The 57,671-nt window shown below is 46.7% G+C and carries 49 protein-coding genes (2 of these 49 cut by a window edge); 28 read left to right on the forward strand and 21 right to left on the reverse strand.

Features of this window, described 5'->3' with window-relative positions:
* A protein-coding gene (locus BQ7489_RS05425; protein ID WP_072530280.1) for a fumarate hydratase crosses the window boundary here: on the forward strand, window positions 1-1,159 show its 3' portion. It extends 491 nt beyond the left edge of the window; only the last 1,159 of its 1,650 coding nucleotides appear in the window; its start codon lies off the left edge, out of view; its stop codon occupies window positions 1,157-1,159.
* A gap of 99 nt (window positions 1,160-1,258) precedes the next feature.
* Here the strand turns inward: BQ7489_RS05425 and BQ7489_RS05430 are convergent, their stop codons facing one another.
* The 13 genes from BQ7489_RS05430 to frr all read right to left on the reverse strand — a co-directional run bounded on the left by BQ7489_RS05430 (window position 1,259) and on the right by frr (window position 18,553).
* Window positions 1,259-2,365: a sulfotransferase family protein gene (locus tag BQ7489_RS05430; RefSeq protein WP_072530281.1), complete on the reverse strand. Its 1,107-nt coding sequence runs from the start codon at window positions 2,363-2,365 to the stop codon at window positions 1,259-1,261.
* A 191-nt stretch (window positions 2,366-2,556) separates the two neighbouring features.
* Window positions 2,557-4,062: a sulfate adenylyltransferase subunit CysN gene (cysN, locus tag BQ7489_RS05435; RefSeq protein WP_072530282.1), complete on the reverse strand. Its 1,506-nt coding sequence runs from the start codon at window positions 4,060-4,062 to the stop codon at window positions 2,557-2,559.
* A gap of 44 nt (window positions 4,063-4,106) precedes the next feature.
* Window positions 4,107-5,018, reverse strand: a complete 912-nt coding sequence (gene cysD / locus BQ7489_RS05440; protein WP_072530283.1) for a sulfate adenylyltransferase subunit CysD — start codon at window positions 5,016-5,018, stop codon at window positions 4,107-4,109.
* Window positions 5,019-5,042: 24 nt separating this feature from the next.
* Window positions 5,043-5,651 (reverse strand): adenylyl-sulfate kinase, encoded by a 609-nt coding sequence (cysC, locus tag BQ7489_RS05445; protein ID WP_072530284.1) that lies wholly within the window; start codon window positions 5,649-5,651, stop codon window positions 5,043-5,045.
* Window positions 5,652-5,674: 23 nt separating this feature from the next.
* Window positions 5,675-7,222, reverse strand: a complete 1,548-nt coding sequence (locus BQ7489_RS05450; RefSeq protein ID WP_072530285.1) for an SLC13 family permease — start codon at window positions 7,220-7,222, stop codon at window positions 5,675-5,677.
* A 13-nt stretch (window positions 7,223-7,235) separates the two neighbouring features.
* On the reverse strand, window positions 7,236-8,045 hold the full coding sequence (gene cysQ / locus BQ7489_RS05455) for a 3'(2'),5'-bisphosphate nucleotidase CysQ (protein WP_072530286.1): 810 nt from the start codon (window positions 8,043-8,045) through the stop codon (window positions 7,236-7,238).
* 100 nt (window positions 8,046-8,145) lie between these two features.
* Entirely contained in the window at window positions 8,146-9,825 is a 1,680-nt protein-coding gene (locus BQ7489_RS05460) for an amino acid permease (RefSeq protein WP_072532042.1), read from the reverse strand.
* Window positions 9,826-9,868: 43 nt separating this feature from the next.
* Window positions 9,869-11,185: a TolC family protein gene (locus BQ7489_RS05465; protein WP_072530287.1), complete on the reverse strand. Its 1,317-nt coding sequence runs from the start codon at window positions 11,183-11,185 to the stop codon at window positions 9,869-9,871.
* On the reverse strand, window positions 11,182-14,217 hold the full coding sequence (locus BQ7489_RS05470; RefSeq protein WP_072530288.1) for an efflux RND transporter permease subunit: 3,036 nt from the start codon (window positions 14,215-14,217) through the stop codon (window positions 11,182-11,184). The genes BQ7489_RS05465 and BQ7489_RS05470 overlap by 4 nt, the downstream gene beginning before the upstream one ends.
* A gap of 12 nt (window positions 14,218-14,229) precedes the next feature.
* Window positions 14,230-15,306 (reverse strand): efflux RND transporter periplasmic adaptor subunit, encoded by a 1,077-nt coding sequence (locus BQ7489_RS05475; RefSeq protein WP_072530289.1) that lies wholly within the window; start codon window positions 15,304-15,306, stop codon window positions 14,230-14,232.
* Window positions 15,307-15,487: 181 nt separating this feature from the next.
* On the reverse strand, window positions 15,488-16,939 hold the full coding sequence (locus BQ7489_RS05480) for an MFS transporter (RefSeq protein WP_072530290.1): 1,452 nt from the start codon (window positions 16,937-16,939) through the stop codon (window positions 15,488-15,490).
* Window positions 16,940-16,969: 30 nt separating this feature from the next.
* Entirely contained in the window at window positions 16,970-17,905 is a 936-nt protein-coding gene (rsgA, locus tag BQ7489_RS05485) for a ribosome small subunit-dependent GTPase A (protein WP_072530291.1), read from the reverse strand.
* Between the two features lie 87 nt (window positions 17,906-17,992).
* The gene (frr, locus tag BQ7489_RS05490) at window positions 17,993-18,553 is read right to left on the reverse strand and encodes a ribosome recycling factor (RefSeq protein ID WP_072532043.1); all 561 of its coding nucleotides are present in this window, start codon (window positions 18,551-18,553) and stop codon (window positions 17,993-17,995) included.
* A 534-nt stretch (window positions 18,554-19,087) separates the two neighbouring features.
* Here frr and thrA point away from each other — a divergent pair.
* Genes thrA through thrC form a run of 3 tightly spaced genes read left to right on the forward strand, consistent with a single transcriptional unit; the run spans window position 19,088 to window position 24,070 of the window.
* Window positions 19,088-21,520 (forward strand): bifunctional aspartate kinase/homoserine dehydrogenase I, encoded by a 2,433-nt coding sequence (gene thrA / locus BQ7489_RS05495; RefSeq protein WP_072530292.1) that lies wholly within the window; start codon window positions 19,088-19,090, stop codon window positions 21,518-21,520.
* 3 nt (window positions 21,521-21,523) lie between these two features.
* Window positions 21,524-22,738, forward strand: a complete 1,215-nt coding sequence (locus tag BQ7489_RS05500) for a cofactor-independent phosphoglycerate mutase (RefSeq protein ID WP_072530293.1) — start codon at window positions 21,524-21,526, stop codon at window positions 22,736-22,738.
* 30 nt (window positions 22,739-22,768) lie between these two features.
* Entirely contained in the window at window positions 22,769-24,070 is a 1,302-nt protein-coding gene (gene thrC, locus BQ7489_RS05505) for a threonine synthase (protein ID WP_072530294.1), read from the forward strand.
* A 102-nt stretch (window positions 24,071-24,172) separates the two neighbouring features.
* Here the strand turns inward: thrC and rfbB are convergent, their stop codons facing one another.
* Genes rfbB through BQ7489_RS05520 form a run of 3 tightly spaced genes read right to left on the reverse strand, consistent with a single transcriptional unit; the run spans window position 24,173 to window position 26,515 of the window.
* Entirely contained in the window at window positions 24,173-25,312 is a 1,140-nt protein-coding gene (gene rfbB, locus BQ7489_RS05510; protein ID WP_072530295.1) for a dTDP-glucose 4,6-dehydratase, read from the reverse strand.
* A gap of 59 nt (window positions 25,313-25,371) precedes the next feature.
* Complete coding sequence (locus BQ7489_RS05515) at window positions 25,372-25,863, reverse strand: metallophosphoesterase family protein (RefSeq protein WP_072530296.1); 492 nt, start codon at window positions 25,861-25,863, stop codon at window positions 25,372-25,374.
* Window positions 25,864-25,882: 19 nt separating this feature from the next.
* Window positions 25,883-26,515 (reverse strand): cytidylate kinase-like family protein, encoded by a 633-nt coding sequence (locus BQ7489_RS05520; RefSeq protein ID WP_072530297.1) that lies wholly within the window; start codon window positions 26,513-26,515, stop codon window positions 25,883-25,885.
* A gap of 166 nt (window positions 26,516-26,681) precedes the next feature.
* On the opposite strand from BQ7489_RS05520, the gene xseA reads away from it, so the two are divergent.
* The 5 genes from xseA (at window position 26,682) to BQ7489_RS05545 (ending at window position 31,364) form a co-directional block, all read left to right on the forward strand.
* Window positions 26,682-27,980 carry an exodeoxyribonuclease VII large subunit gene (xseA, locus tag BQ7489_RS05525; protein WP_072532044.1) on the forward strand — a complete coding sequence of 433 codons (1,299 nt, stop codon included), beginning with the start codon at window positions 26,682-26,684 and terminating at the stop codon, window positions 27,978-27,980.
* Window position 27,981: 1 nt separating this feature from the next.
* Entirely contained in the window at window positions 27,982-28,188 is a 207-nt protein-coding gene (xseB, locus tag BQ7489_RS05530; protein ID WP_072530298.1) for an exodeoxyribonuclease VII small subunit, read from the forward strand.
* Window positions 28,189-28,331: 143 nt separating this feature from the next.
* Window positions 28,332-29,351, forward strand: a complete 1,020-nt coding sequence (locus tag BQ7489_RS05535) for a branched-chain amino acid aminotransferase (RefSeq protein WP_072532045.1) — start codon at window positions 28,332-28,334, stop codon at window positions 29,349-29,351.
* 138 nt (window positions 29,352-29,489) lie between these two features.
* Window positions 29,490-30,248, forward strand: a complete 759-nt coding sequence (trmB, locus tag BQ7489_RS05540) for a tRNA (guanosine(46)-N7)-methyltransferase TrmB (RefSeq protein ID WP_072530299.1) — start codon at window positions 29,490-29,492, stop codon at window positions 30,246-30,248.
* 15 nt (window positions 30,249-30,263) lie between these two features.
* Window positions 30,264-31,364 carry an Mrp/NBP35 family ATP-binding protein gene (locus BQ7489_RS05545; RefSeq protein WP_072530300.1) on the forward strand — a complete coding sequence of 367 codons (1,101 nt, stop codon included), beginning with the start codon at window positions 30,264-30,266 and terminating at the stop codon, window positions 31,362-31,364.
* Window positions 31,365-31,456: 92 nt separating this feature from the next.
* Here BQ7489_RS05545 and BQ7489_RS05550 read toward each other — a convergent pair whose 3' ends face one another.
* Entirely contained in the window at window positions 31,457-32,467 is a 1,011-nt protein-coding gene (locus BQ7489_RS05550; RefSeq protein ID WP_072530301.1) for an aspartate-semialdehyde dehydrogenase, read from the reverse strand.
* A 219-nt stretch (window positions 32,468-32,686) separates the two neighbouring features.
* Here BQ7489_RS05550 and BQ7489_RS05555 point away from each other — a divergent pair, with 219 nt between their 5' ends.
* The 6 genes from BQ7489_RS05555 to BQ7489_RS05580 all read left to right on the forward strand — a co-directional run bounded on the left by BQ7489_RS05555 (window position 32,687) and on the right by BQ7489_RS05580 (window position 40,261).
* Window positions 32,687-34,831: a cation:proton antiporter gene (locus tag BQ7489_RS05555; protein WP_072530302.1), complete on the forward strand. Its 2,145-nt coding sequence runs from the start codon at window positions 32,687-32,689 to the stop codon at window positions 34,829-34,831.
* Window positions 34,828-35,550, forward strand: a complete 723-nt coding sequence (locus BQ7489_RS05560) for a tRNA threonylcarbamoyladenosine dehydratase (protein ID WP_072530303.1) — start codon at window positions 34,828-34,830, stop codon at window positions 35,548-35,550. Before BQ7489_RS05555 ends, BQ7489_RS05560 begins: the two co-directional genes overlap by 4 nt.
* A gap of 4 nt (window positions 35,551-35,554) precedes the next feature.
* Window positions 35,555-36,220: an ABC transporter ATP-binding protein gene (locus BQ7489_RS05565; protein WP_072530304.1), complete on the forward strand. Its 666-nt coding sequence runs from the start codon at window positions 35,555-35,557 to the stop codon at window positions 36,218-36,220.
* 84 nt (window positions 36,221-36,304) lie between these two features.
* Entirely contained in the window at window positions 36,305-37,150 is an 846-nt protein-coding gene (locus BQ7489_RS05570; protein WP_072530305.1) for a CvfB family protein, read from the forward strand.
* A gap of 125 nt (window positions 37,151-37,275) precedes the next feature.
* Window positions 37,276-38,214: a hypothetical protein gene (locus tag BQ7489_RS05575; protein WP_072532046.1), complete on the forward strand. Its 939-nt coding sequence runs from the start codon at window positions 37,276-37,278 to the stop codon at window positions 38,212-38,214.
* A gap of 40 nt (window positions 38,215-38,254) precedes the next feature.
* A complete protein-coding gene (locus BQ7489_RS05580) occupies window positions 38,255-40,261 on the forward strand; it encodes a biosynthetic peptidoglycan transglycosylase (RefSeq protein WP_083580465.1) in 2,007 nt (668 codons plus the stop codon).
* A gap of 103 nt (window positions 40,262-40,364) precedes the next feature.
* Here BQ7489_RS05580 and BQ7489_RS05585 read toward each other — a convergent pair whose 3' ends face one another.
* Together BQ7489_RS05585 and BQ7489_RS05590 are read right to left on the reverse strand one after the other, a co-directional pair.
* Complete coding sequence (locus BQ7489_RS05585) at window positions 40,365-40,856, reverse strand: GNAT family N-acetyltransferase (protein WP_072530307.1); 492 nt, start codon at window positions 40,854-40,856, stop codon at window positions 40,365-40,367.
* A 112-nt stretch (window positions 40,857-40,968) separates the two neighbouring features.
* Complete coding sequence (locus tag BQ7489_RS05590) at window positions 40,969-43,500, reverse strand: glycosyl hydrolase 115 family protein (RefSeq protein WP_072530308.1); 2,532 nt, start codon at window positions 43,498-43,500, stop codon at window positions 40,969-40,971.
* Between the two features lie 298 nt (window positions 43,501-43,798).
* Between BQ7489_RS05590 and BQ7489_RS05595 the strand changes: the two genes are divergently transcribed.
* Entirely contained in the window at window positions 43,799-45,418 is a 1,620-nt protein-coding gene (locus BQ7489_RS05595) for a sialate O-acetylesterase (RefSeq protein WP_072530309.1), read from the forward strand.
* A 145-nt stretch (window positions 45,419-45,563) separates the two neighbouring features.
* Here BQ7489_RS05595 and BQ7489_RS05600 read toward each other — a convergent pair whose 3' ends face one another.
* On the reverse strand, window positions 45,564-46,829 hold the full coding sequence (locus tag BQ7489_RS05600) for a hybrid sensor histidine kinase/response regulator transcription factor (RefSeq protein ID WP_072530310.1): 1,266 nt from the start codon (window positions 46,827-46,829) through the stop codon (window positions 45,564-45,566).
* A 232-nt stretch (window positions 46,830-47,061) separates the two neighbouring features.
* Here BQ7489_RS05600 and BQ7489_RS05605 point away from each other — a divergent pair, with 232 nt between their 5' ends.
* Window positions 47,062-48,192, forward strand: coding sequence for a site-specific integrase (locus BQ7489_RS05605; protein ID WP_004289313.1), 1,131 nt, complete (start codon window positions 47,062-47,064; stop codon window positions 48,190-48,192).
* 60 nt (window positions 48,193-48,252) lie between these two features.
* Here BQ7489_RS05605 and BQ7489_RS17555 read toward each other — a convergent pair whose 3' ends face one another.
* Window positions 48,253-48,546 (reverse strand): hypothetical protein, encoded by a 294-nt coding sequence (locus BQ7489_RS17555; RefSeq protein WP_162129475.1) that lies wholly within the window; start codon window positions 48,544-48,546, stop codon window positions 48,253-48,255.
* Between BQ7489_RS17555 and BQ7489_RS05615 the strand changes: the two genes are divergently transcribed.
* The 11 genes from BQ7489_RS05615 to BQ7489_RS05665 all read left to right on the forward strand — a co-directional run.
* Window positions 48,451-49,095, forward strand: a complete 645-nt coding sequence (locus BQ7489_RS05615) for a hypothetical protein (protein ID WP_004294466.1) — start codon at window positions 48,451-48,453, stop codon at window positions 49,093-49,095. The genes BQ7489_RS17555 and BQ7489_RS05615 overlap by 96 nt on opposite strands.
* Window positions 49,096-49,293: 198 nt before the next feature.
* Entirely contained in the window at window positions 49,294-49,668 is a 375-nt protein-coding gene (locus BQ7489_RS05620) for a helix-turn-helix domain-containing protein (RefSeq protein ID WP_004294465.1), read from the forward strand.
* Complete coding sequence (locus tag BQ7489_RS05625) at window positions 49,646-50,770, forward strand: AAA family ATPase (protein WP_004289317.1); 1,125 nt, start codon at window positions 49,646-49,648, stop codon at window positions 50,768-50,770. The genes BQ7489_RS05620 and BQ7489_RS05625 overlap by 23 nt, the downstream gene beginning before the upstream one ends.
* An 81-nt stretch (window positions 50,771-50,851) precedes the next feature.
* The gene (locus tag BQ7489_RS05630) at window positions 50,852-51,739 is read left to right on the forward strand and encodes a toprim domain-containing protein (protein WP_004294464.1); all 888 of its coding nucleotides are present in this window, start codon (window positions 50,852-50,854) and stop codon (window positions 51,737-51,739) included.
* 242 nt (window positions 51,740-51,981) lie between these two features.
* Window positions 51,982-52,428 carry a hypothetical protein gene (locus tag BQ7489_RS05635; protein WP_004294463.1) on the forward strand — a complete coding sequence of 149 codons (447 nt, stop codon included), beginning with the start codon at window positions 51,982-51,984 and terminating at the stop codon, window positions 52,426-52,428.
* 1 nt (window position 52,429) lies between these two features.
* A complete protein-coding gene (locus tag BQ7489_RS05640) occupies window positions 52,430-52,756 on the forward strand; it encodes a DUF4134 domain-containing protein (protein ID WP_017140656.1) in 327 nt (108 codons plus the stop codon).
* A gap of 77 nt (window positions 52,757-52,833) precedes the next feature.
* Window positions 52,834-53,199, forward strand: a complete 366-nt coding sequence (locus BQ7489_RS05645) for a DUF4134 domain-containing protein (RefSeq protein WP_004294461.1) — start codon at window positions 52,834-52,836, stop codon at window positions 53,197-53,199.
* Between the two features lie 12 nt (window positions 53,200-53,211).
* Window positions 53,212-53,508 (forward strand): DUF4133 domain-containing protein, encoded by a 297-nt coding sequence (locus BQ7489_RS05650; protein ID WP_004294460.1) that lies wholly within the window; start codon window positions 53,212-53,214, stop codon window positions 53,506-53,508.
* A 105-nt stretch (window positions 53,509-53,613) separates the two neighbouring features.
* Window positions 53,614-56,319, forward strand: a complete 2,706-nt coding sequence (locus tag BQ7489_RS05655; protein ID WP_017140657.1) for a TraG/VirB4 family ATPase — start codon at window positions 53,614-53,616, stop codon at window positions 56,317-56,319.
* Window positions 56,320-56,342: 23 nt separating this feature from the next.
* A complete protein-coding gene (locus tag BQ7489_RS05660; RefSeq protein WP_004294457.1) occupies window positions 56,343-56,750 on the forward strand; it encodes a DNA-directed RNA polymerase subunit alpha C-terminal domain-containing protein in 408 nt (135 codons plus the stop codon).
* 34 nt (window positions 56,751-56,784) lie between these two features.
* Window positions 56,785-57,671, forward strand: the 5' end (the start) of a protein-coding gene (locus BQ7489_RS05665) for a hypothetical protein (RefSeq protein WP_029429258.1). 1,669 nt of this gene lie beyond the right edge of the window; only the first 887 of its 2,556 coding nucleotides appear in the window; its start codon is at window positions 56,785-56,787; its stop codon lies off the right edge, out of view.

Below are 57,671 nucleotides of genomic sequence, written 5' to 3' on the forward strand. Positions count from 1 at the left end.
CCTGCCGGCACAGATCGACCTGGAGGCTACAGAAGGTATGGAATATAATTTCCTGTGTGTAACCAAAGGTGGAGGTTCTGCCAACAAGACTTATCTGTATCAGGAAACCAAGGCTATCCTAAATCCGGCTACTTTGGTTCCGTTCCTGGTTGAAAAGATGAAGACATTGGGTACGGCTGCCTGTCCTCCTTATCATATCGCATTCGTTATCGGAGGTACTTCTGCCGAAAAGAACCTGCTTACCGTGAAGCTGGCTTCTACCCATTATTATGATAACCTGCCTACTACAGGTAATGAATACGGACGTGCTTTCCGTGATCTGGAACTGGAAAAACAGGTATTGGAAGAAGCTCACCGTATCGGTCTGGGTGCCCAGTTCGGAGGTAAGTACTATGCACACGATGTACGTATCATCCGTCTGCCTCGTCACGGTGCTTCTTGTCCGGTTGGTCTGGGGGTTTCCTGCTCTGCCGACCGTAACATCAAATGTAAGATCAACAAGGATGGTATCTGGATCGAGAAACTGGATTCAAATCCGGGAGAACTGATTCCTGCCGAATTGCGTCAGGCCGGTGAAGGTGATGCTGTAAAGGTTGACCTGAACCGTCCGATGAGTGAGATTCTGGCACAGCTCGACAAGTATCCGGTATCAACCCGTCTGTCTTTGAACGGTACCATCATCGTTGGCCGTGATATCGCTCACGCCAAGCTGAAAGAACGTCTGGACCGTGGTGAAGACCTGCCTCAGTATATCAAGGATCATCCTATCTATTATGCCGGTCCGGCCAAGACTCCTAAGGGTATGGCCTGCGGTTCTATGGGCCCGACTACTGCCGGCCGTATGGACCCGTACGTTGACCTGTTCCAGAGCCATGGAGGTTCTATGGTCATGCTGGCCAAAGGTAACCGTAGCCAGGCTGTAACCGATGCCTGCAAGAAACACGGCGGTTTCTATCTGGGTTCAATCGGTGGTCCTGCAGCTATCCTGGCCCAGAACAATATCAAGAGCATCGAGTGTGTGGAATATCCTGAACTGGGAATGGAAGCTATCTGGAAGATTGAAGTCGAAAACTTCCCGGCATTTATCCTGGTCGACAACAAGGGTAATGATTTCTTCAAGCAGATCAAACCTCGTTGCGCAGGTTGTGGCAACAAATAATTTCCTGGCCCATACAGGGTTGTGAAATATAAAAAAGGGGAAATGTCATTGTGGCATTTCCCCTTTTTATGCATATTGTCCGGACGTCCGGACAAATGGTTATAACTTGTAGTTCCACTGTTCCAAAGCGAATGACCAGTGTTTCTCTACCAGTTCGACTGTTTCCGGCTTGTACTGATACTTGTTCTTCTTGTATCCTTTCTTTTTGTTGACATAAGCTTCGATGTCGGCACGGGCTTCGTCGAATCCTGGAAGCGACAGCTTCCGGTAGATTTCCTGTGTCAGGTCGAAGGCGTTCTTCTCGTAATCCTCGAAACGGACTTCCACCAGATTGCCTTCCGGAATAAAGTGCTTGTCTTCTTCATATTTGTGATACAGCTTCGCATAAATTGACAGAATATTCTCCTGAAGTTCTTCATTGCTGATATCCTGCAGTTTCAGTGGCTGTATGGTATTGGTAAAGAAGCTGCGGGTCGATTCGAATACTGTGTATGGATTACGCATCAGGTAGATGAATTTCGCATTCGGGAACATCTTTACCAGTTCCTTTACACGTCCTGTATGCGGAGGGTTTTTGCTCAGGAACTGGGTTCCGTGGGTATTCCATAGTGAAATCTTGATGAGTTTGGTGAATGTATCTTCAAAGACCTTCAGTTCCGCATCGGTGATATCGTTGAAAAGCAGGTATTTGTCGGCATATTCCTGCATGTGTTTCGGAAAAAACCAGAAGTTGTAATAGGTGTACGGCATCATGTTGGCCAGAGCAAACTCTTCCTCCTGAGGCAGGTCGACGGCCAGTTCCATGTTGTCTGTAGGACGTTTGTCGGGCATCAGCCAACTCATATTCTTCTTGAAGAACGGCTGTCCCCACATCATCAGGTGCGGGAAGACGGTCTGATAGGTCGTGTTATAGCCGAAATGCTTGTCGCAAGAGAACACGTTGTGCATGAAAGTCGTTCCGCTCCGCCAGTGGCCGAGGATGAAAACCGGATCATGTTCCAACGGTTTTCCGGCCAGCAGTTTGTTGTATCGGTGATCCTGGAGCGGAACCAGCGTAGAGAGGATACGGTCTACCATCTTTGTCAGGCGGTATTTGCCTCTGTAATCCGGATCGATGGTCTTTCCGGCTGTAATCTGTTTGAATGTCTTCCAGTCGGCACCTACTAAGGTGTTGATCGGCAGTTTGCTGAATTCAAGTAATCCCATGATTTGTAACAGGTATGTAGGGGTTATAGAAATAGGGCCGGCAAGCTGTCTTCCTTATGTTATCACTCCAGTGATAAATTCTTATCACTAGGGTGATAATATCTTTTCACCTGGGTGATAATGTCTTTTCACTCCAGTGATAAGATTAATCCGCACTGTCGGATAATGAAGACAGCTTGTCCGGTTCCGGTTTATTTTCTTATTTCGATGGCGATTCCCTGGCGTGACAGTTCCTTCACAGCCTTTTCTATCGCTTCGTAATGTTCGGGAGCGATACCCAGTTTCGGCAGGTCTAGAACCGGCAGTTCCATGGTGTTGTGCATGTCCTTGTCGGCTACCTGGTCGATAATCATACCTACAGCACTGGTATTGTTGGTTATCGGGTCGATAAGGATGAATGCGCCGGTAGCCTTATTCTTTGTATAGGGGTCGAAGAAAAGTTCCTTTGAAGATGTCAGCACTACACGGGCAATCTGGTTGAGCTGCATAGGGACATCTTCCTTTTTAAGGCGTCCGTTTTCCACACTCAGATGTTCCATCGTGTTGATATCAACTTTATACTTGATGCTGTCTACACGGGTACGGCTGGTATTGGTGGTCTGCTTCAGGAAGAAAGCCTTGTCCATATTCATCTTTTCCTCGTCCATCCATACCAGCATGGCTTCGAAGTTACGTCCTATCATGGGCATATTGTCGGGGTGTACCAGCATTTCTCCGCGTGACACGTCTATTTCGTCTTCCAGAGTCAGGGTTACCGACATCGGAGAGAAGGCATAATCCAGTTCCCCGTCGTAGGTAACGATGCTCTTGATGTGCGATTTCTTTCCCGACGGAAGTGCTACCACTTCATCGCCTTTGTGCACAACACCGGATGCGATTTTGCCGCAGAATCCGCGGAAGTCGAGGTTCGGGCGGAGTACGTATTGTACCGGGTAGCGGAAATCCTTCAGATTATGGTCGTTTCCGAGGTGTACGGTTTCCAGGTATTCCAGCAGAGATGTGCCTTTATACCACGGGGTACGTTCGGATTTTTCCACCACGTTGTCGCCTTCCAGGGCCGACAAGGGGATGCATTGTACATCGGGTATTCCCAGTGGAGTGATGAAGGCTTTGTAGTCGGCTACGATCTTGTCGAAAACGTCCTTCGAGAAATCTACCAGGTCCATCTTGTTGACGGCCAGGATGACATGCTTGATTCCCAGCAATGATACAAGGTAGGTGTGGCGGCGTGTCTGGGTAATGACACCGGTGCGGGCATCGACCAGGATAATGGCCAGATTGGCGGTCGAACCGCCTGTAATCATGTTGCGGGTATATTGTTCGTGTCCCGGAGTATCGGCTATGATGAATTTACGCTTGTTGGTCGAGAAATAGCGGTATGCCACGTCGATGGTGATACCCTGTTCACGTTCGGCCTTCAGTCCGTCGAGCAGCAGGGCATAGTCAATGTGTTCGCCTGCGTTGCCCACACGTTTGCTGTCACGTTCCAGTGCGTCCAGCTGGTCTTCATACAGTTTCTTGCTGTCGAACAGCAGACGTCCGATCAGGGTGGATTTGCCGTCGTCTACCGATCCTGCCGTCAGGAAACGGAGCAGGTCTTTCTGTTCGTCTTTTTTCAGGAATTCTTCGATGGACATGTTGCCTCTGGCTTCGCCTTCCATCGGGTTGCCCGATTTGTTTTTATCTAGATGTTCCATAAGATATCGTATTTGTCAGTGAATTGAATCCTGTGAGTTCTATTTTAGAAGTATCCCTCACGTTTTTTCTGTTCCATACTTGCTTCCTGGTCGAAGTCGATGACACGGGTAGTCCGTTCGCTCTTGGTAGTGGTCATCATCTCTTCTACAATCTTTTCGATTGTATCGGCCTCACTTTCGATGGCACCGGTAAGCGGCCAGCATCCCAATGTACGGAAACGGATTTTCTTCATCTCGATCTTGTCTTTGTATTTTTCAGGGAGACGGTCGTCGTCCGGCATGATCAGCTGTCCGTCGATGTTGACAACCGGCCGTACCTTGGCGAAATACAGCGGTACGATAGGAATCTTTTCAAGTCGGATGTACTGCCAGATATCCAGTTCGGTCCAGTTGCTCAGCGGGAAGACGCGGATGCTTTCACCCTTACGGATGCGGGCATTGTAGATATCCCACAGTTCGGGGCGTTGGTTCTTCGGGTCCCATTGCTGGAATTCGTTACGGAAAGAGAAGATCCGTTCTTTGGCGCGTGATTTTTCTTCGTCACGGCGTGCACCGCCGAAAGCGGCATCGAACTTATATTTTTCGAGGGCATGCAGCAGGGCCTGGGTCTTCATCAGGTCGGTATGTACTTTGCTGCCGTGGGTAAACGGTCCTACACCCGCACGGAAAGCTTCCATGTTACTTTCCACAATCAGGTTCCAACCATATTTCTTGGCATATTCATCGCGGAACTGGATCATTTCCTTGAATTTCCATTTCGAGTCGATGTGCATCAACGGAAACGGTACTTTACCCGGGGCAAAAGCTTTTTCGGCCAGGCGGACCATTACGGACGAGTCTTTTCCTATACTGTAAAGCATGACCGGATTTTCAAATTCGGCGGCCACTTCACGTATGATGTGTATGGACTCTGCTTCGAGTTCCTTCAAGTGGCTCAGTTTATATTCTTCGTTCATTCTGTTATAATGAAAAAATTGTTGTTATTCTTTTTTTACACGTGGCAGGATAAGCTCCAGCAGGCGGTTGACCGATTCTTCCAGCGACAGTCTGGAAGTGTCGAGCGAGAGCGCCGGATGTGCAGGTGCTTCGAAAGGGGCGGAAATCCCGGTGAAATTCTTGATTTCACCGCGGCGTGCCTTGGCGTACAAGCCTTTTACATCGCGCTTTTCACATTCTTCGAGCGGGGTACTTACGTAAATCTCCACAAAATCTTCTTTCCCAATGATGTCGGCGGCCATTTCGCGTATTTCATTGTTCGGGCTGATGAAGGCTGCAATGGTGATGATGCCGGTATCCACGAAAAGTTTTCCTACTTCGGCAATGCGGCGGATATTTTCCACGCGGTCTTCGGCCGAGAAGCCCAGGTTATTGTTGATACCACTGCGGATGTTGTCGCCGTCCAGAATACGGCAGAGCAACCCCCGTTTCTGCAGTTCACGTTCCAGAGCGATGGCAATGGTACTTTTGCCCGATCCGCTGAGGCCGGTGAACCAGATCATGACACTGTGCTGTCCGAGCAACTGTTCCTTGTCGGCCCGGCCCAGCATCTTGTCGAATATCGGATAGATATGGTTTGTTGTTTCTTTCATATTTCGTATTTGTCTTTATTCTGTTAAAAGCTCCATATAAGCGGTACCACCGTAATGGAGATAATGAATGTGATGATGTTCAGCGGCAGTCCGATACGGACAAAGTCGGTGAACTTATAGTTGCCTATACCTTGCACGATCAGGTTGGTCTGATAACCGATCGGTGTAGAGAAGCTGGCGGAAGCGGCCATGCAGATTACCACAAAGAAAGGCATGGGATTCACATCCAGTTGCTCGGACAATGATAAGGCCAGCGGGAATGACAGGGCCGCTGCCGCATTGTTGGTTATCAGTTCTGTAAAGATATTGGTTATGATGAACATGGCAGCCAGCAGCACGTACGGACCGTGGGAGTGGCTCAGTTCGATGATGTATCCGGCTATCAGGTCGGCAACCCCCGAGTTCTCCATCGCCTTGCTGATGGCAAAGGCACATGCAATGGTTATCAGGATATCCCAGGAAATGTATTTGGTATATTTCCGGGGAGGGAATATCTTGGTCCAGGCCATGATGACCGTAGTGACCGATACGAAGAAGAACATGTCGAGTTTGATGCCTTCGGGAAGCAGTCTTTCGATACCGGGAAGTTCGCCTACGGTTGCTCCCACAATCATGAACAGTAACAGGACAAGGGCGAACCAACGTTTCTTTTTCCCTGCCGGTTCGGTATCCTTTCCGTTGGCCAGCATCAGGAAGACCGAAGATTCTCCCCATGCCTTGATGAAACTGTCGTCGGCCAGGACAATCAGTGTGTCACCTTCACGGAATCGGAGGCTTGAAAAATCGGTATAGGAATTACCGCCCCGGCGGAGTTCTTTGATGACGGCTCCGTAATGGCGCTGGAAGTCGAAATCGGTAACCCGTTTGTTGATACCCGGAAAGCGCGGGCCTATGATGGCTTCGACCGGATGTATGGACCTGTCTTTTTCTTCATCATCCTCTTTCAACTGTTCCGGACGTTCGGCAGGGAGCAGTCTTTTGGAGAACAGCAGCAGGTAGATAATACCGGCAACGGCAATGAATATGCCCACTTTTCCCAGTTCGAACATGCCGAGACCTTTCATGCCGGCATCCTGGATCATGCTGTCTACAACCAGATTGGTCGAAGTGCCGATTAGGGTACAGATGCCTCCCAGGATGGTTACATAAGAGAGGGGGATGAGAAAATAGGTTGCCGGCAACTTGACTGCACTGGCCCACCGTTTGATGATGGGGGCGAATATAACGACTACCGGAGTATTGTTCAGAAAAGCCGAAATGAAAGCGATGGTGGGCAGCATGCGTATCTGTGACTTAAATACCGTAGCGTTCTTTTGGGGAAGTAGCTTCTTGATCAGGTCGGTAAGAGCCCCGCTCTGGCGGACTCCTTCACTTACCAGAAACAGCAGTGCTACAGTAATCATACCCTTGTTGCTGAATCCGGCCAGCATTTCGGCCGGTGACAGTATGCCTGTACATAAGAATATGACTACTACCGAGAACAGGATCATTCCCGGACGCATCTTGTCCATGATGAGGGCGGCCAGCATCGCTACCAGTGAGACAAGTACAATGATTACTTCGGGTGTCATTGTCTGCGATGTGTTATTTGGCTATAAACCAGGGGTTCAACAATTCGGTCTTATTGTATTGCAGCGGTTTGTCACTTCCGGCCTGGTATACTTCTTTTCCTGCAGCACGGATAATGGCGTGTCCGGCGGCAGTATCCCATTCCATGGTAGGAGCAAACCGGGGGTAAACGTCGGCTTTACCTTCCGCTATGAGACAAAGTTTCAGTGAACTGCCTTTTGACACGGTTTCCACTTGTTGATATTTCTGCTTCATTTCATTGATATAGGCTTCCGTTTCGGGCGTCAGGTGTGACCGGGAAGCGACAATCACGAAATCTTTGTGAGCATGTTCATTGGTGTATGGCAGACGATGTCCGTACCTAATGAGCTGTTCAAGTGTAACGCCTTCTACAGAAGTGATGTTTTCAACCTTGTAGGCTCCCCATTCACAGTCGGCAAAATAAAGTTCTTTCTTTACCGGGATATAGATGACGCCAGCTTCAGGATGCCCTTCTTTCACGTAGGCGATGTTGACAGTGAATTCTCCGTTCCTCTTGATGAATTCCTTTGTACCGTCCAGCGGATCGACCACCCACAGCTCTTTCCATTTCAGACGTTCTTCAGCGGGGATAGCTTTACCTTCTTCGCTCAGTACAGGGTAAGGTGTAGAGGCCAGCCGTGCGGCAATCACCTGGTGTGATTTGCGGTCGGCGACAGTGAGCGGTGAATTGTCGGCTTTTCTTTCGATCTCGAAATCCGCATCCGGATCGGTGTATACATTCATGATTTCTGCTCCCGCTTCTACAGCGGCGCAGATGGCGGTATATAATATATTTTTATCCATAATACTCTAAACTAGTGCAAAGTAACGTATTTTTTATTGATTATCAGTGGTTCATTTCTCACTTTTTGTGTCAATCGGCATTTGTTTATGTCTGTTTGGGTCATTCTGTCGGTGTAACCGGTGTTTCTATGGCTTTTGATTGTTTCCATATTCTCCACATATAGTAGGCACAATGGGTAAAAGCAAATACGAAGGAGATAGTGAGCAGGGTCATATCTGCATCCCATCCAACGGTTTGCTGGTGCCACAGTCCGGTAATGATGCAAAGGACGGAAAGAACCAGTCCCATGATATTCAGGACCATATCTCCCTTACGCCGTTTCCGGTTTGGTTCCAGCTTGCTGTGCTTGTGACCGTAGTTGGCATAGATATCGAGACCGATAAGCATCCACAGAACCAGGCGGATCCAAGTGTCGGCCGGAAGAAAGCACATCATGCAAAGGCAGGTAAGGATTCCCATGATAGGAACGAATGGTACGAATGGTGTTTTAAAAGCGCGGTGCACGTGGGGCATGGTCTTTCGTACAATCAGGACTGCCGCACAGACCAGAGTAAAGGCAAGCAGCGTACCGATGCTGGTCATTTCTCCTGCTACCTGTGCCGGAACAAAACCGGCCAGTAGGCTTACCAGTATCATAAACAGACAGTTGCTGTGCAATGGTGTACGGTATTTTTTGCTGATTTTGGAAAAGAAAGGAGGAAGCAGTCCGTCGTGGCTCATGCTGAGGAATACGCGGCTTTGTCCGAGTAACGTTACCAGAATGACCGAACAGTAACCGAACAGGATTGCCAGAATGATGGCCTTGTTCATCCATGGGTAGGCCGGTTCAAAGACTCCGGCGGCATTGACACTTCCCATGTGTTCGATGGCTACTGCTACGGGAGCAATTCCTTCCTGACCTTTAAAGGCCGTATAGTGTGCTACCCCGGTCATGACGTGTGCGAAAAGGATATAGAGGATGGTACAAACCAATAATGAAACCAGGATTCCTATCGGCATGTCCCGCTTCGGATTTTTGGTTTCCTGGGCTGCGGTACTAACCGCATCGAACCCGAGAAAAGCAAAGAATACGATGGCGGCTCCCCGTAGGATGCCTGAAAATCCGAATTCTCCCAATTTCCCTGTGTTGGCGGGGATATAGGGGATGTAGTTGTCCGACTGGATGAATCTCCATCCCAGGAATACGAAAACCAGAATGACCCCTATCTTGAGGAATACGATAAGACCGTTTACAAACGAACTTCCGGCCGTGCCCCGCATCAGCAGCAGGCTCATCAATACCACGATGACCATGGCCGGAATGTTGATTATCCCGCCGTCCCATGGGCATGCGGTAAATTCATGAGGCAGAGTATATCCGATTCCCTCCAGGAATACGGTCAGGTATCTGCTCCAACTGATACTGACTGTAGTGGCGGCCACCGTATATTCCAGAACCAGGTCCCATCCGATAATCCATGCGATGAGCTCTCCCATGGTGGCATATGAATACGTGTAGGCACTTCCTGATACAGGTATCATGGAGGCAAATTCGGCATAACAGAGGCCAGCGAAACAACAGCCGATGGCTGCGATGATGAATGAAAGGGTTATGGCCGGTCCGGCGTATTCGGCCGCAACGGTGCCCGTAATGGAGAACAGGCCAGCCCCGATAATCACACCTACCCCCAAAGCAACCAGGCTGACCGGCCCGAGGACGCGTTTCAGGGTCCTTTCTCCAGTCTGCCGGGCTTCGGCTTGCAGGGCATCTATACTTTTTCTAATAAATAATCCTTGCATCTTTACAATATAATTGGTTATATAGAGTGCAAAGATAACCAATTTATTTAAGGTAGACCGTTATTTTCCCGCTTAGCTGGAGCAAAGAAATTTCACACATCTTCGTATCATATTCGGCCGACAGGATACGTTCTTCGGCATCGAGCAGGCTTTTCTGCGCTTCACGCATTTCGATTCCCGACAGGTCTCCCAACAGGTAGCGTTCTTTGGCTATTTCGTGGTTCTCTTTGGCCGATACCAGATTCTGACGTTCAAGATTCAGAAGCTGGATGTTGTTCCGGTAAGCCTGCCACAGGTTGTTCAGATCGGCCAGAAGTCCCAGTTCCAACTGTTCCCGTTCCAGTTGGGCATTGCGTATGTCAAGACTGGCATTTCTCTTTTCACGCCGACGGTTCCCGTCGAACAGGTTGATCCCTACGGTTATGCCTCCACTGAACCCCCAGTTATTGCGCCGTTTGATGGAGTTGATGTCATATCTGTTGAGGGTATATCCGTATCCTGCATTCAGCCTGACGTACGGGTAATTGCGTGACAACACTTTCTTGTAGTCCATCTGGACTATATTGGTATTCTGGTTGGCTTTCAACAGCGAAGCGTTGGATGCCATGGTCGAGTTATACAAATCCCTGAAATTAAGTTTCAGGTTCAGGTCGATAATGGAATCCGTCACCTGGATAGGCCGGTTGATATTCTTTGCTGCCATCAGCTCGTTCAGGTTGATGCGCGATGTGTATACCATTTCCTGTTGTTTTATATATTGTGCACTGTCGGCATTGAAGTCTACCGTAGCCTGCTGGTAATCCAGACGGGAAAAATTCCCGATGTGATATCGTTCCTCCACGATGCGGAGACGTTCTTTTGACAGTGATACAGCATACCTGAAGTTTTTCAGTCGGATTTCCTGCTGGATATAATTGTAGTATTCGGCTGTCAGGCTGGCTATGAAGTCCTCTAGGGCGATGCGGGTATTGGTTTCTCCCATCCGTTCCATCTCTTTCAGCTGCTTGTAGGTGGTACTGATATTGAATCCGTCAAAAATGGTCCAGTTCAGGTCAATCCCGGCATCTAAGGTCTGGTTGAACACTCCTCTTTCCCGGGCCAGCGAATTGTCCTCACGTGATCTGTTGTCGGTGTTGTCTATGGTAGAACTGTATCCGGCACTCAGGTCGATGGTAGGAAGATACCCGGCATTGGCCAGTGTAGCATTGTTCTTGCTTTGCTGTTCTTCGTTACGGACAATGCGGAGCGAATAGTTGTTGCTGAGCCCTTCTTCCAGGCACTGTTGCAGCGTATAGGTGTATTGTGCCTGTGCGGTGAATACGGTCAGGCCTAATATAATGTAGCAGACGAATCGTTTCATGCTTCCTCCTTTCTTTTACTGCGGTTGGTTGAAATATATGAATAGATGGCAGGTACGATAAACATGGTCAGGAAGGTTGAGACCATCATACCACCTACCACGGCAATACCCATGGCTATACGTTGGTTGGCTCCTTCGCCGCTAGCGAAGGCCAGCGGAATCAGACCCAGAATCGTGGAGATACTGGTCATCAGGATAGGGCGCAGACGTTGCAGGGATGCATCGTGGATGGCCAGCATCTTGTCTTCTCCGGCCTCCTGCTTCTGATTGGCGAACTCCACGATCAGGATACCGTTCTTTGCCACCAGTCCGATCAGCATGATGATACCGATCTGACTGAAGATATTCATGGTTATGCCATTGAAATACATGAATATCAGGGCACCGGCAATAGCCAGTGGTACTGTCAGCATAATGATCAGCGGATCCTTGAAACTTTCGAATTGGGCCGAGAGGATCAGGTAAATCAGGACCAGGGCCAGGATGAAAGCGAACATCAGGCTTGACGAGCTTTCGCGGTAGTCTTTGGAGTCGCCGGCCAAGGCTGTACGGAATGTGTCGTCCAGTGTTTCCGACGCAATCTTGTCCATTTCGTCAAGTCCTTGCCCGATGGTTTTTCCTTCGGCAAGTCCCGCCGATACCGTGGCGGAAATGAAACGGTTATAATGATACAGCTTGGGAGGAGCGATCGCTTCGACGAAGTCGACCAGATTATCCAACTGTATCATTTCCCCTTCATCGTTCCGGATATACAGTGATTTGATGTTGGCCGGCTGGTTGCGCTGCTGGCGGTTGATCTGTCCCAATATCTCATATTGCTTCCCGTTCATGTAGAAGTATCCCATGCGTTGCCCGCTTAATCCGTACTGGAGCGTTTGGGCAATGTCCTGCACACTGGTTCCCATGGTAGCGGCTTTGTCACGCCGGATGTTGACCCTCATTTCCGGACTACTGAATTTCAGGTCCACATCGGCCATTTGGAATGTAGGGTTGTCGTACACTTTATTTAAGAAGGCCGGCAACACTTTTTCCAGCTTTTCAATGCTGGTGGCCTGAAGTACATATTGGACCGGCATACTGCTGCGTCGGCCTCCGAATGATGACTGTTGCTGTACGAAAGAACGTGCCTTTGTCTTTTTCTTGACAGCCTGTGAGAGCTTTTCGGCTACATCCATCTGTGAATAGTCACGGTCTCTGATATCTTTCAGTGTGATACGTATGTTTCCGCTTCCGCTCGATACCCGGGCTGTAACAGCTTCTGCATCCGGGATGATTGAGTCGACAAGCTGGTTGATATCTTCGGTGTAGTCACGGATATATTCATAACTGGCTCCTTCTGCTCCACGCGTATTGATGGTAATTTGGGAGCGGTCTTCCATAGGTGCCATTTCGGCTGGAATTGCTTTCCAGAGTATAGCTATCAGAACCAGCATGATGACGGTAACCGGTATGGCAATTATCCTCCGTTTGAGAAAAGCCTGTAAAGCGATACTGTAGATACGGTTCATACCTTCGAAGAACGGTTCCGTCTTCCGGTAGAACCAGTTATGTTTTTCCTGTCTTTTCAATAGCTTGGTTGCAAGCATCGGGGTGAAGGTAAGTGCTGCGAATGCAGATATCATTACGGAACCGGCTACCACGAAGCTGAATTCACGGAACAGGCGTCCGCTCGTTCCTTCCATGAATACGATGGGAAGGAATACCGCTACCAGTGTGACAGTTGTGGAAATGACGGCGAAAAAGATTTCCTTGGCTCCTTCAATGCCGGCGTCAAAAGGACGCATCCCCTTTTCGATACGGATATAGATGTTCTCCGTCATCACAATGGCATCATCCACAACCAGCCCCACGGACAGGACCACGGCCAGCATGGTAAGTACGTTGATGGAGAATCCCGCCACATACATGACGAAAAAGGCTCCGATCAGAGATACCGGTATGACAATACAGGGAATCAGAGTTACACGCCAGTCGCGCAGGAACAGGAATATGATGATGATAACCAGAAAGAACGCCTCGTAGACGGTACTTTCCACTTCGGCTATAGAGGCACGGATAAATTTGGTATTATCGAATCCGTACGAATATTCCACATCGGCCGGCAAGTCTTTACGCATCTGTTCCATGCGTTCGTATACGGCATCGGCAATTTCTATGTGGTTGGCTCCCGGTTGTGGGATAACGACTACTCCCACCATCGGGACTCCGTTCATCTTCATGTAGCTTTTGATGTCGGCGGCTCCCAGTTCGGCGTAACCGATATCGCTGAAACGGATTATCTGTCCGTCCACTTCCTTTATTACTACGTTGTTGAATTCATCGGCCGTATGCATCTGTCCCATTGTACGTAAGGTCAGTTCCACGGTATTTCCTTCGATACTTCCTGAAGGCAGCTCTACATTTTCCTTGTCCATCGCATTCTTTATGTCGACAGGTGTGATGCCGTAGCCAGCCATTTTAGTCGGGTCAAGCCAGAGACGCATGGAGTATCTTTTTTCTCCCCAGATGGAAACACTACTTACGTCTGATATGGTTTGAAGCTGTTCCTTGACGGTGAGATCGGCGATTTCACTCAGCTCCAGTAATGAACGGCTGTTGCTTTGGATGGCAACCATCAGGATAGGAGTAGCGTCAGCGTCGGCTTTTGATACAGTAGGTGGGTCGCAGTCGCGGGGCAGATAACGCTGGGCGCGGGATACTTTGTCGCGGACGTCGTTTGCGGCTGTTTCCAGGTCGACAGACAGCTCGAATTCGACCGTAATACGGCTGCTTCCCTGCTGGCTGACACTGGACAATGAACGGATGCCGGGAATACCGTTGATGTTCTGTTCCAGAGGTTCTGTAATCTGGCTTTCGATGATATCGGCATTGGCTCCCGGATAGGAACAGGTGACGGATATGATGGGATTATCTACAGACGGGTATTCACGTACTCCCAGTGTAGTATATCCGATCAGGCCGAAAAGCAGGATGATGATGGTCAATACGGTTGCCAATACCGGGCGGCGGATACTAAGTTCGGATATATTCATAAGGCAACTGTATTAATCGATTTTATCAATGATTATAGGCATGTCTTTTCTCAGCTGAAGAGTTCCTGAGGTGATGATTGTATCACCGATTGACAATCCCTGGAGAATCTGTACTTCTGCTTCGGTACGGATACCGATAGTGACATCTACAGGCTCCGCTTTCCCGGAACGGTATACGAATACCTTATTTTTCCCCATTTCCGGTACAATCGCTTCCGATGGTATGGCAATAGCGTCCTTTATTTCCTGTTGCTTCAGGGTAATGTCGGCATATCTTCCGGGTAGCAGTTCTCTTTTGCTGTTCGGGTAGATGGCGCGTACCATGAGTGTGTGCGTTTCGGGATCAATGCTGGATTCGGTAGCGTAGACTTCCGCTTCGAAAGCGTTCAGCCGTCCGTCGATCTTGAAGCTTAGGCGGGTCCCTTTATGGATCTGCCGTGCGTACCGTTCCGGAACAGCAAATTCGACCTTGATCGGTGATATTTTGGTCAGTTTGGCAACAATGGTAGTGGGGGAAGCGAATGTTCCGGTACTTACCTGACGGAGGCCGATAACCCCGTCGAACGGAGCTCGTAGTTCGGTCATGGCTATATTGGCCTTTACATTTTCTATATCGGCGTGGAGTGTGGCCAGTTCGGTCTTTACCTGTTCATAGGCTTCTTTACTTACAGCATCCCGTTGCAGCAAGGCATTCTGACGGAACACACGGTCTTCTGCCAGCGGCATCTGTGCTTCCAACCGGTCGAGCTGGGCCTGCAACTGCTGGTCGTTGATTTTTGCCAGCAGTTCTCCTTTCTGGACAAGGCTTCCTTCAGAGAAATGAATATCAGTGATTTTTCCGGATGTTTCGAATGAAAGGTCGACTTCTTCGTCGGGAATCAGTTTGCCGCTGACAAAAAGTTGGTCGGTCAGCAAGTGGGACTTGATAATCTTTACATTTACATTAAGTGCCTGTTTCTTGTTCTTGGGGAGGTCTTTCTCGGCTTGCGCCAGTTCTTCATTTTGGGTGGGTATGAATGTACGGATACCGAAATAAACGACACCGATGCCTATAAGGATAACAATACCCCATTTTACCTTTTTATTCATGTGTTCTTCAATTTTGATTCTTGTTTTATGATAAGGATTATTTGTTGAAGGTTTAATTGTATTGGTTAAATTTAGCGTTTTTTAGGAATAATGGATGATTTGTACAAATAAAAAAAGCTGTTTAAACCGCTTCCGGACAGAATTAACGGTTTAAACAGCCTTTAATGTGTATTTGATGATTCTATCTGATCGGCTTATATTTAGGTACCAATGTCTTCATGATGATCCATCCGATGAGGTAGGCAACGGAGCAGATACAGAAAATGATGAAGTAGCCGGCCGGTTTTCCGGTAAAGCCTATGAATGCCATATCGGTTTCGGCTGCATGGTCAAAAAGGATCCCAGATCCGTAGTTGATCAATGATGATCCGATACCGCCTGCCATCCCTCCGAATCCGATGATGGTAGCGACGGCCGATTTAGGGAACATGTCGCTTACGGTACAGTATATATTCGATGACCATGCCTGATGTGCAGCTCCAGCAATGCCGATGATGATGATGGGGAACCAGTAGGAATAAGAACCTAAGGGTTGGGCGGTCAGGGTAATGATAGGGATAAATGCGAAGATGAGCATAGCTTTCATTCTCCCCTGATACGGATCCATACGTTTCTTTTCAACAAAATAGGTGGGGAGCCAACCTCCGATAATGGAGAGCATGGTTATGGCATACAGTACAAATATCAGTAATTGGGCTGTCGGATTGTTTGAAGGCAAATGATAGACATCACTTAAATAAGCCGGAGTCCAGAACAGGAAAAACCACCATATTCCGTCGGTCATGAATTTTCCTACGGCAAAAGCCCAGGCTTGTCGGTAGCGGATGCATTGTAGAAAAGACATCTTGGGCTCTTCCGGCCCTATTTCTTTCTGTTTTTCCTCCAGATCGTCCTGTTCAATGTATTCCAGTTCTTTCGAGTTGACCCATTTACTTTTACGGGGAGGGTTATAAAGGAAAACCCAGAATCCCATCCAGATGAATCCTAAGGCACCGATAATGATGAAGGCCATTTCCCATCCGTTACCGACTCCGATACTTTTGAAATAACTGGCCAGTGATGGAATGGATACCGGAGCGATCAGGGCTCCGATAGCAGCTCCGCTGTTATAGATGCTGGTCGGGAACGCACGGTCTTTTTTCGGGTAATATTCGGCTGCTACTTTGGCGGCAACGGGGAAGTTTCCGGCTTCTCCTACTGCCAGGATAAAGCGGGCGGCTATGAAAAAATAGACACTTACAGTAGCGATGGTCATGGCAAGTGCCGAGCCTGTTTCGGCCTGTTTCAGCGCTTCAATGGAATCGGCTCCGACCCACAGTTCAGTGGCATAGCCGCAGAAGGCATGCAGGCAGGCTCCCAAGGACCAGATTCCGATGGTCCACAAATATCCTTTCCGGGTGCCCAGCCAGTCGATTATCCGTCCGGCAAATAACATGCTTACGGCATAAATGATGGCAAAGACTGCGGCTATGAAGCCATAATCACTGTCGGTCCAGTGGAATTCTGGAGCAATGAAATCTTTCCATGTCAATGAGAGGACCTGACGGTCCATGTAGTTGATGGTTGTAGCTGCGAAAAGCATGAAGCAGATTACCCATCGGAAATTGGTCATTTTTGATTGTGTGGTTTTCATGTCGGTTCAGGGTTAGTTTTATTGGTGGAATCAGAAGGCAGACCGGTATTTCCCTTCTTCCTTGTCTTCCAGTATATTCAAATAAGATGCATAGCGTGATTCGCTGATGTAATGCTTTTCTACAGCTTCGCGTACGGCACAGCCCGGTTCATGCCGGTGGGTACAGTTTCCATACTTGCAATTGGCGGAGAACTCGAATATTTCCTTGAAATAATGACCTACTTCTTCGTCTTTCATGTCGAAGGTTCCGAAACCTTTGATGCCGGGAGTGTCAATGATGTATCCGTTGTCTTCCGTTTCGAACATTTCGGAAAAGGTGGTGGTGTGCATGCCCTTGTTGTGGGCTGCCGATATTTCACCTGTCTTCAGGTGCTGTTCCGGAAGTATCGCATTGATCAGCGTTGATTTTCCCACTCCGGAATGGCCGGAAAACAAGGATATTTTGCCTTTTAAGGCTTCTTTGATTTCATTGATTCCTTTTCCGGTCAGGGCCGAAACCTGATAGCAGGGATAACCAATATGTGTATAGAGATTGACCAGTCCTTCCAGATAGTGGGTTTCATTGTCCGAATAGCGGTCTGTTTTATTGAAAATGAGACAGACGGGTACACGATAGGCTTCGGCGGATGCGAGAAATCTGTCGATGAAGGTAGTCGACGTTTCGGGGTAGTTCACGGTAACCACCAGCATGCACTGGTCGAGGTTGGCTGCGATGATGTGTGATTGTTTCGACAGGTTTGAAGCACGGCGGATGATGTAATTCTTACGGTCTTCGATTTCGGTGATGAATGCGGTCCCCTCGGTATTGATCGTTATCTGTACCCGGTCGCCTACGGCTATCGGGTTTGTACTGCGGATTCCTTTCAGACGGAAATTTCCTTTGACCTTACATTCCACCAGCCGGTTATCATCGGTCTTGACCAGATACCAGCTGCCTGTATTCTTTATGACTAGTCCTTTATCCAAATGTATTAAGCGTTGATGAAGAAAAACAAAATAAAAAATAGAGAAGGAGTCTGGTGTAAGGCTCCTTCTCGAAAGAATGATATAATTTTAAACAGTCATGATTTCTTTATCCTTTGCTGCCAGCAGGTCATCAATCTGTTTGATGTACTTGTCATGTACCTTCTGCAATTTGGCTTCGGCGTTTTTCTGCTCATCTTCGGGCATTCCGTCCTTTACGGCTTTCTTCAATGCGTCGATGGCGTCGCGACGGGCGTTGCGGACACTTACTTTTGCGGTTTCACCTTCTCCCTTGCATTGTTTGGATAACTGTTTACGGCGCTCTTCCGTCAATGGAGGAATTCCCAGGCGGATAATTTCTCCGTTGTTTTCGGGCATGATACCCAATTCGGAATCGATGATTGCCTTTTCAATGACGCGGAACATGTTTTTATCCCAAGGCTTGATGGCAATACTCCGTGCATCGGGGGTTGTGACTGCGGCTACATTGTTGATGGGAACCATGCTACCATAGGAATCTACCCGGATGCCGTCAAGCAGACGTACGTCTGCCTTTCCTGCACGGATGTGTGCCAAAGCCTCGTCCAGATACATGATTGCCATATCCATTTTCTCTTCAGCTTCGCTGAGAATAACTTTTGAATCTGCCATAGATTTATATTCTTTTTTAAGTTTCCGAAAAATAAATATATATAAGTCTTTATGTGAACAAAAATAAGTCATTTTTTATTCTTTTGCAATAGTTGGCTGCTAATTTGCCGTTGACGGGGAAGTGTTTATATGTTTTTTCCTGTATTGGAGTAAAATGAAAGATTTTTGCAAAAAAAGGATTGGCGGTTACAATTTTGTTAGAAATAGGATAATGGAGATATGAATTTAAAACTGCAAAAAAAATAGATTAACTTATTGTTTGTGGAAAATTGTTATTATATTTGCCGTCGACAAAGCAATAATCTATGAACCTATATTCTCTTCATATCAATATGATGACCGGAACAGGGCGAACAGCCATGTTCACTTCAGGTACCGGGATGACCCCTCGGGGTTGAGTATTTGTATATAGGTGTTTCTACGTGTTACACGCCTGTGGATTCAGGCTTCTTTTTATTATTTCTATTTATTTATTATTTTTTTGATTATTAACTGCCGTCTTTGCCCAAAAGACGGTGAAAAATACATTAGCACATGAAAGTATTGAAATTCGGCGGAACATCCGTAGGTTCTGTGAACAGTATGTTAAATGTCAAGAAGATTGTTGAGGCTGTAGATGATAAGGTAATTGTTGTGGTTTCTGCTTTGGGTGGAATTACCGACAAGTTGATCAATACATCCAAAATGGCATCCGAAGGCGATTCCGGTTATGAAAAGGAAATGAAGGAAATAGTGAACCGCCATATCGAGATGGTTTATACGGTTATTCCGGCCGGGCAAAAGCGTGAACTGTTACTTGATTGTGTGAATGAACTGTTGAGTGAGTTGAAGGATATTTTCCAAGGGATTTATCTGATCCGTGACCTGTCTCCAAAGACATCGGCAACGATTGTCAGCTACGGTGAACGCCTGTCGTCTATTATTGTTGCAACCCTTATTGAAGGGGCTCAGTGGTTTGATTCGCGTACCTTTATAAAGACCGAGAAAAAACATAACAAGCATATTCTGGATTCTGAGTTGACTAACAGACTGGTCCGTGAAACCTTCCAGAATATACCGAGGGTATCTTTGGTTCCGGGATTCATTTCGACCGATAAGAATACCGGTGAAGTGACCAATCTGGGACGTGGCGGATCCGATTATACGGCTTCCATTATTGCTGCGGCGCTGGATGCCGACGTTTTGGAAATCTGGACGGATGTGGACGGTTTCATGACTGCCGATCCCCGTGTGATCAGTTCCGCTTATCCTATTACCGAACTGAGTTATGTGGAAGCCATGGAACTTTGTAATTTCGGTGCTAAGGTTGTTTATCCTCCTACCATTTATCCAGTCTGCCACAAGAATATTCCTATTCTGATAAAGAATACTTTCAATCCGGATGCTCCGGGTACTATCATCAAGCAGGAAGCCGATCATTTTTCGAAGGCTATCAAGGGTATATCTTCCATCAATGATACCTGTCTGATTACAATGACCGGTTTGGGAATGGTCGGTGTGATCGGTGTAGACCATCGGTTGTTCAAGTCGTTGGCCGAAAACGGTATCAGTGTGTTCCTCGTATCTCAGGCTTCTTCTGAAAACTCCATTTCAATTGGTGTTCGTAACGGTGAGGCTGAATTGGCCTGTGAAGTTCTGAATGAAGAATTCTCGAAAGAAATCGAGATGGGTGAAATCAGTCCGATGAAGGTTGAAGGCGGTCTGGCTACCGTAGCCATCGTGGGTGAAAACATGAAGCATACTCCGGGTATTGCGGGCAAGTTGTTCGGGACTTTGGGGCGTAACGGAATCAATGTGATTGCTTGTGCACAAGGGGCTTCAGAAACCAATATTTCATTTGTAGTCGACGGTGCTTCATTGCGTAAGACACTGAATGTCATTCATGACTCTTTTTTCTTGTCTGAGTACCAAGTATTGAATCTGTTCATCTGTGGTATTGGTACGGTAGGACATAGTTTGATTGAACAAATCCACGGACAGCAGGAACGCTTGAAACAAGAGCGTGGTCTGAAACTGAATGTTGTAGGGATAGCTAACGGCCATAAGGCACTTTTTTCACGTGAAGGGATTGATCTGGCAAATTATCGTCAGGAATTGGATGAAAAAGGAATGGAAAGTTCCAATCAGGTGCTGCATGACGGTGTTATCGGAATGAATATATTTAATTCGGTATTTGTTGACTGTACGGCCAGTGCCGACATTGCCGGATTGTACAAAGATTTTTTGAGCCATAACATATCAGTAGTTGCGGCCAACAAGATAGCGGCTTCTTCCGAATATGAAACTTATGCCGAATTGAAACAGATAGCCCGTCAGCGTGGAGTCAAATTTCTGTTCGAAACGAATGTAGGTGCCGGTCTGCCGGTTATCAATACCATCAATGACCTGATTAACAGCGGTGACAAGATCCTGAAGATTGAAGCTGTATTGAGCGGAACATTGAATTATATATTCAATACAATCAGTGCCGATGTACCTTTGAGTGAAACGATACGTAGGGCTAAGGAAGAGGGGTATTCCGAACCTGATCCACGTATTGACCTGAGCGGTAAGGATGTTATCCGTAAACTGGTTATTCTGGCCCGTGAAGCCGGGTACCGGATCAATCAGGAAGATGTAGAGACGCATCTGTTCATACCGGATGAGTTATTTGAAGGGTCATTGGAAAAATTCTGGAAGGAAATCCCGTCATTGGATGCGGGTTTTGAAGCCCGTCGCCAGGTTTTGGAAAAGGAACACAAGCATTGGCGTTTTATTGCTTCGCTGGATAATGGGCATGCTTCAGTTGCCTTACAAGAGGTTGACAGCCATCATCCATTTTATACATTGGAGGGTAGCAATAACATCATATTGCTGACAACAGAACGATACAACGAATATCCGATGCTTATTCAAGGCTATGGTGCCGGTGCCAGCGTAACAGCTGCCGGTGTTTTTGCTGACATCATGAGCATTGCAAATATCTGAGCCATGAAACATATCATTATTTTAGGTGATGGAATGGCCGATTGGGTCGTACCGTCATTAGGAAACAAAACTTTGTTGCAATACGCAAACACTCCCAATATGGACAGATTGGCCCGTATGGGTCGTACCGGTATGTTGAAAACTGTAGCCGACGGTTTCCATCCGGGAAGCGAAGTAGCTAATATGTCGGTGATGGGATATGATTTGCCTACAGTTTATGAAGGCCGTGGAGTATTGGAAGCAGCCAGCATCGGCGTCGACTTGGAACCCGGAGATATGGCCATGCGCTGTAATGTGATCTGTGTAGATGGAGAGACTTTGAAGAACCATTCAGCCGGACATATTTCGACAGAGGAAGCGGATGAACTGATCCGGTTTCTGCAGGAGAAATTGGGATCCGACCGTATTCATTTCTATACAGGTGTGCAATACCGTCATTTGCTGGTCATTAAAGGAGGCGATAAACGTATCGCTTGTGTGCCTCCCCATGATATACCGTTGAAACCTTTCCTCCCGAATCTGGTTAAGGCCCTTTGTCCGGAGGCACAGGAGACGGCCGATCTGCTCAATGAACTGATTTTAAAGTCTCAGGAGTTGTTGCCCAATCATCCAGTCAATTTGAAAAGAAAATCGGAAGGCAAAGATATGGCTAACAGTATTTGGCCTTGGAGTCCGGGATATCGTCCTAAAATGCAGCCGTTGTCTCAGAAATATCCTGCAATCAGAAAGGGGGCGGTTATTACTGCGGTTGACTTGATACGCGGAATAGGGCGTTATGCAGGATTACGTTGTATCGATGTAGAGGGAGCTACCGGACTGTATAATACAAATTATGAGGGTAAGGCTAAAGCGGCCATTGAAGCGTTGAAAACAGATGATTTCGTTTATCTGCATATTGAAGCGAGTGATGAGGCCGGACATGAAGGAGACGTTGCCTTGAAGTTGAAGACTATCGAATATCTGGACAGCCGGGCTGTCGGCCCAATTTATGAGGCTGTAAAAGATTGGGATGAACCTGTAGCCTTTGCGGTCTTACCCGACCATCCTACACCTTGCGAATTACGTACACACACCAATGAACCGGTTCCGTTCCTTATCTATTACCCTGGAATAGAACCTGATTCAGTCCAGACATATGATGAAGTATCCTGTAGGGAAGGCGGCTACGGGTTCATGGAAAAAGATGAGTTTATGAATTTATTTATGGCAGCCGAGTGAGAGCTGTATGAACCAAATAAGGATGAGTTTATGAAATATTACAGTACAAACAAGAAAGCTTCCGACGTGACATTGGAAGAAGCTGTAGTCCGGGGGTTGGCCAGCGATAAAGGATTGTATATGCCCCGTACTATCAAACCGCTGCCCAAATCATTTTATGATGAGATTGAAAACCTTTCGTTCCAGGAAATAGCCTATCGGGTAGCCGATGCGTTTTTCGGTGAAGATGTCCCTGCTGAAACCTTGAAACACATTGTTTATGACACTTTAAGCTTCGATGTTCCTGCTGTGAAGGTGAAAGACAATATCTATTCGTTGGAGTTGTTTCATGGTCCGACATTGGCATTCAAGGATGTTGGTGGGCGTTTCATGGCGCGCCTTCTGGGATATTTTATCCGTAAGGAAGGTAAAAAGCAAGTCAATGTTTTAGTTGCGACTTCGGGTGATACCGGCAGTGCGGTAGCTAACGGTTTTTTGGGTGTGGAAGGCATTCATGTATATGTCCTTTATCCGAAGGGAAAAGTCAGTGAAATCCAAGAGAAGCAGTTCACTACATTAGGACAGAATATAACGGCAATTGAGGTGGACGGTACATTCGACGACTGTCAGGCCTTGGTAAAGAATGCTTTTATGGATAAGGAATTGAATGAACATATGCAGCTGACATCGGCCAATTCCATTAATGTGGCACGTTTCTTACCTCAGGCGTTCTACTATTTTTATGCTTATGCACAGATGAAGAAAATAGGGAAAGCCGACAATTTGGTAATATGTGTTCCAAGCGGAAATTTCGGGAATATAACAGCCGGGTTGTTCGGAAAGCATATGGGATTACCTATTTCCCGTTTTATTGCCGCCAACAACCGTAATGATATATTTTACCAGTATCTGAAAACCGGTAAATATAATCCACGCCCCTCTATAGCGACGATTGCCAATGCGATGGATGTAGGTGATCCAAGCAATTTCGCACGTATTCTCGATTTATATAATGGAAGTCATGATGCTATTGCTGCAGAAATCAGCGGTGAAACTTATACAGATGAGCAAATCCGTGAAACAGTGCAGAAGACATATGAAGAAACGGGTTATCTGCTTGATCCTCATGGAGCTTGTGGATATCGTGCCTTGGCTGAAGATCTGAAACCGGGAGAAACCGGTATCTTTTTGGAAACAGCCCATCCTGCCAAATTCCTTCAGACCGTAGAAGATATCATTGGAGTGAATGTGAAGATTCCGGAAAAACTGCAAGCATTTATGCGGGGTACCAAACAGAGTATTCCGATGCCGAAAGATTTCGAATCATTCAAGACATACCTTATGAAGCAATAAAACGAAAGGAAAGCAATAAAAACCGGAAATCATCATTTTTAGCAGGATGATTTCCGGTTTTTTTTATTAATAAATTCTTTTATATCAGTCTGTTGATGTAATTTATCTGTTCTTGTACATGTTTTCGTAGTAATTCTGATAATCACCGCTTGTTACATTTTTTACCCAATCCTGATTGTTCAGATACCATATAATAGTTTTTACGATGCCATCCTCAAATCGGGTTTCCGGTGTCCAGCCTAATTCATTGGTAATTTTAGTAGGATCTATGGCATAGCGTTGGTCGTGTCCAAGTCGGTCTTTTACGAATGTGATCAGTGAATCATTGATCCAGTCAATCTTGATCTGTCCGTTTTCATCCAGTTCCTTTTTCTTCAGCATCTGACGGTATGCAGGTTCTTCTTCCATCAGTCTGCGGATTGTGGCTATGGTCAGTTTTACGATTTCGATGTTCTGCTTCTCATTATGTCCGCCTACATTATAGATTTCACCGTTCCGTCCTTTGCGTACTACCAGATCAATTGCCTTGCAATGGTCTTCTACATAGAGCCAGTCCCGCACGTTTGTTCCGTTGCCGTAGACTGGAAGGCGTTTGCCTTCAAGAATATTTTTGATGATGAGCGGTATCAGTTTTTCGGGGAAATGGTAAGGCCCGTAGTTATTTGAACAGCGGGTAATAGTAACGGGCATCTTGTAGGTGTCACGGTACGCCATTATGATAAGATCGGCACTGGCTTTGGAAGCGCTGTACGGGCTGTGCGGACAAACGGGAGTCTCTTCCGTAAAGTAGCCTTCTGCTCCCAAAGAGCCATATACTTCGTCTGTCGATACCTGATGGAAACGTACATCTTTTCTCCAGGTCGGATAGCCCTGTTCATCTTTTCCTGTCACCCAGGCACGGCGGGCAGCATCAAGGAGATTCTGTGTTCCCAGAATATTGGTCTGAAGGAACAGCTGGGGATCTTCAATACTGCGGTCGACATGACTTTCTGCTGCGAAATTGACAATATAATCGAATTTATAGTCGGCAAAAAGTTGGTCTGCAAGGTTGCGGTCGCAAATGTTACCTTTTACGAAGAAACATCGTTCATTGTCGATATCCTTTGCTATTGTACTCAGGTTTCCGGCATATGTCAATGCATCAAGAATCACTACCTTGATGTCTTCGTGCTTGGCTAGAATGTACTTTATGTAATTGGAACCGATGAAACCGGCGGCTCCGGTGACTAAATAAGTTTTCATCTTTGGTCTTTTATTTTTGCGGATGCAAATTTCGGAAAGTTTTTTCAATAAGGCAACAGTTAGTCTGCTAATTCGATTACTTCCAAGTCAAAAAAGTTTCCGTCATTTATAGTAAATCTCATTAATGTCCGGACTGTATGGAAACCATATTTGCCGGCTGCTCCCGGATTAAGGTGAAGCATTCTCAATGTCTTGTCATATTTGACTTTCAGTATATGTGAATGTCCGCTGATGAAGAGTCGGGGAGGATGGGTCAATAGGACATTTTTGATGGATGGATCATATTTGCCGGGGTAGCCTCCTATGTGTTTGATGAGGACATCTGCTCCTTCCAGGGTAAACCGGTTTACTTCCGGAAAACGGAGCCGTATGTCCTGTCCGTCAATGTTGCCGTAAACGGCGCGTAGTGGTCGGAATGCTTCCAGACGTTCGGCCACTTCGAGCGAGCCGATATCACCGGCATGCCATATTTCATCGCAGGATTCGAAGTGCTTGAGATAGCGCTCGTCCCAATAGCCGTGGGTATCTGATAGGAGTCCTATTCTTTTCATGTGTTATATTAGAGTGTAATCAGGGCAGTTGAAGTTTCAGTTTGACAAATTTCTTGATGAATTCCACAGTACCGTCAATACCTAATACAGAGGAATCGATACAAAGGTGATAGGTTGCGGCTGCTCCCCAAGTCTTATAACTGTAATAGTTATAATAGGAAGAGCGCTTTTTGTCGGCCTTTTCCATCAGGTCTTCAGCTTCTTCTGCGCTGATGTTATGGATTCTGGTCAACCGCTCGATGCGGGCTTCTGGAGAGGCGGATACAAAAACGTTGGCACAGCGGGGATGGTCACGCAGGATGTAGTCGGCACACCGTCCTACGAACAGGCAGGATTTTTCTTCTGCCAGATGGCGGATCACATCGCTTTGTATTTTAAACAGTGAGTCGTTGCTGAGGTAGGAATTGTATGGATAGGCTCCTTCCGTCACAAACGGGAAGCGGGTTCCGAAGAGTCCTCCCAGCAGGCTCTGGGATGCTTTTTCGTCCGCTCTTTCAAAAAATTCACGGCATAATCCGCTTTCTTTTGATGCCAGATTGATCAGTTCTTTATCGTAAAAAGAAATGCCTAGGTCTTTGGCTAACTTTTCACCTATCTCTTTTCCGCCGCTGCCTAGCTGACGTCCTAAGTTGATAACATAGTGATCGTTCATGTGTATATGCTATTTGGATTTCTTGTTCCACAAATATATTAAAAATTTGTAGATGAAAAAATATTCTTTTGTGCTATGGAAGCAAATAGTTCACAAAATTTAGTGAAGCTGCCCGTAATGTTTATTAAAGTTCTATATTTGCATGAAAAGAGAATGAATGGAACAAATGGAATATCAGCCTTTATCGTTGGTGGAGCTCAATGCGCTGGTGCGTAAAAGTATCCATACCTGTTTGCCCGATGCATATTGGCTGCAGGCTGAATTGAGCGATGTGCGTACAAATTATTCTGGGCATTGCTATCTGGAATTCGTCCAAAAGGATCCGAAAAGTAATTCCTTGATAGCCAAGGCTAGAGGGCTTATATGGAGTAACGTTTTCTGCCAGATCAAACCTTATTTTGAAAGAGAAACAGGGCAGGCTTTTGTATCCGGAATCAAGGTTCTGGTAAAAGTGACGGTCGATTTCCATGAGCTTTACGGTTATTCTCTTACAATTGTTGATATTGATCCTACTTATACCTTGGGGGATATGGCCCGGCGGCGGAAAGAAATTTTGAAAAGGTTGGATGAAGAAGGTATTCTTACGTTGAACAAGGAACTGGAGCTTCCGGAACTGATGCAACGTATTGCAGTCATATCATCGGCTACTGCTGCCGGTTATGGCGATTTCTGTAACCAACTGGAAAATAACGCTTTCGGATTCGCTTTCTACCCGAAATTGTTCCCGGCTGTGATGCAGGGAGATAAAGTGGAAAGTTCCATTATACATGCTTTGGAAGAGATAAACAGGGAACGCGACGACTGGGATGTTGTGGTAATAATCCGGGGAGGAGGTGCAACTTCCGATCTGTCGGGATTCGATACATATGATTTGGCTGCACATTGTGCACAGTTCCCTTTACCGATCATTACAGGGATAGGTCATGAACGGGATGATACAGTACTTGACCTGATTTCGCATACACGTGTCAAGACACCGACAGCGGCTGCAGAATTTCTTATCAATCATTTGCGTGAAACGGCGGAAAGACTGGATGGATATGTTTCATTTTTCTACGAGGGGATCCCATCTCTCCTTGAGAAGCATAAAGAACGTTTGGGACAGTGGGTAGCCCGCATTCCGGTACGGGTACAGATGCGTTTGCAGAATGAACATTTTGCTCAGGAGCGTCTGACAAAGCGGATCCAGATGGCCTGGCAGACACGTTTGCTGAGCGAGCGGTTCCGGCTTCAGGTAGACAGACGTATGGCTGTGGCGTTATATGCCCGGTTACAGCGTGAAAAGCATCGGCTGGATCTGTTGGAACAACAGGTTAAGGCGGCCTCTCCCGAACTGTTGCTGATGAAAGGATATAGCATTACCTTAAAGAACGGAAAAGCCGTGACCGATGCAGCACAGCTGGAACCGGGGGATGAACTGGTGACTAAAGTAGCAAAAGGTGAATTTAAAAGTAAAGTATTGTGATATGGCAGCAAAGAAAGAAACTTATGCTGAGGCGATGAAGCGTTTGGAAACCATCGTTTCAAGGATTGAAAGTAACGAACTGGATATTGATGAGCTGGGAGAGAATTTGAAGGAGGCCCAAAAGCTGATCAAGTATTGTCGGGAGAAACTGTATAAGGCAGATACTGAAATAAAGAAGATGCTTGGTGACGCGGAAGCGGTGGAATAAACCAGAGGATTTTGTGTGCAGTAAGTGGCTGTGTTGGGAAATAATAAAAAATGTGCTTATGACATTGTTTTTTGTAATTAAAAACCTTACTTTTGCTCACAGATTCTAATATATTGTAGAAAATATCATAAACCATAATAATGATGAACGAAATAGATTGGTCTAATCTGTCTTTCGGTTATATGAAGACAGATTATAATGTACGTTGTTATTACCGCAACGGCAAATGGGGCGATTTGGAACTTTGTTCTGAAGAAACATTGAACATTCATATGGCTGCAACCTGCCTGCATTACGGACAGGAGGCTTTTGAGGGACTGAAAGCCTATCGTGGAAAGGATGGCAAGATCCGTGTTTTCCGTCCTGAGGCAAATGCGGAACGCTTGCAAAGTACTTGTGACGGTATTTTGATGCCGCAGTTCTCTACTGAGAAGTTTTGCGAGGCTGTCCGTCTGGTGGTAAAGAAAAATGAGCGCTTTATCCCGCCTTATGAAAGTGGAGCATCTTTGTATATACGTCCTCTGTTGATCGGTATAGGAGCTCAGGTGGGTGTACATCCTGCTTCCGAGTACATGTTTGTGATATTCGTTACTCCGGTAGGTCCGTATTTCAAGGGCGGATTTGCTACCAATCCGTATGTGATTATCCGTGAGTATGACCGTGCCGCTCCGTTGGGAACAGGACGATATAAGGTAGGTGGTAACTATGCCGCCAGCTTACGGGCCAATAAGATAGCTCATGATGCAGGGTATGCCAGCGAATTCTATCTGGATGCTAAAGAAAAGAAATACATTGATGAATGTGGCGCCGCCAATTTCTTCGGTATCAAGAACAATACATATGTAACACCGTTATCTACTTCTATATTGCCTTCTATAACAAACCGTAGTTTGATGCAGCTGGCTGAAGACATGGGACTGAAAGTTGAACGTCGCGCTATTCCGGAAGAAGAACTGGCTACGTTCGAAGAGGCAGGTGCGTGCGGTACAGCGGCAGTTATCAGTCCTATAGAGCGGATTGATGATCTGGAAAACGGTAAGTCGTATGTAATAGCCAAGGATGGTAAGCCAGGACCTGTTTGTGAGAAACTGTATAATAAACTGCGGGCTATCCAGTATGGTGATGAACCGGATCCTTACGGATGGGTGATGGTTCTTGATTGATGTAATTTACATTCAAGATAATTTGTCTTAGAAAAACTTCTTTTCTGGAACAACATTCAGGGAAGAAGTTTTTCTTTTGTCTATATCTTTGAAAAACCGTAACTTTGCGGTCTGAATATAAACAGAAACGCTGAAAAGATGGGAAAAGGGAAACTGGCAAAGTTTGCTGATATGGCGGAATATCCGCATGTGTTCGAGTATCCGTATTCGGTAGTCGATGATGTTCCTTTCGGAATGAAAGGTAACTGGAACCGTGATTTTTTCAAGAATACCAATCCTATTGTGCTGGAACTGGGATGTGGACGGGGAGAATATACGGTAGGTCTGGCACGTCGTTACGCCGACAAGAACTTTATAGGTGTGGATATCAAAGGTGCACGTATGTGGACCGGTGCGACGGAGGCTTTGAATGAAAAATTGGGGAATGTAGCGTTCCTGCGTACCAACATCGAGATTATAGATCGTTTTTTTGCACCGGGAGAGGTAAGTGAAATCTGGCTGACATTCTCCGACCCACAGATGAAGAAGGCTACCAAACGTCTTACGTCGACATATTTCATGAACCGTTACCGCAAATTCCTTGTTCCGGATGGAATCATCCATTTGAAGACGGATAGTAATTTCATGTTTACGTATACCAGGTATATGATTGAGGCAAATGGCTTACCTGTGGAGTTCATGACGGACGACCTTTACCATTCGGGTATGGACGATGATATATTGAGTATCCGTACTTATTATGAACAGCAGTGGCTCGACCGGGGATTGAACATCAAGTACATCAAGTTCCGTCTGCCTCAGGAGGGTGAACTGGTTGAACCTGATGTGGAGATAGAGCTTGATGATTACCGTAGCTATAACCGTAGCAAGCGTAGTGGTTTGAAAACAAGTAAATAATTAAAAATATATATTATGACGTTATATCCTAAATTGATTCTTGATGCACTCTCTACTGTGCGTTATCCGGGTAACGGAAAGAATCTGGTTGAAGCGGAAATGGTAGCAGACAATCTCCGTATCGACGGCATGAAAGTGAGTTTCTCTATCATTTTTGATAAGCCGACAGATCCTTTCATGAAATCGGTGGTCAAATCTGCTGAAACCGCCATTCATACATATGTCTCAAAAGATGTGGAAGTGACGATTGCCACCGAAAGTCGTCAGGCTGCACGTCCTGAACCGGGGAAGATGTTGCCGCAGGTGAAAAATGTGATTGCGGTTTCTTCCGGAAAGGGGGGAGTAGGTAAATCGACTGTTGCGGCTAATCTGGCTGTAGCTTTGTCGAAGCTCGGCTATAAAGTCGGGTTGTTGGATGCGGATATTTTCGGTCCTTCAGTTCCTAAGATGTTTCAGGTGGAAGATGCACGTCCGTATGCGGAAACGGTCGACGGACGTGATTTGATTGTACCTATAGAGAAATATGGTATAGAACTGCTGTCTATCGGTTTTTTCGTTAATCCGGATCAGGCTACATTGTGGCGTGGAGGTATGGCCAGCAACGCCTTGAAGCAACTGGTGGGAGATGCCAAATGGGGCGAACTTGACTATTTCATTCTGGATACTCCTCCGGGAACCAGTGATATTCACCTGACTTTGCTTCAGACTTTGGCTATTACCGGTGCCGTAATTGTAAGTACTCCACAGGAAGTGGCTTTAGCTGATGCCCGCAAAGGTATCAATATGTATATGAATGATAAGGTGAATGTTCCTATCTTAGGTCTGGTCGAGAATATGTCATGGTTTACTCCGGCAGAATTGCCTGACCATAAGTATTATCTGTTCGGCAAGGAAGGGACGAAACGTCTGGCCGAAGAATTGGATGTGCCGTTATTGGGACAGATTCCGATTGTACAGAGTATCTGTGAAAACGGAGATAAAGGGACTCCCGTTGCACTCGATGAGAATACGGTAACCGGACAAGCTTTCATGGAACTGGCACGTAATGTGGTCAAGCAGACAGAGAAGAGAAATGCCGAGAAGGCGCCTACCCAGATTGTAAAGACGCATAAATGACGGAAGAGCTCCTGTCAGAAAAGGAAAAGTCCTGATACAGAAGGAATCTTGAAATTCGTCTGTATCAGGACTTTTTTTAGGTAAGGGTTATATTAACCTATATTCTTTACTTTGATCAGATATTCGGCAATCTGTACGGCATTCAGTGCAGCGCCTTTTTTGATCTGGTCACCTACAATCCAGAATGTCAGTCCATTTTCATTGGTAAGGTCTTTACGGATACGGCCTACATATACCGGATCCTTGCCTGCCAGAAACAGAGGCATCGGATATTCTTTCTTTTCCGGGTTGTCCATCAGGACCAGTCCTTCACCTTCAGCAAATGCCTTGCGGGCTTCTTCTACAGAAACCGGGCGTTCGGTCTCGATCCATATACTTTCAGAATGAGAACGTAAAGCCGGTACACGGACGCAGGTTGCACTGACTTTGACATCCGAATGCATGATTTTGCGTGTCTCATTATACATCTTCATCTCTTCTTTGGTATAACCGTTATCTGTAAATACATCTATTTGAGGAATCAGGTTGAATGCCAGCTGGTAGGCAAATTTTTCTACAGTAACAGGTTCGCCGGCCAATACTTGGCGGTATTGTTCATATAATTCATCCATTGCTGCAGCTCCTGCACCGCTGGCTGCCTGGTAAGTAGACACATGGACACGTTTGATGTGTGTCAGGTTCTCGATTGCCTTCAATGCTACTACCATCTGGATTGTTGTACAGTTCGGGTTCGCTATAATGCCCCTCGGGCGGTTCAATGCGTCTTCCGGATTTACTTCCGGTACAACCAACGGTATATCGGCATCCATACGGAAAGCGCTTGAGTTATCGATCATTACAGCGCCGTATTTGGTGATTGTATCTGCAAATTCTTTTGATGTGCCGGCACCGGCCGAAGTGAAGGCAATATCAACACCTTTGAAATCATCATTATGTTGCAATAGTTTCACTTCAATTTCTTTGTCACGGAAAGTGTACTTTCGTCCGGCGCTACGTGAAGAACCGAACAACAACAATTCGTCCACCGGGAAGTTTCTTTCATCGAGCACACGCAGGAACTCCTGTCCTACAGCTCCACTTGCACCAACAATAGCTACTTTCATTTTTTTCTTGTTTTATTTTTAGATATTAATAATTACCTCTTTCTTGCTGATGGGGCTTTTTATTTTCCTTTTGTAAAGAAGAAACTTTGTTTTTGAAATAAAAAGATTTCTTAAGCAAGGCTTCGGACTGCAAAAATAAAACATTCTGATTTATTAATATGGAAAATCGGAAGTTTTTTTCTATTTTTGTTGATAAAAAGCAAAAAAAGATACCATCTTATGAAAGAAATGCTCGATTTTATAGGTTTAGATATAAGTTTTCCTATTACAGATCCTACATGGATTTTCTTCCTGGTATTGGTAATTATTCTGTTTGCCCCCATTGTGCTGGAACGGTTACGTATCCCTCATATCATCGGTATGATATTGGCCGGTGTAGTGATAGGTGAACACGGATTGAATATTCTGGCGCGTGACAGTAGCTTCGAGTTGTTCGGAAAGGTGGGGCTTTATTATATTATGTTTCTAGCCGGCCTGGAAATGAACATGGAGGATTTCAAAAGTATCCGTGTCAAGGCTACGGTTTTGGGACTGCTGGCCTTTGTCATTCCGTTAGGTATCGGGGTGTGGACTAATTTGAGTCTGTTAGGATATGGACTGGCTACTTCTGTACTGTTGGCGAGTATGTATGCGTCGCATACTTTGATTGCTTACCCTATAGTTATCCGTTACGGCATCAACAGGCAGCGTGCCGTGAGTATCGCTGTGGGAGGAACGGCTGTAACCGATACGTTGACGCTGTTGGTACTGGCTGTGGTCGGCGGTATGTATAAAGGCGATACTTCTGAAATGTTCTGGGTACTGCTGGTATTGAAAGTAATCATCTTGAGTCTTGTCATCATCTATCTTTTCCCTTGTATTGCGCGTTGGTTTTTCCGCCGTTACAGTGATAATGTAGTTCAATACATTTTTGTTATGGCGATGGTCTTCTTGGGAGCGGGACTGATGGAGTTTGTGGGAATGGAAGGTATATTGGGAGCGTTCCTTGCCGGATTGGCTCTTAACCGTCTGATTCCGCATGTCTCTCCGTTGATGAGCCATCTGGAATTTGTAGGAAATGCATTGTTTATCCCTTATTTCCTGATAGGTGTGGGTATGTTGATCAATGTGAATGTGCTCTTCGGGCATATCGATTCCCTGAAGGTTGCATCTGTGATGATAGTCGTAGCGTTGGTCGGCAAATGGATAGCATCTTATCTTACCCAAAAGATTTACCGGATGCGGGCTGTGGAACGGGATTTGATGTTCGGGCTCAGTAATGCTCAGGCAGCGGCTACGTTGGCTGCTGTATTGGTGGGCTATAACATTATTTTGCCCGACGGGGAAAGGCTGCTGAATGATGATGTGTTGAACGGGACTATCCTTCTGATATTGGTCACTTGCGTGGTAAGTTCCTTTACTACTGAATTTGCCGCCAAGAAGATGGCTATGGATGATGCTGCGGTAGAGAATGATAAGGCAGAGGAAAAGGAACGGTTCTTGATTCCGATTGCCAATCCGCACACGCTGGAAAGTCTGATGAGTCTGGCCATGGTGGTCCGTGATGAGAAACTTTCCAATAATCTGGTAGCTTTGAGTGTTATCAATGACAGTAATGATTCGGCCCGGCAGGAGATGAGGGGGAAACGCAACCTGGAACGGGCGGCCCAGATAGCGGCTTCTACCAGTGTGCGGTTGAAGACTGTTACTCGTTTTGACCTGAATATCACTACAGGTATCTTGCATACGGCCAAAGAGTATGAAGCTACCAATATTATTATCGGTTTGCATAATAAGACCAGTATTGTCGATTCATTTTTCGGAAATCTGACAGAAAACCTGTTGAAGAATACTTATCTGCAGGTTATGGTGGCACGGTTCCAGATGCCGGTCAATACCTTGCGGCGTATCATTGTGGCAGTGCCTCCAAAGGCCGAATATGAACATGGGTTTACCAAATGGATTACCCATATGTGCCGTATGAGCAGCCAGTTGGGTTGCCGGGTTCATTTCTATGCACATCCGCAGACGTTGGGCTATATCCGTGGATGTATTCTGAAGAAGCATAAGGATACCCGGGTCGCTTATTCGGAGCTTGAAGACTGGAATGATCTGTTGTTGCTGACCGGACAGGTAAATAATGACCATCTGTTGGTTATCATTTCGGCAAGGAGAGGGTCAATATCTTATGACTCTTCCTTCGAACGTCTGCCTATGCAGATATCACGGTATTTTAACAATAACAGCATCATGCTTCTTTATCCCGAGCAGAAAGGTGATCCGATAGAGAGCCTTTCTTTTGCTGATCCGCGCGGATTTGCTGAGACGCAGTACTATGACAAGGTAGGTAATTGGATTTATAAATGGTTTAAGAAGAATTCATGAATGAGAATGACAAGTCCTGGCAGCAGCGTACAGAACTGCTGTTGGGAGAAGAAAAGATGGAGCGTCTGCGCAAGTCGCATGTATTGGTGGTCGGATTGGGTGGCGTCGGCGCCTATGCCGCCGAAATGATTTGTCGTGCTGGAGTTGGAAAAATGACGATTGTTGATGCCGATACAGTCCAGCCAAGCAATATCAACCGTCAGTTACCTGCAACCCATTCTGTTATCGGACGGCTGAAGGCGGAAGTGCTGGCCGAACGTTTCAAGGATATAAATCCTGATCTGGAATTGAAGGTGCTTTCTGTCTATCTGAAAGATGAAGCTATTCCGGAATTGTTGGACAGTGACCGTTTTGATTTTGTTGTGGATGCCATTGATACGGTAGCTCCCAAATGTTACCTTATTTATCATGCTTTACAGCGGAAACTGAAAATTATCAGCAGTATGGGGGCGGGAGCAAAGAAAGACATTACCCAGGTACGCTTTGCGGATTTATGGGAAACTTACCATTGCGGATTGAGTAAGGCAGTACGTAAGCGTCTGCAGAAGATGGGGATGAAACGCAAGTTGCCTGTGGTGTTCAGTACCGAGCAGGCCGATGAACATGCTGTCGTTCTGATAGATAATGAACAGAATAAGAAATCGACTACGGGTACAGTCAGTTATATGCCGGCTGTTTTCGGATGTTATATGGCGGAATATGTTTTAAGGAAGTTATAGGATTATGATACAGCTGGAGGGAATTACCAAGAGTTTCGGTACCTTGCAAGTATTGAAAGGTATAGATCTGACTATAGATAAAGGGGAAGTGGTGAGCATTGTGGGGCCGAGTGGGGCCGGAAAGACTACTTTGCTCCAGATTATGGGAACACTGGATAAGCCTGACTCGGGAAAGATTGTTCTGAACGGGACCGAAATCAACCGTTTGAAGGGGAGTGAACTGGCTGCCTTCCGTAACAGGGAAATCGGTTTCGTTTTTCAGTTCCATCAGTTGTTGCCGGAGTTTACGGCTTTGGAGAATGTGACCATTCCGGCCTTGATTCAAGGAAATTCGGCGGGCATAGCCAGAAAGAAAGCGAAGGAGATGTTGGAATTCATGGGACTTGCGGAGCGTGCGTCGCATAAGCCATCCGAACTTTCGGGTGGTGAAAAGCAACGTGTTGCAGTAGCGCGTGCCCTGATTAACCATCCGTCGGTGGTTCTGGCGGATGAACCTTCCGGCAGTCTGGATACCCGGAACAAAGAAGAATTGCATAAGCTGTTTTTCGATTTGCGTGATAAACTGGGGCAGACTTTCGTTATTGTCACGCATGATGAAGCTTTGGCTGCCCAGACCGACCGGACCATCCATATTGTAGACGGAAGGATTACTGAGATGAAATCCCGTTGAAAACTGCAGACGGTGGTATCAATTTATCTGAAAGTGAAAAAAACTTTCTATCTTTACTGCAAAATATTGTACTAATATCATTTTATGAGTCATATACAGCTAGGAAAATATAATCAGTTGGAAGTCGTGAAAGAAGTCGACTTCGGTATGTACCTTGACGGTGATGAAGACGGTGAAATCCTTTTGCCGAAACGCTATGTGCCCGAAGGCTGCAAGCCGGGTGATGTGCTGAATGTGTTCATTTATCTGGATATGGATGAACGTCTGGTGGCAACGACGTTGGATCCTTATGTGCAGGTCGGTGAATTTGCCTGCCTGGAAGTGGCCTGGGTCAACCAGTTCGGTGCGTTCCTTGATTGGGGATTGATGAAAGACCTGTTTGTCCCTTTCCGGGAACAGAAGGCAAAGATGCAGAAAGGTGGCCGCTATATAGTACATGTACATCTGGACGATGAAAGTTACCGGATTGTGGCTTCTGCCAAGGTCGAGCATTATCTTTCAAAAGAAAAACCGACCTATAAGCCAGGGGAAGAGGTACATATTCTGGTATGGCAACGGACAGATTTAGGCTATAAAGTGATTGTCGACAACCGGTTCAGTGGAATGCTTTTCCATAATGAGATTTTCCAGCCGCTTGAGATGGGTATGCAGATGAAGGCTTTTGTGAAGCATGTGCGTGAAGACGGGAAGATAGATCTGGTATTGCAGAGAAGCGGTGCCAGGAATGTGGAGGATTTTGCGGAAGTCTTGCTGCAATTCATAAAAGATAATAATGGATATACTTCCGTCAATGACAAGACTGATGCGGAAACCATCTATCAGACCTTCGGCGTAAGCAAGAAAACCTTCAAGAAGGCTGTGGGAGATCTGTACAAGAAGCGCCTGATTATATTGGAACCGGATGGTATCCGTCTGGTGTCGGGGAATTGATCGGGAAGAAAGTCCGTTTCCCTAAAAGAAATAGGAAAGTCCCTATTGACATGTGGGGATATTTTATTGTAGGAGGATTTTTATCCTCCTATTTTTGTATCAGAGAAATTAAAAACGATGAAGATATGAAGGTAAAGAAATGGAGTTTAATATTGGTGGCAGTTTTGTGTTGGATGGCGGTTCCGACTTTTGCCTCCAGTTTGGGGGATATCCGTGTCAACGCACGTTTCCTGACCGACCGTATGGCGTTTGAATTGAATCTGAGCAATGCCCAGTATAATGACCTTTTTGAAATCAATTACGATTTTCTGTATAATGTAGATCCTTATATTGACCGTCTGGCATATTCCGATCCGTATGCATTGGATTGTTATTACCGTTATCTGGATGAGCGTAACGATGATTTACGCTGGGTCCTGTCCAGTCTGGCATACGCCCGTTTTATGGCATTGGATTATTTTTTCCGTCCTGTCTATGCCTTGAACCATGTATGTCATCTGCGTATTTATCAGAGATATCCTAATCATGATTTCTTTTATTTCGGGCGGCCCAGACATTATCTGACTTATCGTGGTGCGCATAGCCGTCTCCATTGCGGTGGAATAAGTTTCTATAGGAAGAATTATGCGAAACGTTATCATCATCCGGTCTATGCGGGACATTTCCGTAGCCGTCCGGATTTCCGTAAACATGATTTTGTAGGGCCTCGCCCGTCCAAAGGGGGGAATGGTTTCCATTTTACACCGGTGCATGGTCCGCATCCCGGAGCATCGGCTGTAAAACCGGGAAAGGGTCGTCCGGATACGGACAGGACCAGACCGGGGATAGGTGACAGGCGTCCGGAAGTCCATCGTCCGGTGTCTGGCGGCAAGCGTCCGGCCGATAAGGGCAGGCCGAGTCCATATACCCGTCCAAGCAGTACGCAGGACAGAGGTAACCGTCGTGAGTCGGTACGTCCATCCAGGGGTGGAGAAAAAAAGGTCCGTCAGGCGGTAAGACCTTCCCAAAAGGAGAAGAGACATGAAAACAAACAATCCGGCCGTGCTTTCTTGCGTAACATGTAACTAAAATGTATTTTTGTAGACAGATACCAATCTGTTTGCTATGATAAAAAAATGGCTAAAGCTTGTCATGATAGGATTGGTCTCGCTTCTGCTGCTGGCAGGAGTGGGACTTTTCTTTTCCCGTGGGGCAATTCTGCGTCATATGGCCGGTTTGAAAATTCAGTCTGTTTCTTTGCGTTATGGGTTGAATATATCTTATGAAGAATTAGGCATGCCTTCTTTGACCTCTGTATCATTGAAGGGACTGAGTGTTGTTCCTGTAGGGCGTGATACCTTGTTGACATTACGGAAGGTAGATGTTACGCTTGATCTGTTTCCGTTGCTGGGCGGTGATATTTCGGTCCGTGAGGTGATGACTGACGGATTGAAGCTGTCGTTTATCAAGCGTCATGGCATTTCGAATTATGATTTTCTGTTCCATAGACCAGGTGGTGAACCGGACAAGAAGGATGTTCCGGTAACTATGGATTATAATCAGCGGGTTGATAAGATATTGGGAATGTTGTTCCGTCTGCTGCCCGAGAATGGCGAGCTGACGGATTTTACGGTAATCGGTCAGCGTGATTCATTGGTTACATCGTTCAATATTCCGGATATAAGTCTGAAGGAAAGTCATTTTGCATCGGAAATAAGGGTAGAAGAAGGGAATGTATCCAACAGGTGGAAGGTTGTGGAATCATTGGAGCCAGGGAATCAGAAGCTGGAAGGCAGAATTCTGTCGGCCGAAAATGGTGAGGAAGTCATTTTACCTTATATAGGTCCCCACTATAATGCAGTTGTCAAGTTTGATTCCATTGCTTTCAGTCTGTCGGCTTCCCGTAATGCGGTTTATAAAGGAACCGTATTACAAGGGTTGGCTGCAGTGAGCGGACTGGAAGTCTATCACAAGGCCCTGTCTCCGGATACCATCGATTTGGATAATGGAAGTCTTGATTATAAGATCAATATAGGGGCTCGTTCCCTTGAACTGGACAGCACTTCTACCATTGTGTTTAACCGGATTGATTTTCATCCGTATATCAGGGCCGAAAAGACCGGCCGTTGGCATATTAAGGCTCATATACATCGTCCGGATTTCCCGGCCCAGGATTTGTTCGCTTCATTGCCTGCCGGTCTGTTCCAGCATGTGCAGGGACTTGAAACTACCGGAAATCTGAGTTATGACCTGAATCTGGATATCGATTTCAATGACTTGCAGGCCTTGCAGTTTTCATCCGATCTTTATGGTCATGGGTTCAGAATCATTGATTTTGGAAAAGGAGATCTTACACGGATGAATGATGAATTCGAATATACGGCTTATGAAAACGACTTGCCGGTGAGGACGTTCGCCATCGGGCCTTCGAATCCTGATTTCCGTACGCTTGACCAGATTTCACCGTTATTGCAGATGGCTGTCATGCAATCGGAAGACGGAAGTTTTTTCTATCATCAAGGCTTTTATCCGGGGGCTGTACAGGAGGCATTGGCTTACGACCTGCAGGTTGGGCGTTTTGCCCGTGGAGGTAGCAGCATAACCATGCAATTGGTGAAGAATGTGTTTCTGAACCGTCATAAGAACATAGCCCGTAAGCTGGAGGAAGCATTGATTGTCTGGCTGATAGAGAATCAGCATATTACTTCCAAGGAGCGTATGTATGAAGTCTATATGAATATTATCGAGTGGGGGCCGCTGGTATATGGAGCGTGCGAGGCTTCTCATTTCTATTTTAATAAAGAACCGTCAGAGCTGACCGTTAACGAAGCCATTTTCCTGGCGTCTATCATTCCGAAACCGAAACACTTCCGCTCGGTCTTTAATCCGGATGCTACGCTGAAGGAAAACCAGTCGGGCTATTATCGTCTGATAGCCCGTCGTCTGGCAGCAAAAGGGATGATAAGCGAAGAAGAGGCTGAAAATATTGTGCCTCAGGTTGAAGTAAAAGGACCGGCAAAGGAATTGATATTGTCCCCGGATTCTGTAGGACTTGCCGCAGACAGCTTGTCGGTGGAGGGACTTATGGGGTTGGAAAAAGGACTTGACGAATCTGGAAAAGAACTTGAATAATCAGAAAAAAGAACTTGAACTTTCCATAAAGATGACTTGGCCTTTAGGATAAAAGGACCTGATATCCGCAGCAGGATATCAGGTCCTTTTACAATATGGCTGGTCATTTATCCAGAATCAGTTCATAATCGGCAACATCCAGCAGGCGTCCGAATTTGATTCCCACTTCCTTGAATAAGGATACCTGTTCGAAGCCCAATGCTTCATGAAAGGCGCAACTGGGTCGGTTTTCGGCGGTAATGCATGCTATCAATGCGTGGTGCCCTTGGTTCCGGCAGGTGTTTACCAGTTGTTCCATCAATTGCTTGCCGATACCTTTTCCCTTTTGTGAAGGGTCCAGATAGATGGTTGTTTCCAACGTGTGCTGGTAGGCGGCTTTTTCCTTCCATGGATGTGCATAGCAGTATCCGGCAATCCGGTGGTCGTCTGTCTCGTAAACCAGACAAGGATAATGTGCGGCAAACGATTCTATACGGGCCTGCATCTGTTGCTCGGTAGGAGGTTCTATTTCGAATGTTGCTGTACTGTGCAGTACATATTCACGGTAGATGGCCGTAATGGACGGAATATCCTGTTGTGTTATGTTTCGTATCATAGTGACAATTATATTTTGTATTGCAAAGATAATCTATTTCTCGTATAATATAAGTTAAATGAAAATCCCCTTGAGACATTTGTTGTTGTACTCAAGGGGATCGGCGATTTATTTATCTTTTACAGGGAGACTCTTTCATGAACAGGAAGGATGGCTGGTATCCTCCGCAGTCTACAACAATCTTTTCAAGTACAATACCCGGATCCAACGGTTTGAACACAAGAGTATGTTCTCCGTTTACCGGAGCCGGGAGCTTCATACTGATCTTATTTTCCACTACCCGCCGTGCTACCGTAGGATAATATATGGTATAGATGTTTTCGGGATCTTCGTTCAGGTTCTTGTTGAAATTGACCGGGAACGATTCTCCTCCTTCGAATCCTACAGTATAGGTATGCCCTTCTTTCTTGTGGAAGGCCAAAGTTGATTTGACAACGACATGGACCGTTACGGAATCCAGATTTTCGGGTAATTTCATCTTATAGCTTACAGAGGCTCCTCCGGTAGGTTCTGTATATGGCATCAGTGACATGCCGCTCAGTGTACGTCCCATATAGGGGATAATGGTCCACCGGGCATTGGCGGCATCCGTACGTCCGAAATAGTGTTCTGCCTCCATTGCCACATATCCGTCTTTGGCGGTAAATACATATCCACCTGTCGCTTCTTCCGGCTTTTCGATTCGGTATATTTCCGGCAGTTTGTCGGCCGGGAAATTATCGTTCCAGGAAGTATATCCGATGTGTTTCTGGGTCATCATTCCTTTCCATTTCCCGTTTGACATTACATTGTTGTAATCATCGCACAGTTCCTTGTCGCGGGCAAAAGCTTTTTCCACTTTATCGGCCCAATAGTTGGCTTCCGGATTGTTTTCGGCGTAAAGCTTATGGTTCATGGCCTGTGCATAATACATTTCGTACAGGTTGCTCATTGCCTGGACAGGGAAAAGTATGAGCTGTTTATAGGCATCCTTGTATTCCGGTTTCAGACTGATATACTGGCGTAATGCTTCGGTTTCCAATTTGGCAAATTCGTCGGACACCTGTTTCCATTCGCCTGTTTCCAGATTATAGGTCGATGCATCCAGCATTTCGGCTGTACTTCGTCCGTTATATTTGCATGACAGGTTGAGAATACGGGTGGCTTCATCTGCCTGTTCTTCACCGAAAGCTTGTGCACAGAATCTGCGCGTATGTTCCAATAGGGTTGAAGCGTCGTATTCTTTCGGGTTCCATGCCATATCGAGGAAGAGTGTGATGGGATATTCCATCGGTTTCAGGTCGCCTACATTCAGGATCCACAGTTTGTCTACCCCATAGTCATAAGTAAGCTGGAGTTGTTCCCACATATTCTGGATAGGGGTGACATTCAGCCATTTTGAATTACGTGGCGCTCCCACGTAGTCTACATGGTAGTACATGCCCCAACCTCCGGGATGCTTGCGTTCTTCGGCAGTCGGCAGTCTCCGGACATTTCCCCAGTTATCATCGCAAAGTAACATGATGACATCGTCCGGGACACGCATACCCTGATTATAATAGTCGAGCACTTCTTTATAGAGTGCCCATACCTGTGGGGTTTTCTTGGCCGGTTTCCGTGTCACTTTCTCGATAATCTTCCGTTGGTTCTTGACCACATCCTCCAGCAACCGGACATTTACGTCCTGGCTCATGGCTTCATCGCCGTCACCTCTCATACCTATGGTTACAACATCTTCCGTCCCTTTCATCCGTTCAATTCCTTCCGTGAAGAATTTGTCAAGGACTTCTTTGTTGGTTGCATAGTTCCAGGCACCGTATTCCTTCCTTTTCCGGGCCCATTCCTGGTGGTTACGGGCCATTGGCTCGTGGTGTGAAGTGCCTATGATGACTCCCATTTTATCGGCGGTCTTTCCGTTTTCAGGATCGTCGGCATAGAAGGCCCATCCCCACATGGCCGGCCATAGATAGTTACCTTTTAATCGTAAGATCAGTTCAAACACGCGGCTGTAGAAACGGTGGTCACCATAGTTGGTGCCATAGCGTTGTTTCACCCATCCGGTGAGACAGGGAGCTTCATCATTCAGGAAGATACCGCGGTAAGTCACGGCCGGTTCTCCATCTGTATATGTACCGGGGCGGAAATATATTTCTTTCTGGGGCTTGGTGGGTACGTCTGCCCACCAGTACCATGGTGAAACACCCATCTGTTCCGACAGTTCATAGATTCCGTAGACAGTTCCGCGGCGGTCACTTCCTGCAATTACCATGGCACGGCTGATTCCTTCTTGCGGATTTTCTACCAGTTGGATTATGTATTTCTCCTTTTTATTTTCCAGCTCTTTACGAGAAATCTTTTTATCCTTGATAAGTTTCTGTATAAGCGGCGTATGTAGGCTGCCTGCTATTATACATAATGAATCCTTTCCGGCTGTATTCGAAATTTCCGGACGAGTACCTGTAACGCGGAAAAAGTCTTCCTTCAGATTCTCCAAAGCTATCTTGACCGCTTCATCGTCATTGCTGTCGGTTATGATACGGCAGGGGGTCCCGTTTGCAAACAGGGTAAAGTCGCCTGCATTTTTCTTGAAATGGATGAACTGGTCAGCTGCAGAAGCTGATAGGCATAAGGCTGCCATGGCGGCAGAAAGTATCAGTCTTTTCATAGTAAAATATTATTTGTTTTTACAAGACAAAAATAGTAGATTGCCGGTTAAGTGAAATAATCGGGCGTTACGGATAATATTCCAGATGTTACGCTTTTCCTGAAGTCGGATGAAATGTGTAATTTTTTATCTGCCTTTTTCATGAAAAATGTGTTGTATAGCATATATGTTACAGAAAAGAAACAAAATGTAACATTTAAGGTCTGAATGTTACTTTTATGGTAAATTTTAGTTCTGTTTTACATATGTTCCTTTTCTTTCTATTCCATACCTTTGCATTGTAACAAAAAATGATTCTATGAGACATAATAATTGGTTTAATAATAGATTAGGGTTAGTTTTATTGAGTCTTTGCTTCGCTGTGATTAGCGAGGCAAAGATTGTTTTACCTAACCTGATCTCTGATGGGATGGTTCTGCAAAGAGGAACCCCTGTCAAAATCTGGGGAAAAGCCGATTCCGGTGAAAAAATACAATTGACGTTTTTGAAGAAAAAATATCAGGCGGTTGCCGACAGCTTGGGTAATTGGCAGATAGATCTTCCCGCTTTAAAGCCGGGGGGACCTTTTTCCATGTCTATTAATGATATAACATTACAGAATATATTAATAGGTGATGTTTTTCTGTGTTCGGGGCAGTCGAATATGGAATTGATGGTTTCCCGTGTGATGGATAAATATGCCGATGAAGTGAATCAGTATGAGAATCCGTCTATCCGTTATCTGAAAGTTCCTTATGCATACGATTTCAATACGCCGTTGTCGGATATCAAGCCTATGGCATGGAAACCGTTGACCAAGGATAATGTAATGGGATATTCGGCCTTATGTTATTTCTTCGCTAAATTGCTTTATGAAAAGACGGGAGTACCGGTAGGTATTGTCAATTCCAGTTGGGGAGGAACTCCCGTGGAAGCATGGATCAGTGAAGAAGGACTGAAGGACTATCCGATTTATTTGAATCAGAAATCGCTTTATTCTTCGGAAGAATTGATGAATGAGATCCAGCGGACCGGTGCCCGTCATGGACGGCAGTGGCAGGCGGTGTTACATGCTTCCGATAAAGGGCTGCATGACACAACTCTCTGGTATGACGAGAACCTGGATGATTCAGCCTGGGATTCTGTTGACATGTTTTCAAGTCAATGGGGGTCAAACGGCTGGCGTCCTATCAACGGATCTCATTGGTTCCGCCAGTCGGTTGAAGTACCGGCTTCGTGGAAGGGGAAAGATGCTGTCTTGCGTTTAGGTTGCATTGTCGATGCCGACTCTGTTTATGTGAACGGACATTTTGTAGGTTCTGTTTCGTACCAATATCCACCTCGTATCTATAAGGTTCCGGCATCAGTTCTGAAGCCGGGGAAAAATCAGATTACAGTCCGTCTGATCAGTAATGGGGGATACCCTCATTTTGTAAAGGAAAAGCCTTATAAGCTGGTCTGTGGCCCGGAAGAGGTCAATCTGTCTACAACGTGGAAGCATCGTGTAGGAACCGTAATGCCTTCTATGCCGGGAGGATCTGTAGCCTTTCAGAATATGCCGTTAGGACTTTATAATGGAATGATAGCTCCGCTGTTGAATTATCAGTTCAAAGGAGTAGTCTGGTATCAGGGAGAATCGAATGTCGGTAAATGGAAAGAATATTCTTCACTGCTTGTTTCACTCATGAATGACTGGCGTAGTAAGTTCGGTAATGCACAATTACCTTTCTACATTATAGAGCTTGCCAGTTTCATGTCGCCCGATAATCCGGGAAAGTTTGCCTGGGGAAAATTGCAGGAACAGCAGGCAGATGCTGTAAGCAAGGTATCGAATGCTACGTTGATCAAGAACAGCGATACCGGTGAATGGAACGATATCCATCCTTTGGATAAAAAGACTGCTGCCGGACGTTTGGTAGAAGCTGTGCTCGCCCAATAAAATACGAAAACATATATTATATTCGGAATTTTGTTGCCGTGAGATCAGATAATTTTAAGTCGTGTTTTTAGGTGATTGAATAAGACGTTTAGTTGTGAAGAGAGGCCGTTTCAAAATAAAGATATTTGAAACGGCCTCTTCTTTTTTACTCTTCTTTTTTCTGTTCTTTCTCGGCTACCTTGTTCTTTTTATATTGTTCCACATAGACAGTAGGAGGTACACCATAGAAATCTTTGAATGCGCTTGAAAAATAGTTGATGTTGTTAAAACCTACCAGCATGGCTGCTTCACTTACATTCTTGTTCTTTTCAGTAAGTAGGATTGCGGCCTGTTTCAGTCGTGTATTGCGTATGAAGTCACGTGTCGATTGGTTGGTCAGTTCCTTCAGTTTGCGGTACAGATGTACGCGGCTTATACCGACCTCCTGTGCTATCATTTCCACATTCAGTTCAGGATTACTTATGTTTTCATTCATAATTTTCATGACACGTTCCATCAGTTTTTCATCGGGAGCCTTGTCGTCCACGTTCATACTGATTTTATTTTCCTGTGTCTGGTTGCCTTTATAATTGTTTTTTAATATTTCCCGGTTCTTGATCAGATTTTCTATGGTTGCCCGTAGAATCTCTATTTTAAACGGCTTGGTTATATAGGCGTCAACTCCCAGGTTCAATCCGTTCAGCTTGTCTTCTTCAAGAGTTCTGGCGGTAAGCAGGATTATCGGGATTTCATTCGCATTGATGTTATGTTTCAATTTCTGGCAAAGAGTGAAGCCATCCATTTCGGGCATCATGACATCGCTGACTATCAGGTTTACTTTTTGCCTCAGGGCTATCTCCATCGCTTCCTTTCCATTCTTGCAGGTAATGATTGAGAAATAAGAACTCAATTCTGCATTCAAGTAATTTCTTATTTCTTCTTCATCTTCTACAACCAATACCACATATCGTGTTTTGGCACGTACCTTTTCATTTTGTTGGGGCGCTGTCGTGATTTCAATGGCAGGACGGATAGTTTCCATTGGCTTGACGTCTATGGCTTTATCGGTCGACAGTTCCTCGGAAGTAAGGTGCGAGTTGCCTAGAGGAATACGGACTATAAACCTACATCCCGGTTTGTCTTTATTATTCTCTACGGAGATGGTTCCGTGATGGAGAAGTACGAGTGAACGTGCCAGATGCAGTCCGATTCCTGTACCTGAAGGGTGATTGGTCTGTTTTACCTGATAGAAACGTTTGAAAATATTTTCCATTTCGTTCTCATCGATGCCCGGACCACTATCTTCAACCGTAAGTTCTGCATATTCACGTAAGGGACTTTCTGTGTCTTCATCGGTACCACGTCTTATATAGACATTGATTGATCCTCCTTGTGGGGTATATTTGAATGCGTTCCATAAGAGATTGATCAATATCTTGACAATAAATAAACAGGTATATTAAAGATGAAAAGAAAATCCAAACAAGTATAGATAAATTAGCTTTATATCAGTGTTTTATAAAGACGCTCTTTCTTTCAGTTGTTTTCATTATTTTCTGTTAATCGGTTCTTTTTGGGTACATTTTTGTTCCTTGTTTGTTTCTTGATTTCAGTTTTAATTCGTACATTTGCATACGAAAAATAACGAATGAAAGAATACGATTATGCCACGAATAAAGAAGCCTAAAAAAGTAAAAGAACCAATCCGTCTTCGGATGAAGGATTTGTCCGATGGCAGCAAAAGTCTGTATCTGGATATATACCGCAACGGCAAACGGACATACGAGTACCTGAAGCTGTATCTTATTCCGGGAACGGACAGCAATACCCGTCGGCAAAATGAAATAACAATGGCTGCCGCAAATGCCATCAAGTCGAAACGTATTATCGAACTGACCAGTGGTGAAGCCGGTATCGTGAACCATACGGATAAGATTTATCTGCTGGACTGGATGCAAACCTATCTGGAGTACCAAGAGAAACGCGACAAGAAGGGTATCGGTCAAATCAAAGCCGTTACCCATATCCTGAAAGAATATGCAGGGGAAAGATTTATATTGGATCGGGTTGACCTCGCTTTTTGCCAAGGCTATATCGACTACATGCTGACAACCTTCCGCCCTAAAGGAAAGCCGATAGCAGCTTCTACACGCAACACCTATTATCAGATATTCAATGGCGCCCTGAATGCTGCCGTTCGGGCTAAACGGTTGTTGAGAAATCCGTTTAACGAGATGGAAAAGTCGGAGAAGCCCAAAATGCCGGAAAGCGTGCGGTCCTATATGACCATCGAAGAGGTACGGGCATTGATTGCCACTCCGATGCAGGAAGGGAGGGTAAAAAATGCCTATCTGTTCTCCTGCTTCTGCGGACTGCGTATCAGCGATATTGTCGGCCTGAAATGGAAGAATGTCTTTGTCGATAACGGCCAATACCGTCTGGCGGTAGCTATGCAGAAGACCAAAGAACCGATTTACCTGCCACTCTCCAACGAGGCGTTGAAATGGATGCCGGAGCGTGAGGACAAGGCTGCGGACGATCCTGTGTTCAACCTGCCTTCAAATATCAATCAGTATCTCAGACCGTGGGCCGAAGCGGCCGGAATCACCAAGCGTTTTACTTTTCACACCGCCCGGCATACATTCGCGACCATGATGCTGACGCTCGGTGCGGATCTCTATACCGTATCGAAGCTGCTTGGCCATACCTCCGTGAGAATGACACAGGTGTACGCCAAAATCATCAACCAGAAAAAAGACGAAGCAGTCAATTTGGTTAACGGCCTATTCGACTGATGTAGTCATACATGTCAAATTCAATTTACAGGTAAATATTTCCGGCTTTTCTCCGATATTTCAAATGGTCGAAGTAATGCCACTATTATAATAAGTATAAACCCATAAAAAACAATTCGACATGAAAGGACAAAACAACAGGTCCTCTCTTTTTTTGAAGGGAGACCACATCTGCACCACTTCGCTACGGAACAGGATGTAGCGGAAGAATTTTACGAGTTGCTCTCCGAAGCAAGGGAGCTTTATCTTCAAGACGTCATGGCAGACGGCAAACGATATGGCCGCTACGTGGATGACTTTATAAACAGCCACCGGTACATCGACTGCAACAGTGCGGTTTGCAGGAATTGCCATGAAATGAACATTCATATCATCAGAGGGCTGTTGCTCGATTGTACAAGTCTCGTCAAAAGCCTCTTTACCGCAGAAACATTTTCTTTCGAGGAGTGCATGGCCTTGAAACAAAAGTACGACATTGCCGGAGTATGGTTCGACTCTTCACGTACAGAAGATTCCAGAAACGCTCCACCTCTCTCCTTTGGTTGCAATTTTTCCCGTGAACAGATGACAGGTATTGTGGCTTGCGCCAACGCTTATCATCTGTTTTGCGTTTCCACTCTCCGCATCGAGGACATGGAAGCGCTTTTTGCCTGCAAGGAGAATTTCTGTATACGTGTGAACAATATCCGCCATGTGGCGGTTCTGTTCGATGCGTTGCTCGAAAACACCTTTATCCTGCCTCACTGGCAGTCGGTTCTCGACAAGGGGCGGTTCCTGTTGTCCAAAGACGGCACAAGATATGTTACCGCTTCAAGCCTCTCGTCTGCCCTCTCTGCGGCGAGGAACAACATTACATCGGCAAACCTCGGCATACGAAAAGCCATCAGTCGGCTGAAAATATGACACGAAGTGCCAAAAAGCCAAGTATGTGAAAGATAAAACAGTGATAGTTGCCGTGATACGTGCATAGTATCATGCCGGAATTTCCGGCTGTCCGGTTCACATCACATAACTTTGACCTCCGTTAGCGCGCTGCATAACGGAGGTAACTCTCCATTGTCTAATTTTAACATGTATTTTATGCAAAACAGAACAACATTCATGGAGCGGTTAAGCGAACGGCTGACCGCCATAGAAGCGGTTCTCAAGAAGTTGGAACCGGTGGAAGGTCTGTTGGAGCGTGTGGCTTTGCTGGAAAATACCATTTACACGACCAAGAAAGTCTTCACTTTTCAAGAGGCGTGCATGTATATCGGCGTGTCCGAAAGTATGTTGTACAAACTCACATCGAACAAGGAAATCCCGCACTACAAACCTCGCGGCAAGATGCTTTACTTCGCGAAGGAAGAGCTGGACGCATGGCTCTTGCAAAACTACGAACCTACGGTGGACGATGCCATGCGTATGGCGACGGAAGTATCCGCAACCCAACCGTTCTTTAACCAGAAGCGCTATGGAAAACGAAAAAAGAACTGACCGTAACTCGTGGGCGGAACTGGACGAGAATCGCCTGTCGGATATTCTCACGGCATCGCAGATAAAGGCCACGGACACCTACGTGACTCCGCCCCAGATTATATGGATCGACAACTCCACCATAGCGACGCTCGGCAATTTTAGCGCTTCGACGGGTAAGGCGAAGGCGAAAAAGACGTTTAATGTCTCTGCTATTGTCGCCGCGTCACTGGCGGGCCGGCAGGTTTTGAACTACCGGGCGCATCTGCCCGAAGGCAAGCGTAGGATCTTGTACGTGGACACCGAACAGAGCCGTTTCCATTGCCATAACGTGTTGGAACGTATTCTCCGCCTGGCGGGGCTGCCCACCACAACCGACAACGAGAATCTCGATTTCATTTGCCTGCGGGAATACACGCCAGCCGTGCGTATTGAGGTCATCGACTACGCTCTGCGACAGAACAAAGGGTACGGGCTGGTCATCATTGACGGCATCCGCGACCTGATGCTCGACATCAACAGCACCAGCGAATCGGTGGAGGTTATCAACAAGATGATGGAGTGGTCGTCGAAATACGACCTGCATATCCATTGTGTGCTGCACCTGAATAAAGGCGACAACAATGTGCGCGGGCATATCGGCACGGAAATGAGCAATAAGGCGGAAACGGTGCTGGTCATCACCAAGAGTGCGGAGAATCCCGTTATCAGTGAAGTTCATGCGCTGCATATCCGCGAGAAGGAGTTCAAACCGTTTGCTTTTTCCGTTGATGACGAAGGATTGCCGGTCATGGTGGATAACTATTCGTTTGATGGCAGCGTGAGACCGAAGGCCCGGAGCAGCTTCATGGATTTGTCCATCGAGCAGCACCGGGAGGCGCTTTCCGCCGCTTTCGGGGACAGGCCCATCAAAGGTTTCGAGAACGTACTACAGGCTCTCATGGCTTCCTATGAGGCTATCGGGTTCAAACGGGGACGCAGCGTCATGATAAAACTGCTGCAGTACCTGACGGAAAACCTAAAGCTGATCGTCAAACGGGACAAGCTCTTTTATTACGATGTGACCCCGACCGAAGCCTTGCTTTTCGACGAAGAATGCGAGGACGCGGAAGGTGAAAAATAATTTAGTTTACTTTGGTCCGGGTATATATAGGAGAAAAACCAAAGTAAACCGTTTTTTGAAAACAAGTGAAAAGAAAATGACATGACCATAGCGGAAGCAAAACAACTGCGTATCGTGGACTATCTTGCCAGCCTCGGCTACCACCCCCAGAGTGTAACATCGAAACAATACTGGTATTTGTCGCCGCTACGCAATGAGCGTACCCCGTCGTTCAAGGTCAATGACCGGCTCAACGAATGGTATGACTTTGGCGCAGCGACGGGCGGAGACCTTGTGGAACTGGGCAAGCACCTTTACCGGACGGACAGCGTGAGCGAAGTGCTTGCCTATATAGGCAAGCACGAGAACGCTATCCCGATACAAAGGGTGCGGATTCCGGGGACAACGCCCCGACCCGTCGAAGCCGACATGAAGGACGTGCTCATCGTACCGTTGCAGCACCATGCGCTGCTCTCGTACCTTCATTCCCGTGGAATCGACGGAGACATCGGCCGCATGTTCTGCCGGGAGGTCCATTATGAATTGCGGCAACGGCGCTACTTCGCCCTTGCCTTCGGTAACGTGGCGGGCGGGTACGAGATTCGCAATCCTTATTATAAGGGCTGTATCCGGTGTAAGGACATCTCTGTCATCAGGCATTCTCATAGTGAAGCACAGAACCGGGTTTGCGTGTTCGAAGGCTTCATGGATTTTCTCTCTTACCTGACGCTGAAACAGACGGGTGATGATACGGTCTGCATCGGCGCACCTTGCGATTACCTCGTGATGAACTCGGTGAACAACCTGAAAAAGGCTTTGGAACACTTGCAGGTGTACGAGGAAATACACTGTTATCTCGACAATGATCTCGCCGGACAGAAAACGGAAGAGACCATCGCCGGCATGTACGGCAAGCGGGTACACAACGAAGCACTCCGTTATCACGAGTACAAGGACCTGAACGATTACCTGCGTGGAAAGAAACGGTAAGGCATTATCGTTACCCCTCCCTTGAAAGCTCTCCTCCCGGGAGGGCTTTTTTTATGCCCGTTTTTCCCGGTACATTCGCCTTAAAGTATGAAATTAAAGTTCAATTTATATGTTTCGTACTTATTTCTATGTAATAAAATACTGTTTGATATAAAGAGATTTCGTTATATCGAATATAATACATTTCTTTGCATTTGTACTTTCAAAGTTCAATTAAAGTTTAATTTCATACTTAAAAACAAATGAGTTCATACTTTATATTCGCCCTTGTACTGACGGGGCTGTACATCGTCTATTACGCAGTCAATATTACCCGTGACCTGTATGGAAAGAAGGGAACGGAGAAGACTGACGAGGAAGTTTTCGACCTCGGTCCGATGGATGCCACGGAAGAGAGTGTCGAGGTTTCGGAGAACGAGACCGGGTTTAGTATCGGAAATGAGACATGCGACACGGAAGCCGTAGCTGCCCCACCTGCGGTACAAGACGGCGATACAGGGAAAAAGGAGGCAGCCGCGAAAGAGCGGCTTGAAAGGCTGAAGGCCAAGGCGGAGGCGCAGATGGAAGAGATCGCTCCCTACCTGTCCGACGGCTTTACCGACGAAGAGATGTATAAGGCGTTGATTTCCAAAGGACGCTTGGACAACCGTCCCTGCCTGAAATGGAGACCGGTCAAAGATAAGCTGTAAGATGTCGAAAACGAAAAAGATACTATGTGCGCTTTGTTCCATCATCCCCTGTTCAGCTCTGGCGAAAAGCGGCAGCGTGAATTACAGTTGGGGTGCGGATGCGCTGGCGACGATGCACGACTACGTGGTAACGATGATGTTTTACGTCCAAGCTCTATGCTGTGCCATCGCCGGGATTTGTGTGATTGTGTCCGGATTCCAGATTTACGTAAAGATGAACACGGGCGAGGACGGCATCACCAAGTCCATCATAACGCTTGTCGGCGCGTGTCTGTTCCTGATCGGTGCGTTCCTCGTCTTTCCTGCCTTTTTCGGCTATCGCATATAGAAACCGGCAACCGGCGGCGTGTTGCCGCGATGATGATTCGGAAGAACTGCAATACTTACCCTAAAAAATAAATAATCATGTTTCAAAAAACTAAAAGACAAATGAAAAGAATGTTTTCTACGAAAAAGATGCAGATGCTCACGCTGATGTTGCTGTGCGGCACAACAGCCGTCATGGCCCAGAACTCCGCAGGCGATTATTCCGCCGGTACGACTGCACTGGCGACCGTGACGGAGGAAATTGCCAAGTATGTCCCCATCATGGTCAAACTGTGTTACGCCATCGCAGGCGTGGTGGCTATCGTGGGCGCTATCTCGGTATATATCGCCATGAACAACGAGGAGCAGGACGTAAAGAAGAAGATCATGATGGTCGTGGGAGCCTGCATTTTCCTAATCGCTGCCGCACAAGCACTTCCGATGTTCTTCGGTCTCGGCGCATAAACCTCCCGCACGATGAAAGGCAAGGACGAACGTTATCCCGATTACCCGTTGTTCAAGGGTCTGCAACGGCCTTTGGAGTTCATGGGGATTCAGGGACGCTACATCTACTGGGCGGCGGGTGTTGCCGGCGGAGCCATCGTCGGTTTTATAATCGCCTACTGTCTCGCAGGGTTCGTGGTCGGACTGGTCGTGCTGGTTGCGGTCGTCTCGGCGGGTATCGCCTTTATCATGCTCAAACAGCGGAAAGGGCTGCATACCAAGAAAGACGGGCGCGGGGTGTATATCTATGCCCACTCGAAGAAGCTGTGAGAAGAAAAGAAAAACCATCACGGGCAACGTGTGGTCTTGTTGAATGTTGAACGCGGGCCGGCCGCCTGAAATCCGGGCGGCCCGGCCTTTTTATCGTATTTTGAGATGACTTTGTACATCATTCTACTTTTTATCGCCTTGTGTGCCGGCATGGCCCTGTCGGTCTATGCGTTCGGTACCGGAGGCAAGCGCAAGCGTATCTTTCAGGACATCTATTTTTCCGTGGAGGAGACGAACGGCGTGGGTGTGCTCTATACCAAGACGGGCGAATATTCCGCTATCCTGAAAATAGAGAACCCCGTGCAAAAATACTGCGCGAACATCGACAGCTACTATGAGTTCACGCACCTTTTCACCGCCCTCGCACAAACGCTCGGCGAAGGATATGCCCTGCACAAACAGGACATCTTCGTCAGGAAACAGTTCGAGAACGAGACGGGCGACAAACACGAGTTCCTCTCGTCGGCCTACTTCCGCTACTTCAAGGGGCGCAACTACACGGACAGCGTGTGTTACCTGACCATCACACAGGAGGCGAAGAAGAGCCGACTGTTCTCGTTCGACAACAAGAAGTGGCGCGATTTTCTGGTCAAAATCCGCAAAGTGCATGACCAGTTGCACGATGCCGGGGTGCAGGCCAAGTTCCTGAACAAAGCCGAGGCAAGCGAATACGTGGACCGCTACTTTGCCATGAACTTCAAGGACCGGATCGTGTCGATGACCAACTTCAAAGCAGACGACGAGACGGTCTCGATGGGCGACAAACGCTGCAAGGTATATAGTCTTGTCGATGTGGACTGCGCCGCACTGCCTTCACTGATACGACCTTATACCAATATAGAGGTCAATAACACGGATATGCCCGTGGACCTGCTGGCTGCCATCGACAGCATTCCGAGTGCGGAGGCTGTCATCTACAACCAGATTGTCTTCCTGCCCAATCAGAAAAGGGAACTGGCCCTGCTGGACAAAAAGAAGAACCGGCACGCCAGTATTCCCAATCCGAGCAACCAGATGGCCGTGGAGGACATCAAGCGGGTACAGGAGGTCATCGCGCGGGAAAGCAAGCAGCTTGTGTACACCCATTTCAACCTGATTGTCGCCGTACCGACTGGTACGGACCTGCAAAAATGCACGAACCATTTGGAGAACGCTTTCGGGCGTATGGGTATCCATATCTCCAAGAGGGCGTACAATCAGCTGGAACTGTTCGTGAACTCGTTTCCGGGTAACTGCTACGGCATGAACGAGGACTATGACCGCTTCCTGACGCTGGGTGACGCGGCGGTGTGCCTGATGTATAAGGAGCACATACAGCACAGCGAAGAAACACCTCTGAAAATTTACTACACGGACCGCCAAGGCGTGCCGGTGGCTATAGACATCACGGGAAAGGAAGGAAAAAACAAACTGACAGACAACTCGAATTTCTTTTGTTTAGGGCCTTCAGGCAGCGGCAAGAGCTTCCACATGAACTCTGTCGTGCGCCAGTTGTACGAGCAGGGAACGGACGTGGTGATGGTCGATACGGGTAACAGCTACGAGGGGCTTTGCGAGTATCTGGGCGGCAAGTACATTTCCTATACCGAGGAAAGACCGATTACCATGAACCCATTCCGCATCAACCGGGCGGAAATGAATGTGGAGAAAACGGGCTTCCTGAAAAACCTCGTACTGCTCATCTGGAAAGGCTCGCAGGGTACGGTCACAAAGACGGAGGATCGCCTGATAGAACAGGTTATCACGGAGTATTACGACACCTATTTCAATGGGTTCGACGGCTTCACGCCCCTGCAACGGGAGGATTTGCGTAAGGGGCTGCTCATCGACGACCGTAACCATGCCGAGAAGCAGGGCGAAGACGAAGGAGAGCGGGCCGGGCGTATCGAGCGCATGATCGACGAGATGGAACGCCGCCGTAAGGAGCTAAAAGTGGAAGAGCTGTCGTTCAACTCGTTTTATGAGTTTTCCGTGCAGCGCATCCCCGACATCTGTGCCGAGAACCACATTTCGGGCATCGACATCTCGACATACCGTTACATGATGAAGGACTTCTACCGGGGCGGCAATCATGAAAAGACGCTGAATGAGAACATGGACAGTTCACTGTTCGATGAGACGTTTATCGTCTTCGAAATCGACAGTATAAAAGATGATCCTCTCCTGTTCCCTCTTGTCACACTGATTATCATGGACGTGTTTCTGCAAAAGATGCGTATCAAGAAGAACCGTAAGGTACTGGTCATCGAGGAAGCGTGGAAAGCTATTGCCAGCCCGCTCATGGCCGAATACATCAAGTTTATGTACAAGACGGCCCGTAAATTCTGGGCTTCGGTCGGTGTGGTGACGCAGGAAATACAGGACATTATCGGCAGCCCTATTGTCAAGGAGGCCATCATCAACAACTCGGACGTGGTGATGCTGCTCGACCAGAGCAAGTTCCGCGAGCGGTTCGATGAAATCAAGGCTATTCTCGGCCTTACCGACGTGGACTGCAAGAAGATATTCACCATCAACCGGCTGGAAAACAAGGAAGGGCGCAGTTTCTTCCGCGAGGTGTTCATCCGCCGGGGAACGACCAGCGGCGTGTACGGCGTAGAAGAACCAAGAGAATGTTACATGACCTACACCACGGAGCGGGCGGAGAAAGAAGCTCTTAAACTCTATAAACGGGAATTACGGTGCAGTCATCAGGAAGCTATCGAGGCGTACTGCCGCGACTGGAACGCCAGCGGTATCGGGAAGTCCCTGCCGTTCGCCCAAAAGGTCAACGAGGCCGGACGGGTATTGAATCTTCATGTAAAACAATAACAATCAAATTATCAATTACAAAAATGGAAAAGATAGACATCAGCCAAAGTGTAAAGACACTTGAGTTCGGGAGCAAATATGAAGCCCGTATCCAGCGGATATTCCGTGAGTTCGACATCAAGACCATCCGGGATTTATGCCAATGGCCCGGAAAGGACTTGGTAAGGGTACGCGACATGGGTAGAAAAAGCATTGAGGAAATAGAGGAGGTTCTGGAAAGATACAATCTCCGGTTGGGGATGCTCGGTAAGGAACTGGACGAATACGCCGGCATAGAAAATTCCGTACAGGACGAGGAAGAAGAGGCGAAATGGGAACAACGCAGGTACGAGATCGCCAAGGAGGTATTCATACATCACCGTCTGGTGGCAGAATCCGCCGTATATGAGGCCGACGGACTGATACGTGCACTAAGAGGCATGACGCGCTGACGGGCGTCTGTTTTTAACTGGGAAAGAATCCATGATGAAACGGCTGTCACTTATCCTCATACTCCTGTCGCTCGTCGTCGTGCAGCAGGTCCACGCACAGTATTACAGCGTGAACTACGATGCGCGTACCGTGGCGGCAATGGCTACCGCTTTCGGTACGGAAGCCGTGGCGGAAAGCTATTACCGGGAGCAGGTCGATGACATTCTCAAGCACTACAATGCGGCGGAAGTGGCCACGGCAGGGATTTTTGCGTCCAAGTTCTTGGAACATAAAGCCTTTTCCGACCTCGGCATCTGGAACAGCAGTACGGAGAATTACTACTACCGCCGCATTTACCGCATGGTCTCTGAGAAAATCATGCCGAAGATATGGGTGGTGGCGAAACTGATGCTGCGCTCGCCGCAAACGGCTATCTACTGGGGCAGCTACCTGATGAAAATCTGCGACGAGACGAAAAGTCTGTGTATGCAGTTCGAGAGTGTAGTGACGAACAGCACTCTGGGCTTTTCGGACATCGTGTTTCTGGAAATCAACCGAAACATCGCCCCTCTGCTGAAACTCTCGGAAGTGGGCGACATCGACTGGCAGCATATGTTGGACGATCTCGCCAGCGTGCCGGGTAACTTTACCAAGGAGAACCTGCAACACGACATCGACAACCTCTACAACATGGGTGTCGGTCTCGCCTCGGCTGGTATCGGAAATATCGGTGACGCCCTGCTGCAGACCAGTTCGTTCCATGAGCTGATGGGCGGCAGGATCAGCAAGATTATCGACCTGTACGATCATTACGGTGCGCTCTTCGAGCAGGCGGAACATGACCTCGGCGGTCTGCTGATCGACATGGTGGGTGGAGAGGATAACGTAGCGGGACTGTTCGATTTCAGCAACTACGACCTGACCTCGTGGATAACGGATTA

This window comes from Bacteroides ilei, from assembly GCF_900128495.1.
Lineage (GTDB): Bacteria > Bacteroidota > Bacteroidia > Bacteroidales > Bacteroidaceae > Phocaeicola > Phocaeicola ilei.

What these genes read in the sequence shown, in the direction of transcription:
- BQ7489_RS05565 (WP_072530304.1), top strand. Translation starts at nt 35,555, where the DNA reads ATGATACAGCTGGAGGGAATTACCAAGAGTTTCGGTACCTTGCAAGTA.
- BQ7489_RS05590 (WP_072530308.1), bottom strand. Translation starts at nt 43,500, where the DNA reads ATGAAAAGACTGATACTTTCTGCCGCCATGGCAGCCTTATGCCTATCA.
- xseA (WP_072532044.1), top strand. Translation starts at nt 26,682, where the DNA reads ATGGAATATCAGCCTTTATCGTTGGTGGAGCTCAATGCGCTGGTGCGT.
- cysN (WP_072530282.1), bottom strand. Translation starts at nt 4,062, where the DNA reads ATGGAACATCTAGATAAAAACAAATCGGGCAACCCGATGGAAGGCGAA.
- thrA (WP_072530292.1), top strand. Translation starts at nt 19,088, where the DNA reads ATGAAAGTATTGAAATTCGGCGGAACATCCGTAGGTTCTGTGAACAGT.
- BQ7489_RS05595 (WP_072530309.1), top strand. Translation starts at nt 43,799, where the DNA reads ATGAGACATAATAATTGGTTTAATAATAGATTAGGGTTAGTTTTATTG.
- BQ7489_RS05480 (WP_072530290.1), bottom strand. Translation starts at nt 16,939, where the DNA reads ATGAAAACCACACAATCAAAAATGACCAATTTCCGATGGGTAATCTGC.
- BQ7489_RS05535 (WP_072532045.1), top strand. Translation starts at nt 28,332, where the DNA reads ATGAACGAAATAGATTGGTCTAATCTGTCTTTCGGTTATATGAAGACA.
- BQ7489_RS05465 (WP_072530287.1), bottom strand. Translation starts at nt 11,185, where the DNA reads ATGAAACGATTCGTCTGCTACATTATATTAGGCCTGACCGTATTCACC.
- cysC (WP_072530284.1), bottom strand. Translation starts at nt 5,651, where the DNA reads ATGAAAGAAACAACAAACCATATCTATCCGATATTCGACAAGATGCTG.
- BQ7489_RS05460 (WP_072532042.1), bottom strand. Translation starts at nt 9,825, where the DNA reads ATGCAAGGATTATTTATTAGAAAAAGTATAGATGCCCTGCAAGCCGAA.
- trmB (WP_072530299.1), top strand. Translation starts at nt 29,490, where the DNA reads ATGGGAAAAGGGAAACTGGCAAAGTTTGCTGATATGGCGGAATATCCG.
- cysQ (WP_072530286.1), bottom strand. Translation starts at nt 8,045, where the DNA reads ATGGATAAAAATATATTATATACCGCCATCTGCGCCGCTGTAGAAGCG.
- thrC (WP_072530294.1), top strand. Translation starts at nt 22,769, where the DNA reads ATGAAATATTACAGTACAAACAAGAAAGCTTCCGACGTGACATTGGAA.
- BQ7489_RS05500 (WP_072530293.1), top strand. Translation starts at nt 21,524, where the DNA reads ATGAAACATATCATTATTTTAGGTGATGGAATGGCCGATTGGGTCGTA.
- BQ7489_RS05520 (WP_072530297.1), bottom strand. Translation starts at nt 26,515, where the DNA reads ATGAACGATCACTATGTTATCAACTTAGGACGTCAGCTAGGCAGCGGC.
- BQ7489_RS05640 (WP_017140656.1), top strand. Translation starts at nt 52,430, where the DNA reads ATGTCGAAAACGAAAAAGATACTATGTGCGCTTTGTTCCATCATCCCC.
- BQ7489_RS05580 (WP_083580465.1), top strand. Translation starts at nt 38,255, where the DNA reads ATGATAAAAAAATGGCTAAAGCTTGTCATGATAGGATTGGTCTCGCTT.
- BQ7489_RS05545 (WP_072530300.1), top strand. Translation starts at nt 30,264, where the DNA reads ATGACGTTATATCCTAAATTGATTCTTGATGCACTCTCTACTGTGCGT.
- BQ7489_RS17555 (WP_162129475.1), bottom strand. Translation starts at nt 48,546, where the DNA reads ATGGCAATTCCTGCAAACCGCACTGTTGCAGTCGATGTACCGGTGGCT.
- frr (WP_072532043.1), bottom strand. Translation starts at nt 18,553, where the DNA reads ATGGCAGATTCAAAAGTTATTCTCAGCGAAGCTGAAGAGAAAATGGAT.
- xseB (WP_072530298.1), top strand. Translation starts at nt 27,982, where the DNA reads ATGGCAGCAAAGAAAGAAACTTATGCTGAGGCGATGAAGCGTTTGGAA.
- BQ7489_RS05655 (WP_017140657.1), top strand. Translation starts at nt 53,614, where the DNA reads ATGACTTTGTACATCATTCTACTTTTTATCGCCTTGTGTGCCGGCATG.
- BQ7489_RS05450 (WP_072530285.1), bottom strand. Translation starts at nt 7,222, where the DNA reads ATGACACCCGAAGTAATCATTGTACTTGTCTCACTGGTAGCGATGCTG.
- BQ7489_RS05630 (WP_004294464.1), top strand. Translation starts at nt 50,852, where the DNA reads ATGACCATAGCGGAAGCAAAACAACTGCGTATCGTGGACTATCTTGCC.
- BQ7489_RS05620 (WP_004294465.1), top strand. Translation starts at nt 49,294, where the DNA reads ATGGAGCGGTTAAGCGAACGGCTGACCGCCATAGAAGCGGTTCTCAAG.
- BQ7489_RS05615 (WP_004294466.1), top strand. Translation starts at nt 48,451, where the DNA reads ATGGCAGACGGCAAACGATATGGCCGCTACGTGGATGACTTTATAAAC.
- BQ7489_RS05575 (WP_072532046.1), top strand. Translation starts at nt 37,276, where the DNA reads ATGAAGGTAAAGAAATGGAGTTTAATATTGGTGGCAGTTTTGTGTTGG.
- BQ7489_RS05660 (WP_004294457.1), top strand. Translation starts at nt 56,343, where the DNA reads ATGGAAAAGATAGACATCAGCCAAAGTGTAAAGACACTTGAGTTCGGG.
- BQ7489_RS05470 (WP_072530288.1), bottom strand. Translation starts at nt 14,217, where the DNA reads ATGAATATATCCGAACTTAGTATCCGCCGCCCGGTATTGGCAACCGTA.
- BQ7489_RS05555 (WP_072530302.1), top strand. Translation starts at nt 32,687, where the DNA reads ATGAAAGAAATGCTCGATTTTATAGGTTTAGATATAAGTTTTCCTATT.
- BQ7489_RS05605 (WP_004289313.1), top strand. Translation starts at nt 47,062, where the DNA reads ATGCCACGAATAAAGAAGCCTAAAAAAGTAAAAGAACCAATCCGTCTT.
- BQ7489_RS05570 (WP_072530305.1), top strand. Translation starts at nt 36,305, where the DNA reads ATGAGTCATATACAGCTAGGAAAATATAATCAGTTGGAAGTCGTGAAA.
- BQ7489_RS05635 (WP_004294463.1), top strand. Translation starts at nt 51,982, where the DNA reads ATGAGTTCATACTTTATATTCGCCCTTGTACTGACGGGGCTGTACATC.
- BQ7489_RS05515 (WP_072530296.1), bottom strand. Translation starts at nt 25,863, where the DNA reads ATGAAAAGAATAGGACTCCTATCAGATACCCACGGCTATTGGGACGAG.
- BQ7489_RS05560 (WP_072530303.1), top strand. Translation starts at nt 34,828, where the DNA reads ATGAATGAGAATGACAAGTCCTGGCAGCAGCGTACAGAACTGCTGTTG.
- BQ7489_RS05625 (WP_004289317.1), top strand. Translation starts at nt 49,646, where the DNA reads ATGGAAAACGAAAAAAGAACTGACCGTAACTCGTGGGCGGAACTGGAC.
- BQ7489_RS05430 (WP_072530281.1), bottom strand. Translation starts at nt 2,365, where the DNA reads ATGGGATTACTTGAATTCAGCAAACTGCCGATCAACACCTTAGTAGGT.
- BQ7489_RS05645 (WP_004294461.1), top strand. Translation starts at nt 52,834, where the DNA reads ATGTTTCAAAAAACTAAAAGACAAATGAAAAGAATGTTTTCTACGAAA.
- BQ7489_RS05550 (WP_072530301.1), bottom strand. Translation starts at nt 32,467, where the DNA reads ATGAAAGTAGCTATTGTTGGTGCAAGTGGAGCTGTAGGACAGGAGTTC.
- rfbB (WP_072530295.1), bottom strand. Translation starts at nt 25,312, where the DNA reads ATGAAAACTTATTTAGTCACCGGAGCCGCCGGTTTCATCGGTTCCAAT.
- cysD (WP_072530283.1), bottom strand. Translation starts at nt 5,018, where the DNA reads ATGAACGAAGAATATAAACTGAGCCACTTGAAGGAACTCGAAGCAGAG.
- BQ7489_RS05650 (WP_004294460.1), top strand. Translation starts at nt 53,212, where the DNA reads ATGAAAGGCAAGGACGAACGTTATCCCGATTACCCGTTGTTCAAGGGT.
- BQ7489_RS05475 (WP_072530289.1), bottom strand. Translation starts at nt 15,306, where the DNA reads ATGAATAAAAAGGTAAAATGGGGTATTGTTATCCTTATAGGCATCGGT.
- BQ7489_RS05585 (WP_072530307.1), bottom strand. Translation starts at nt 40,856, where the DNA reads ATGATACGAAACATAACACAACAGGATATTCCGTCCATTACGGCCATC.